48 protein-coding genes and 1 riboswitch (1 of these 49 only partly in view) are annotated in these 56,181 nt (G+C 74.1%); of the genes, 26 read left to right on the top strand and 22 right to left on the bottom strand.

Features of this window, described 5'->3' with window-relative positions; genetic code table 11:
* From A949_RS0129185 to madM, 3 genes are all read left to right on the top strand, one after another.
* Positions 1 to 1,581: AMP-binding protein (locus A949_RS0129185; protein WP_051019685.1), on the top strand; the 1,581-nt coding region annotated here is incomplete at its 5' end.
* Between the two features lie 159 nt (positions 1,582 to 1,740).
* Complete coding sequence (gene madL, locus A949_RS0129190) at positions 1,741 to 2,142, top strand: malonate transporter subunit MadL (protein WP_026005143.1); 402 nt, start codon at positions 1,741 to 1,743, stop codon at positions 2,140 to 2,142.
* Position 2,143: 1 nt separating this feature from the next.
* Positions 2,144 to 2,908 (top strand): malonate transporter subunit MadM, encoded by a 765-nt coding sequence (madM, locus tag A949_RS0129195; protein ID WP_019359598.1) that lies wholly within the window; start codon positions 2,144 to 2,146, stop codon positions 2,906 to 2,908.
* A gap of 168 nt (positions 2,909 to 3,076) precedes the next feature.
* On the opposite strand, the gene A949_RS0129200 is transcribed toward madM, so the two are convergent.
* Positions 3,077 to 3,769, bottom strand: coding sequence for a haloacid dehalogenase type II (locus tag A949_RS0129200; protein ID WP_019359599.1), 693 nt, complete (start codon positions 3,767 to 3,769; stop codon positions 3,077 to 3,079).
* Between the two features lie 225 nt (positions 3,770 to 3,994).
* Here A949_RS0129200 and A949_RS35015 point away from each other — a divergent pair, with 225 nt between their 5' ends.
* From A949_RS35015 to A949_RS35025, 4 genes are all read left to right on the top strand, one after another.
* Entirely contained in the window at positions 3,995 to 4,591 is a 597-nt protein-coding gene (locus A949_RS35015; RefSeq protein WP_019359600.1) for a CGNR zinc finger domain-containing protein, read from the top strand.
* 317 nt (positions 4,592 to 4,908) lie between these two features.
* Positions 4,909 to 7,386 carry a plasma-membrane proton-efflux P-type ATPase gene (locus A949_RS0129210; protein ID WP_106428946.1) on the top strand — a complete coding sequence of 826 codons (2,478 nt, stop codon included), beginning with the start codon at positions 4,909 to 4,911 and terminating at the stop codon, positions 7,384 to 7,386.
* A gap of 121 nt (positions 7,387 to 7,507) precedes the next feature.
* Positions 7,508 to 8,827, top strand: a complete 1,320-nt coding sequence (locus A949_RS36955; RefSeq protein ID WP_019359602.1) for a sugar phosphate nucleotidyltransferase — start codon at positions 7,508 to 7,510, stop codon at positions 8,825 to 8,827.
* Between the two features lie 10 nt (positions 8,828 to 8,837).
* The gene (locus A949_RS35025) at positions 8,838 to 9,995 is read left to right on the top strand and encodes a hypothetical protein (RefSeq protein ID WP_019359603.1); all 1,158 of its coding nucleotides are present in this window, start codon (positions 8,838 to 8,840) and stop codon (positions 9,993 to 9,995) included.
* Positions 9,996 to 10,126: 131 nt separating this feature from the next.
* Here A949_RS35025 and A949_RS0129225 read toward each other — a convergent pair whose 3' ends face one another.
* Entirely contained in the window at positions 10,127 to 11,026 is a 900-nt protein-coding gene (locus tag A949_RS0129225) for a rubrerythrin family protein (protein ID WP_019359604.1), read from the bottom strand.
* 451 nt (positions 11,027 to 11,477) lie between these two features.
* Between A949_RS0129225 and A949_RS0129230 the strand changes: the two genes are divergently transcribed.
* The 4 genes from A949_RS0129230 (at position 11,478) to A949_RS35030 (ending at position 17,656) form a co-directional block, all read left to right on the top strand.
* Positions 11,478 to 13,655, top strand: a complete 2,178-nt coding sequence (locus A949_RS0129230) for an APC family permease (protein WP_019359605.1) — start codon at positions 11,478 to 11,480, stop codon at positions 13,653 to 13,655.
* A gap of 206 nt (positions 13,656 to 13,861) precedes the next feature.
* Positions 13,862 to 14,323 (top strand): MarR family winged helix-turn-helix transcriptional regulator, encoded by a 462-nt coding sequence (locus A949_RS0129235; protein ID WP_051019680.1) that lies wholly within the window; start codon positions 13,862 to 13,864, stop codon positions 14,321 to 14,323.
* 124 nt (positions 14,324 to 14,447) lie between these two features.
* Positions 14,448 to 16,187: an MFS transporter gene (locus tag A949_RS0129240; protein WP_019359607.1), complete on the top strand. Its 1,740-nt coding sequence runs from the start codon at positions 14,448 to 14,450 to the stop codon at positions 16,185 to 16,187.
* A 137-nt stretch (positions 16,188 to 16,324) separates the two neighbouring features.
* Complete coding sequence (locus A949_RS35030; RefSeq protein ID WP_019359608.1) at positions 16,325 to 17,656, top strand: NAD(P)/FAD-dependent oxidoreductase; 1,332 nt, start codon at positions 16,325 to 16,327, stop codon at positions 17,654 to 17,656.
* A gap of 114 nt (positions 17,657 to 17,770) precedes the next feature.
* On the opposite strand, the gene A949_RS0129250 is transcribed toward A949_RS35030, so the two are convergent.
* Complete coding sequence (locus A949_RS0129250) at positions 17,771 to 18,562, bottom strand: lysophospholipid acyltransferase family protein (protein WP_019359609.1); 792 nt, start codon at positions 18,560 to 18,562, stop codon at positions 17,771 to 17,773.
* Positions 18,559 to 19,317, bottom strand: coding sequence for a GNAT family N-acetyltransferase (locus A949_RS0129255; protein WP_019359610.1), 759 nt, complete (start codon positions 19,315 to 19,317; stop codon positions 18,559 to 18,561). The genes A949_RS0129250 and A949_RS0129255 overlap by 4 nt, the downstream gene beginning before the upstream one ends.
* 514 nt (positions 19,318 to 19,831) lie before the next feature.
* Positions 19,832 to 20,013: riboswitch (cobalamin riboswitch) on the top strand.
* Between the two features lie 30 nt (positions 20,014 to 20,043).
* Here A949_RS0129255 and A949_RS0129260 point away from each other — a divergent pair.
* The 6 genes from A949_RS0129260 (at position 20,044) to A949_RS0129285 (ending at position 25,313) form a co-directional block, all read left to right on the top strand.
* A complete protein-coding gene (locus A949_RS0129260) occupies positions 20,044 to 20,745 on the top strand; it encodes an energy-coupling factor ABC transporter permease (RefSeq protein ID WP_019359611.1) in 702 nt (233 codons plus the stop codon).
* Entirely contained in the window at positions 20,742 to 21,113 is a 372-nt protein-coding gene (locus A949_RS0129265) for an energy-coupling factor ABC transporter substrate-binding protein (protein ID WP_019359612.1), read from the top strand. The genes A949_RS0129260 and A949_RS0129265 overlap by 4 nt, the downstream gene beginning before the upstream one ends.
* 6 nt (positions 21,114 to 21,119) lie before the next feature.
* Positions 21,120 to 21,869, top strand: a complete 750-nt coding sequence (cbiQ, locus tag A949_RS0129270) for a cobalt ECF transporter T component CbiQ (protein WP_019359613.1) — start codon at positions 21,120 to 21,122, stop codon at positions 21,867 to 21,869.
* Positions 21,866 to 22,729, top strand: coding sequence for an energy-coupling factor ABC transporter ATP-binding protein (locus A949_RS0129275; RefSeq protein ID WP_019359614.1), 864 nt, complete (start codon positions 21,866 to 21,868; stop codon positions 22,727 to 22,729). Before cbiQ ends, A949_RS0129275 begins: the two co-directional genes overlap by 4 nt.
* Positions 22,730 to 23,384: 655 nt before the next feature.
* Entirely contained in the window at positions 23,385 to 24,641 is a 1,257-nt protein-coding gene (locus A949_RS0129280; RefSeq protein ID WP_019359615.1) for a hypothetical protein, read from the top strand.
* A 219-nt stretch (positions 24,642 to 24,860) separates the two neighbouring features.
* A complete protein-coding gene (locus tag A949_RS0129285; protein WP_019359616.1) occupies positions 24,861 to 25,313 on the top strand; it encodes an iron chaperone in 453 nt (150 codons plus the stop codon).
* Positions 25,314 to 25,421: 108 nt separating this feature from the next.
* Here A949_RS0129285 and A949_RS39560 read toward each other — a convergent pair whose 3' ends face one another.
* A complete protein-coding gene (locus A949_RS39560) occupies positions 25,422 to 28,220 on the bottom strand; it encodes an ATP-binding protein (RefSeq protein WP_037708121.1) in 2,799 nt (932 codons plus the stop codon).
* Positions 28,221 to 28,349: 129 nt separating this feature from the next.
* On the opposite strand from A949_RS39560, the gene A949_RS0129295 reads away from it, so the two are divergent.
* From A949_RS0129295 to A949_RS0129305, 3 genes are all read left to right on the top strand, one after another.
* Positions 28,350 to 28,706: a VOC family protein gene (locus A949_RS0129295; protein WP_019359618.1), complete on the top strand. Its 357-nt coding sequence runs from the start codon at positions 28,350 to 28,352 to the stop codon at positions 28,704 to 28,706.
* A complete protein-coding gene (locus A949_RS0129300; RefSeq protein ID WP_019359619.1) occupies positions 28,703 to 29,155 on the top strand; it encodes a pyridoxamine 5'-phosphate oxidase family protein in 453 nt (150 codons plus the stop codon). Before A949_RS0129295 ends, A949_RS0129300 begins: the two co-directional genes overlap by 4 nt.
* Before the next feature lie 263 nt (positions 29,156 to 29,418).
* Entirely contained in the window at positions 29,419 to 29,880 is a 462-nt protein-coding gene (locus A949_RS0129305; RefSeq protein WP_019359620.1) for a VanZ family protein, read from the top strand.
* Between the two features lie 82 nt (positions 29,881 to 29,962).
* Here A949_RS0129305 and A949_RS0129310 read toward each other — a convergent pair whose 3' ends face one another.
* From A949_RS0129310 to A949_RS0129335, 6 genes are all read right to left on the bottom strand, one after another.
* Positions 29,963 to 31,048: a branched-chain amino acid aminotransferase gene (locus A949_RS0129310; protein WP_019359621.1), complete on the bottom strand. Its 1,086-nt coding sequence runs from the start codon at positions 31,046 to 31,048 to the stop codon at positions 29,963 to 29,965.
* A 118-nt stretch (positions 31,049 to 31,166) separates the two neighbouring features.
* Positions 31,167 to 31,970: an enoyl-ACP reductase FabI gene (gene fabI / locus A949_RS0129315; protein WP_019359622.1), complete on the bottom strand. Its 804-nt coding sequence runs from the start codon at positions 31,968 to 31,970 to the stop codon at positions 31,167 to 31,169.
* A complete protein-coding gene (locus A949_RS0129320; protein WP_019359623.1) occupies positions 31,967 to 33,139 on the bottom strand; it encodes a beta-ketoacyl-[acyl-carrier-protein] synthase family protein in 1,173 nt (390 codons plus the stop codon). Before A949_RS0129320 ends, fabI begins: the two co-directional genes overlap by 4 nt.
* Positions 33,136 to 33,384, bottom strand: coding sequence for an acyl carrier protein (locus A949_RS0129325; protein ID WP_019359624.1), 249 nt, complete (start codon positions 33,382 to 33,384; stop codon positions 33,136 to 33,138). The genes A949_RS0129320 and A949_RS0129325 overlap by 4 nt, the downstream gene beginning before the upstream one ends.
* 97 nt (positions 33,385 to 33,481) lie before the next feature.
* Complete coding sequence (locus A949_RS0129330; RefSeq protein ID WP_019359625.1) at positions 33,482 to 34,594, bottom strand: radical SAM protein; 1,113 nt, start codon at positions 34,592 to 34,594, stop codon at positions 33,482 to 33,484.
* Between the two features lie 14 nt (positions 34,595 to 34,608).
* Positions 34,609 to 35,328: a Phenylacetic acid catabolic protein gene (locus A949_RS0129335; RefSeq protein ID WP_019359626.1), complete on the bottom strand. Its 720-nt coding sequence runs from the start codon at positions 35,326 to 35,328 to the stop codon at positions 34,609 to 34,611.
* A gap of 259 nt (positions 35,329 to 35,587) precedes the next feature.
* Between A949_RS0129335 and A949_RS0129340 the strand changes: the two genes are divergently transcribed.
* Positions 35,588 to 37,357: a beta-ketoacyl [acyl carrier protein] synthase domain-containing protein gene (locus tag A949_RS0129340; RefSeq protein ID WP_237735939.1), complete on the top strand. Its 1,770-nt coding sequence runs from the start codon at positions 35,588 to 35,590 to the stop codon at positions 37,355 to 37,357.
* Between the two features lie 53 nt (positions 37,358 to 37,410).
* On the opposite strand, the gene A949_RS35035 is transcribed toward A949_RS0129340, so the two are convergent.
* The 3 genes from A949_RS35035 to A949_RS0129355 all read right to left on the bottom strand — a co-directional run bounded on the left by A949_RS35035 (position 37,411) and on the right by A949_RS0129355 (position 45,096).
* Entirely contained in the window at positions 37,411 to 37,854 is a 444-nt protein-coding gene (locus A949_RS35035) for a PaaI family thioesterase (protein WP_019359628.1), read from the bottom strand.
* Entirely contained in the window at positions 37,847 to 44,071 is a 6,225-nt protein-coding gene (locus A949_RS35040; RefSeq protein ID WP_019359629.1) for a type I polyketide synthase, read from the bottom strand. The genes A949_RS35035 and A949_RS35040 overlap by 8 nt, the downstream gene beginning before the upstream one ends.
* Positions 44,072 to 44,235: 164 nt before the next feature.
* On the bottom strand, positions 44,236 to 45,096 hold the full coding sequence (locus A949_RS0129355; RefSeq protein WP_019359630.1) for a helix-turn-helix transcriptional regulator: 861 nt from the start codon (positions 45,094 to 45,096) through the stop codon (positions 44,236 to 44,238).
* A gap of 168 nt (positions 45,097 to 45,264) precedes the next feature.
* Here A949_RS0129355 and A949_RS0129360 point away from each other — a divergent pair, with 168 nt between their 5' ends.
* Positions 45,265 to 46,260, top strand: coding sequence for an aldo/keto reductase (locus A949_RS0129360; RefSeq protein ID WP_019359631.1), 996 nt, complete (start codon positions 45,265 to 45,267; stop codon positions 46,258 to 46,260).
* A 29-nt stretch (positions 46,261 to 46,289) separates the two neighbouring features.
* Here the strand turns inward: A949_RS0129360 and A949_RS0129365 are convergent, their stop codons facing one another.
* Positions 46,290 to 48,233 (bottom strand): BTAD domain-containing putative transcriptional regulator, encoded by a 1,944-nt coding sequence (locus A949_RS0129365; RefSeq protein WP_019359632.1) that lies wholly within the window; start codon positions 48,231 to 48,233, stop codon positions 46,290 to 46,292.
* A 111-nt stretch (positions 48,234 to 48,344) separates the two neighbouring features.
* Here A949_RS0129365 and A949_RS0129370 point away from each other — a divergent pair, with 111 nt between their 5' ends.
* Entirely contained in the window at positions 48,345 to 49,232 is an 888-nt protein-coding gene (locus A949_RS0129370) for an alpha/beta fold hydrolase (protein ID WP_019359633.1), read from the top strand.
* 74 nt (positions 49,233 to 49,306) lie between these two features.
* On the opposite strand, the gene A949_RS0129375 is transcribed toward A949_RS0129370, so the two are convergent.
* Positions 49,307 to 49,669, bottom strand: coding sequence for a DoxX family protein (locus A949_RS0129375; protein WP_019359634.1), 363 nt, complete (start codon positions 49,667 to 49,669; stop codon positions 49,307 to 49,309).
* A gap of 39 nt (positions 49,670 to 49,708) precedes the next feature.
* Entirely contained in the window at positions 49,709 to 50,242 is a 534-nt protein-coding gene (locus A949_RS0129380) for a cupin domain-containing protein (RefSeq protein WP_019359635.1), read from the bottom strand.
* A gap of 80 nt (positions 50,243 to 50,322) precedes the next feature.
* Here A949_RS0129380 and A949_RS0129385 point away from each other — a divergent pair, with 80 nt between their 5' ends.
* Positions 50,323 to 51,174: a LysR family transcriptional regulator gene (locus A949_RS0129385; protein WP_019359636.1), complete on the top strand. Its 852-nt coding sequence runs from the start codon at positions 50,323 to 50,325 to the stop codon at positions 51,172 to 51,174.
* A 40-nt stretch (positions 51,175 to 51,214) separates the two neighbouring features.
* Here A949_RS0129385 and A949_RS0129390 read toward each other — a convergent pair whose 3' ends face one another.
* Positions 51,215 to 51,784, bottom strand: a complete 570-nt coding sequence (locus A949_RS0129390) for a TetR/AcrR family transcriptional regulator (RefSeq protein ID WP_019359637.1) — start codon at positions 51,782 to 51,784, stop codon at positions 51,215 to 51,217.
* Between the two features lie 70 nt (positions 51,785 to 51,854).
* On the opposite strand from A949_RS0129390, the gene A949_RS0129395 reads away from it, so the two are divergent.
* Complete coding sequence (locus tag A949_RS0129395; RefSeq protein WP_026005147.1) at positions 51,855 to 52,748, top strand: NADP-dependent oxidoreductase; 894 nt, start codon at positions 51,855 to 51,857, stop codon at positions 52,746 to 52,748.
* Positions 52,749 to 52,958: 210 nt separating this feature from the next.
* On the opposite strand, the gene A949_RS0129405 is transcribed toward A949_RS0129395, so the two are convergent.
* Both A949_RS0129405 and A949_RS0129410 read right to left on the bottom strand, forming a co-directional pair.
* Positions 52,959 to 53,726: a DUF4232 domain-containing protein gene (locus A949_RS0129405; protein WP_078565572.1), complete on the bottom strand. Its 768-nt coding sequence runs from the start codon at positions 53,724 to 53,726 to the stop codon at positions 52,959 to 52,961.
* Between the two features lie 289 nt (positions 53,727 to 54,015).
* Positions 54,016 to 55,005: a helix-turn-helix transcriptional regulator gene (locus A949_RS0129410; RefSeq protein ID WP_019359641.1), complete on the bottom strand. Its 990-nt coding sequence runs from the start codon at positions 55,003 to 55,005 to the stop codon at positions 54,016 to 54,018.
* Positions 55,006 to 55,108: 103 nt separating this feature from the next.
* On the opposite strand from A949_RS0129410, the gene A949_RS0129415 reads away from it, so the two are divergent.
* Positions 55,109 to 55,507, top strand: a complete 399-nt coding sequence (locus A949_RS0129415) for a VOC family protein (RefSeq protein ID WP_019359642.1) — start codon at positions 55,109 to 55,111, stop codon at positions 55,505 to 55,507.
* A gap of 195 nt (positions 55,508 to 55,702) precedes the next feature.
* On the opposite strand, the gene rpsN is transcribed toward A949_RS0129415, so the two are convergent.
* Together rpsN and rpmB are read right to left on the bottom strand one after the other, a co-directional pair.
* Positions 55,703 to 56,008 carry a 30S ribosomal protein S14 gene (gene rpsN / locus A949_RS0129420; protein ID WP_019359643.1) on the bottom strand — a complete coding sequence of 102 codons (306 nt, stop codon included), beginning with the start codon at positions 56,006 to 56,008 and terminating at the stop codon, positions 55,703 to 55,705.
* On the bottom strand, positions 56,008 to 56,181 hold the 3' portion of the coding sequence (rpmB, locus tag A949_RS0129425; RefSeq protein ID WP_019359644.1) for a 50S ribosomal protein L28. Its footprint extends 63 nt past the window's final position; the window shows 174 of its 237 coding nt (coding positions 64-237); its start codon lies off the right edge, out of view — the gene reads right to left on this strand; it ends in the stop codon at positions 56,008 to 56,010. Before rpmB ends, rpsN begins: the two co-directional genes overlap by 1 nt.

The following is a 56,181-nucleotide window of genomic DNA, read 5'->3' on the forward strand; positions in this document are numbered from 1 at the left end:
ATCGTCCAGCGCGGCTGCGACCACGCACACCGACTGAAAGGAGCACCCCGGATGGCACCCTTCCCGACCATCCACCGAGCCTTCGCCGAGCAGGCGGAGCGGCGGCCGGACAAGGCCCTCTTCGAACTGCCCGGCGGGCGGGTCCTCACCTACGGCGACACCGCGACGGCCGTGCGCCGGATCGCCGCCCGGCTCGTCGCCGACGGCGTCGTCCCGGGCGACCGGGTCGCCGTGCAGGTGGAGAAGTCGCCGGAGGCCGTCGCGCTGTATCTGGCGACGCTGCGGATCGGCGGGATCTTCCTGCCGCTCAACCCCGCCTACACCGGTGCGGAGACGGACTACTTCCTCCAGGACGCCGAGCCCCGGGTGCTCGTGTGCGCTCCGCGGCGCCGAGCCGCACACGCGCACCACGAAGCGACCGGACTCGTGATCGAGACGCTGGGCACCGACGGCGACGGCAGCCTCCTCGACGCCGCGGACGACGGCGGTGCCCGGCAGGCACACGAGGCCGCTGCCGGCGACCCGGCGGCGATCCTGTACACCTCCGGCACGACCGGCCGCTCCAAGGGCGCTGTGCTCACCCACGGCAATCTGACCGCCAACTGCGAAGCGCTGCTGGAGAGCTGGCGCTTCACCGCGGAGGACCGGCTGATCCACGCCTTGCCGGTCTTCCACATCCACGGGCTGTTCGTCGCGGCGAACATGGCGCTGACTTCCGGTGCCTCCATGCACTACCTGCCGAAGTTCGACCCGGACGAAGTCCTTGACCTGCTGCCGACGGCCACGGTGCTGATGGGTGTGCCCACCTTCTACACCAGACTGCTGAGGAACGAGCGTCTCACCCGGGAGTCCTGCGCCGCCATGCGGCTCTTCGTCTCCGGCTCGGCCCCGCTCCTCGCGAGCGACCACGCGGCGTTCGAGGCCCGTACCGGCCACGCCATCCTGGAGCGCTACGGGATGACGGAGACCGGCATGAACGCCACCAACCCCTGCACCGGCGGCCCCCGCAAGCCCGGTACGGTCGGCAGGCCGCTCCCGGGCACCGAGATCCGGGTGGTGGACGCCGGAACCGGCCGGGTACTGCCCCACGGCGAGGTCGGCAGCATCGAGGTCCGCGGCCCCAACGTCTTCACCGGCTACTGGCGGATGCCCGAGAAGACCGCCTCGGAGTTCCGTGCCGACGGGTTCTTCGTCACCGGCGATCTGGGCCGCTTCGACGAGGACGGCTATCTGAGCATCGTCGGCCGGAGCAAGGACCTGGTGATCTCCGGTGGTTACAACATCTACCCCAAGGAGGTCGAGGAACTGCTCGACGCCCACCCGCAGGTGCTGGAGTCCGCCGTGATCGGGGTTCCCCACCCCGACTACGGCGAGACCGTGGTCGCCGTCGTCGTCCCGGTCCCGGGGCAGCGGCCACGGGAGGGCGAACTGCTGGACTTCGTCGCGGGCGATCTGGCCCGGTTCAAACACCCGCGCGCCGTACGCGTCGTCGAGTCGCTGCCGCGCAATGTCATGGGCAAGGTGCAGAAGGCCGAACTGCGCGAACGCTACGGCGACCTGTTCGCCGGGGTGGACGCCTGACCCCCTGGCCGGCCACCCCCCCCATGTCCCCACACCCCGCGGCGCGTCCCGCCTCGGCGGGTTCCACGCCCCATCAGGGGCCGCCGAGCGGACCGATGAGCCGGTCGGCCCGGCCGCTTGATTTTCCGGTTTCAACAGTCTCTCAGTGCGGAGAAGACGATGGTTATCCATGGAGTGGCAGCACTGGCGTTGTGCATGCTCGCGGGCACGCTCGTCGGTGAGGTGCTCGGCGCCGCTGTCGGTGTCGACGCCAACGTCGGCGGAGTCGGGTTCGCCATGATCATGCTGGTGCTGGCCACCAGTTGGCTCCGGAGGAAGGGCTGGTTCCCCGAACCCAGTGAGCAGGGAGTGCTCTTCTGGAGCGCGCTGTACATACCGATCGTCATCGCCATGGCCGCCACCCAGAACGTGGTCAAGGCGGTCACCGGCGGTCCGATGGCCATCCTGGCGGGCCTCGCCGCGCTCGTCGCGGGAGGCGCTCTGGTACCGGTGCTGGGGCGGATGGGCGGGACGGCGGAGCCGCTGCCGCCGCAGGCCGCCGAGGAAAAGCAGGAGGTCTGAGATGGACACGCTCGTCTCCGTCTTCGAGGACAACGGTCTCCTGGCGGCCTTCGCGCTGATCGGCGGACTGATGATGCTCTCCGGCTGGCTCTCGAAGGCCCTGACCCGGGGCCGGTTGCAGGGGTCCGCCATCGCCATCCTGCTCGGGCTGGTGCTCGCCTACTGGGGAGGTGCGGCGACCGGCGGCGAGGACGGGCTGGCCGACTTCGCCGCGTTCTCCGGGCTGAGCCTGATGGGCGGCGCGATGCTGCGGGACTTCGCCATCGTCGCCACCGCGTACGGCGTCGACCTTCAGCAGATCAAGCGGGCCGGACCGGCGGGCGCGCTCTCGGTCCTGCTGGGAGTGCTCGTCTCGTTCGTGGCGGGGTCCGTCGTCGCGGCGGCCTTCGGCTACACGGACGCCGCGTCGATGGCGACCATCGGTGCCGGTGCGGCCACCTACATCGTCGGTCCGGTGACCGGCACGGCGGTGGGCGCCAGTTCGGAGGTCATCGCCCTTTCGGTGGCGGCCGGACTGGTGAAGTCCGTCGTGGTGATGGTGGGGACGCCGCTGATCGCCCCCATGATCGGTCTGAACAACCCGAAGACCGCGATGGCCTTCGGCGGCCTGATGGGCACCACCTCCGGCGTGGCGGGCGGCCTGGCGGCCACCGACAAGCGGCTGGTGCCCTACGGCGCCATGACGGCCACCTTCTACACCGGCGTGGGCTGCCTGCTCGGCCCCTCGCTGCTGTACGTGACGCTGCGGGCGATCGTCGGCGGATGAGGCGGCCGGCCGTCGCGGTCCCGTGCGCCCACCGCCGGTCCCCTCCGGCGGTGGTGCGCGGGGAAGAGGCGCGCCGCCGGGCCGTGAGCGCAGGTCCCCGTCCGTCCTGTGAGGTGGACGCCGGTGCTGCCCCGCCGGACCGGCGGGGCAGCACCGGCACGGGGTCCGCTACCCGGTGGTGAGGGCGGTGGCCAGCTCCTCCAGGTCCTGCGTCCGCAGGTCGAAGGTGTCGCCCGGCGCCGGCGGATCCCCGGCCGGCCGCCGGACATAGGCGGTGCGCATCCCGGCCGCCTGGGCGCCCCGGAGGTCCCAGGCGTGGGCGGCGACCATCAGCACCCGCTCCGCCGGGCAGCCCGCCGCGTCGAGCGCGAGCTGGTAGACCTCGGGTGCGGGCTTGTAGGCGCGGGCGTCCTCGGCGGACAGCGCCTGGTGCCAGCGCAGGCCGGCGAACTGGTTGAGGCGGGGGAGCACGGCGCGGCCGGCGTTGGAGAGACCCAGCACGGGGAAGCGCCGCGCGATGCGGGCGAGCCCGGTCTGCGAGTCCTCCCACGGGGGCAGTCGCCGCCCCGCGGTGGCCAGCCGCTCGACGGCCGCCGGATCGGCGACTCCGGCGCGGTCGGCCACCCGGTGTGCCGCCTCGCGGTCGATGACGTCGGTGCCCGCATAGGAGCGGCGCCCCTCCCGGATGCGGTCCTGCTCGTGCGCGACGTGCTCGTGCCACACCGTGAGCAGCCGGTCCGCGGCCGCGTCGTCGGTGCCGGGCACCGCCTCGCGGACGGCGGCCCGGAGGCCACCGGGCTCGTCGACCATCGTTCCGAGCACGTCGAATACGACGACCTCGATGTCGGGTGTCTCGGCCATCCGGTCTCCTGCTCCCTGGTGCCGGGCCGACGGTGGGCCCGGCGCTTTCACGGACACCGGTGCGCCTGCGGCCCGTCCGGGTGTCCGCGCACGTTCCGCGTGGCTGCGGACGGCGTGCGCGGCGGACGGTCCGGCGCACCGGACGCCTCCGTCACCGGTTCAACTGGTGACGGAGACTGTCCGGCGATTGTTGCGCCGCAACGCGTCACCGGTCAAGATGGTGATGTGAGATTCGCATTCGTCAGCGGCAATCCGGCCCTGGACCTGGTGGGCACCGTGGGGTACCGGCGGGACGAGCCCGTGGACCTGCTGGACGCCCCCGCCGCCCTTGAGCAGTGGGTCCTGGAGTGCGAGGAGCTGCCCGATCATGTGACCGCCGACGCCGCGGACCTCGCCTCCGCGCTGCGGCTGCGGGAGGCGGTCCACCGGCTGGCGCTCGACCGCCTGGCGGGCCGCCCCTTCGCGCCGGCCGAGCTGGACGTCGTCAACACCGCCGCCGCCGGGCCCCTACCCGCGGTCGAACTAGGCGACGGAGGTCTGCGCCGGTCGGGGGACCTGCGCTCCGCGCTGGTCCAGGTCGCCCGCAGTGCGGTCACGGTGCTCGCCGACCGCAGTGTGCCGCTGAAGGAGTGCGGCCGCGCGGGCTGCACCCGCCTCTACCTCGACCGCTCCCGCGGTGCGCGGCGCACCTGGTGCGGTATGGACGCCTGCGGCAACCGCGTCAAGGCCGCCGCCTACCGCGCCCGCCGGCAGGCGGCCCGGCACGGCCCCGAGGCGGCGAGCCGGTCAGGGGCGGCCCCGGGGCCGGAGGGCGCGGGGTAGAACGCGCGGAGCAGGCGGCACAGGCGCCGGTCGCTTCGCGCGCGGTCGAGCGCCCGTAGCGGCCCCCCACGACCGCCGGCGCCGCCGTCCCCGTGCCGTTGCCGCGCTTGCTCCCGGCTGCGGCGCACCCGGCGACCGCGTCGCGGAGCCGTTCGGACGCACGCGTCGGCGCGTCGCTGCGGTGTCCGCCGCCCCGCTTGCGAGTCTGGGAGGGGCGACGCGTCCGACGGAGCGGCCGGCGGCTCGGCGGGCCCTCGGCCCCGTGTGATCCGGCCCGCCGCCGGAGTGCGGACATGCGGGAACGGGAGGATACGCGGATGCCCGGTTCTGCCGCCGGTGACGAGGTCGGTGCTGCGGCGTCTCAGCGGGTCGGCGGACAGCCGGTCCGCGATCAGCGCACCGAGGAGGATGCGCGAGCCGATGCCGGCAAGGGCTCCGACGAGGGGCTCGGTTCCGCGCAGGCGGCCGCCCGGCGGGAGCGCTACGGGCCCAACGCCGTCGAGGAGGAGGAACGCAGCGTCCTCCTGGAGTTCCTGGCACATTTCTGGGGACCGATCCCGTGGATGATCGAGGCGGCCCTGGTGCTGACGGCGGTGACCGGTCGCTGGGTGGACTTCGCGATCATTCTGGCCCTGCTGCTCCTCAACGGGGTCGTCGGGTTCTGGGAGGAGCATCAGGCGCAGAACGCGATCGCCGCCCTCGCCGAGCGGCTGGCGAAGGTGGCGCGGGTCAGGCGCGACGGGGAGTGGACGACGGTTCCGGCCGCCGAGCTGGTCCCGGGGGATCTGGTGCGGATCGACCGCGGAGGCGTGGTGCCCGCGGACGGGGTCGTGGTCGAGGGCGGCAGCGAGGCGGACGAGTCGGCGCTCACCGGGGAGTCACTGCCGGCGGTCAAGGACGTCGGTGACGACATGTACTCCGGATCGGCGGTGTCGCGGGGCGGATCCGCGATGCGGGTCCTGGCCACCGGTGCGGACACCGTGTTCGGCCGCACGGCCCAGCTCGCGGGCCGGGCGGCTCCGGTGAGCCACTTCCAGCGCGCGGTCGTCGACATCGGCAAGTATCTGAGTCTGCTCGCGCTCGGATTGGTCGTCGTGATCATCGTGCTCTCGCTGCTGCGCGGCACCGGCGTGAGCCGCACGCTGGAGTTCGCGCTGGTCGTGGTCATCGCCTCGATTCCGGTGGCCCTCCCCGCGGTGCTGTCGGTGACCATGGCCGTCGGAGCCCGGTATCTGGCCAAGCGGGAGGCGGTGGTCAGCCATCTGCCTGCGGTGGAGGAAATGGCCGGAGTGGACGTGCTGTGCGCGGACAAGACCGGCACGATCACCCGCAACGAACTGGCCGTGGCCGAAGTCCTCGTCCTGGCGGAGGGGGTCGACGAGGGAGAGGTGCTGCTGCAGGCAGCCCTCACCGCCGAGCCTGGGGGCGGCGATCCCGTCGACGAGGCGATCCTCCAGGCGTGCGGGGCGGAACGGCCCGCGGACTGGGAGGTCCTCGACTTCACGCCGTTCGACTCCGCCCGCAAATTCGCCCGCGCGCGGGTACGGGGCCCCGGGCCGGAAAGGGCCGTGGCCAAGGGAGCTGTGCAGGCCGTGCTCGGCCTCGCGCAGGGGGACGATGCGCTCGCGGGGCGTGCCGAGGAGGTGGCACGTGGCTTCGCGCGCCGGGGATACCGCGCGATGGCCGTCGCCTGTACGGACGGCGGCGCGTGGCGGGTGACGGGCATGATCGGATTGCAGGACCCGCCGCGCGCGGATTCCCGGACGACCCTGGAAGCGGCGGGGCGGCTGGGCGTGCAGGTCAGGATGGTGACCGGGGACCGGGTGGAGATCGCGCGCGAGGTCTGCGCACGCGTGGGCCTGGGCACCGGAATCCTGGAGTCGAGCCGGATCGAACAGCTCCGGGGCGAGGAACTCGCCCGCGTGGTCGAGGGGGCGGACGGGTTCGCGCAGGTGGTGCCCGAGGACAAGTACCGCATCGTGCAGGCCCTGCAGGAGCACGGCCACATCGTCGGCATGACCGGCGACGGAGTGAACGACGCTCCGGCCCTGCACCGCGCGGACGCCGGTATCGCGGTCTGCGGCGCCACCGACGCGGCACGGGCGGCCTCCGACATCGTCTTTCTCGCGGCGGGGCTCTCGACGATCGTCGAGGCCGTTCACCGCTCCCGCGAGGTGTTCCGGCGGATGAAGAACTATGCGATCTACCGGATCACCGAGACGCTCCGTGTCGTGCTCTTCGTCACCGCCACGATCGTGGCGTTCGCCTTCTTCCCGGTCACGCCGGTCCAGGTGGTCCTCCTGGCCATTCTCAACGACGCGGCCGTGCTGTCCATCGCCTACGACCGGGTACGGCCTTCCCCGAGGCCGGAACGCTGGGATCTGACCGAGGTCATGGCGATTGCGGCCGTCCTGGGCCTGTTCGGCCTTGCCTCGACGTTCGTGCTGGTCTGGGCCACCCACCTGCCGTTCGGACTGCCGGATGCGCAGGTGCGCACCCTGGTCTACCTCAAGTTGTCGGTCAGCGGACATCTCACCGTCTTCCTCGCCCGCACGCGCGGTCCGTTCTGGTCCTACCGACCCTCCTGGATCCTGCTCACCGCCGTGATCGGCACCCAGATCGTCGCCACGGTGATCGCCTTGACCGGGTTCCTGATGCATCCCGTCGGCTGGGGCCCGGCCGTGCTCGTGTGGGGTTGGGCCTTCGCGGAGTTCCTGCTGCTCGACCCGGTCAAACTGCTGGCCTACCGGGTTCTCGGGCGGCGGGGGAGAGCCGCGGAGGGCGCCGCGACCTGATCCGCCGAGGGGTCGCGGTCCGGTGCCGATGCCCCCGGGCACCGGTGCTGCTGCGCCGAGATGCGGGTGCGGCCCCGCTCGCGCAGACTGTGGGGGACCGATCGTGATCAGTGGAGCAGCCATGCACGAATCCGGTACGGGGGGTGCAGGCGCCGAAGGGCCCCGCTGGCGTCCCCTGGTATCGGAGGCCTTCAAGTTCGGGCTCGTCGGTGGGGTCGGGATCGCCGTGAATTTCGCGGTTTTCGACCTGAGCCGTCTCCTCACCCCGCTGAGTGTGTTCTGGTGTGGGTTCGTGGGGACGGGCGTGGCCATCGTCGGCAATTATCTCGGATTCCGGTATTTCACCTACCGCGACCGGGACAAGCGGCGCCGCGTCCGGGAGTTCGCCCTGTTCGTCCTCTTCAGCCTGGCCGGGCTCGTCATCGAGAACGGGACGCTGTACGCCGCCACGGTCCGGCTCGGCTGGGAGAGCCCGTTGCAGAGCAATCTGGCCAAAGCCGTGGGGATCGTGGCTGCGACCTGTTTCCGGTTCCTCACCTACCGGACGTGGGTCTTCCGTCCCAGTCGCCGGCCCGCCGCGCCGGGTGCGGCCGGCCACCGGCCGGCCCAGGTGACGACGGTGTCCGGGACCGGTCCGGCCGCTGGAGATGTGCTGTCGGGGGGGCATCAGGAACGGAGGATGCCGATGTCCGAGGCCCCGATCGATCAGGCCCTGATTCTGGCGGGCGGCAGGGCGACGCGGATGCGCCCCTATACCGACGATGTGCCCAAAGCGATGGTCCCGGTGGGCGGCGTCCCGATCGTGGCCTACCAACTGGCCTGGCTCGCCCGCCACGGGGTGACCCGGGTGACGATCAGCGGCGGCTACAAGCACGAAGCGATCAGGCGGTACGCCGGGGACGGTTCGCGCTTCGGCATGGAGATCCGGTACGCGGTCGAGAGCGAACCGCTGGGGCGAGGCGGTGGTCTGAAGTTCGCGGCGGGACACCTGCCGGCCGCGGACGCAGCGTTCTTCGTGCTCAACGGCGATGTGATCACGGTGTTCGCACTGCCGGAGCTGTCCCGGTTCCACCACCGCAGCGGCGCGGCGGTCACCGTCGCGCTGTCGCCCTATCGCTCGGACTGGGGCGTCGCCGAACTGGACGAGGACGGCCACCGCATCCGGGGATTCGTCCAGTCGCCCGAACTGCCGTACTGGATCAACGCGGGTGTGTACGTCTTCGGGCCCGAGGCAGTCGGAATGCTCCCCGACAGAGGCGACCACGAGGACCACACCTTCCCTCAGCTGGCCCGGGACGGGAAGCTGTTCGGTTACCGGCTCGGCGGCTACTGGCGCGGCCTGGACACGGTCAAGGACGTGCTGCAAGCGGCCGAGGAGGTCCCGGAAGCGGTCGGTGGGCTACCGCCCGCCTTCCGCACGGTTCCGGACGCCCCCGGCTGACGGAGGCGCCATGGCCACCGACTCCACGGCGGTTCTGCGACGCGCCGCCAGGCGATGGGCACCGACCGGCCGCATCCTCTCCGCCGCCGTTCCGGCGCTCGGTGTCTACGGCGCGGTACGGCTGACCGGAATCCTCGCGTTGGCGGTCTACGCCTGGACGACCGGCAAGGACCCCGTCGCCCTGCTCGGTCACACCTGGGACGCACGCTGGTATGCGTCGATCGCCGAACACGGCTACGGGACAGTCGTCCGCTCCCGGTTCAGCGATCTGGCCTACTTTCCGCTGCTGCCGGGTCTGGAGCGGACACTGACCGCCGTGCTGCCGCTGAGCGTGCCCCGGGCGGGCATCCTCCTCGGCTGGTTCTCGGCGCTGGCCGCAGCCTGGGGCATCCATGCCGTGGGCAGCACCCTCCACGACCGCCGCACGGCGACCTGGCTGGTCATCCTGTGGGGTCTGTGGCCCAACGCGCTGATCCAGACCATGGCCTATGTCGAGTCCCTGATGACCGCCCTGTCGGCCTGGGCCCTCTACGCGATCCTCACCGGACGGTGGCTGTGGGCCGGTTCCCTCGCACTGCTGGCGGGGCTCGCCCGGCCCAACGGCTTCGCCGCGGCGGCAGCCGTCATCACCGCCGCCGTGCTGATGATGTGGCGTGACCCGGCCCGGCGCCGGAGCCCCGGGCCCTGGGCGGCTCTGGCACTGGCGCCGCTGGGCTGGCTCGGCTACGTCGCCTGGGTCGCGGTACGCACCGGCTCACCGACGGGCTACTTCGCCGTACAGCGGGCGTGGGGATCCGAGTTCGACTTCGGCCGCTACAACCTCGGCTTCCTCCTCCGCCTCGTGACCACAGGAGGGGTGGTCCCCCAGTACCTGGCCGCGGTGGTCGTGCTGGCCGCTCCGGTGGCGCTCTTCCTCCTGGTCCGGGAGCGGCCCCCCGTACCATTGGTGGTCTATACCACTGTGCTGGTCGTGATCGCACTCGGTGGCGCCCACTACTTCGCCTCCCGGCCCCGCTTCCTCATCCCCGCATTCCCCCTGCTGTTCGTCGCCGCCCGCTGGGCCTCCGGTACCCGAAAACAGGTCCTGATACCGGTCGTGACCGGCGCCACGGCGCTCTCCTGCTGGTACGGCGTCTACCTGCTCACCGCGTCCACCGTCGCTCCCTGACCGGAGGCCGCGCCTTCCGGTCCCCGGTCGGGCGACGAGCTCCGGGACCGGTCTTCAGCGGTGCGGCCCGTCCGCACGGTGCGGGGCTGCACCCGGCGGCTCCGCCGCACAGCCCCGCACCCGCGTGCGGTTCAGCCCAGGTGGTGCAGAGCGTGCCGGAACGCGGCGGCATGGCCGGCCTCGTCCCCGGCGATCTCCCTGAACAGCGCCGCGGACTGCCCGTCACCCGCTTTCTCGGCCCGACGCGCGAAGGTGGGGTACATCACCTCGGCCTCGTAGGTCTCGCCGGCGATGGAGGTGCGCAGGTTGGACGGGGTGTCGGAGACCAGTCCGTCCAGACGGGCCTCGGCGGCGAAGTGCTCGTGCAGTTCCACCTCGGCCAACCCGCCGAAGAGGCGGGCCAGTTGCTTCTGACCCGTCTCGCGTGCGTGACGGGCGTAGAGCGTGTAGGAAGCGTTGGCCAGCCCCTCGCCGTGCATGGCGTCCTCGAGGTTGGCCCGGGTCCGGGCGGAGGACACCTGCGGCAGCCCGGCCGGCACTTCGACCGGGTCCGTCTTCGGCGGCGCCGGCACCCGGCCACTTCCGGTGGTGACCGCGTCGAGCGCCGAGGCGAGCAGCCGGCGGTGCTCGGCCTCGTCCGCCGCGATCTCCGTGAAGAGCTCGGCCGCGGCCTCGTCCCCGTCCTGCCGGGCCTCTTCGGCGTACGTGGGATACATCGACGTGGCCTCGAAACGCTCGCCCTCGAGGGCCTGCCGGATGTTGGCCTCGTCGCTTCCCACGTACGCGATCGTCTCGGCCTCCTTGGTGAAGTGGTCGTCGAGCTCCACCTCGGCCGCATCGCGGAACAGTTCGGCCACTCGGCGGTGTCCCTCGCGGTCGGCCTGGTCGGCGTAGAACAGGTACGAGGCGTGGGCGAATCCTTCGCCCCGCATCGCGGCGCGGGTGTCCTGCACGGTGCTCAGGGCCGGTGTCCGGGGGTCGGCCAGGGCGGCCTGCGCTCCGGTCACGGACACGGCGGTCGTGAGCGCCAACGCGGTACCTGTCACTCTCGCGAGGCGAGCCAGGGAAAGCGTCATGATCAGAGTTCTCTCTCTGCGGGGCCTGGGCCCGGATGGTTGCTGATGCCGGGTCATGTTGGGCCCGCCGGCGCCTCGTCGGGCGACCCGAACGGACGGGGAGGGACCGAACCCACCGGTTCGGGGGAACACGTCCGCCGCCGAACGGAGCAGCGGGCCCGGTGCGTGCGGGCGAACCCGTCACCACGGATGTGCCACCCATGCGCCAGGAGCGGAGCGCAGGGCGGCGGGGCCGGCGCAGCCGGTCACACGGCGCCCACGGCGCGGAGCATCGTGCACGGGTCGGCGCTCTCTTCTGTGCCGGCCCCTGCCCGGTGCATCCGGCGGTCCGCGCCGTCCGACTCGTATGGCGGACGGCGCGGTGTTGCTGACCGCTCCTGCTCCGCACCGGCCGGACCCTGGGCACGTGGCCGAAGCGAGCGAGGAAGGGACCGGGCCGCCGGGGCCCGGCGCCGTCCTGCCCGCACTCAATTCCGAGCAGCAGGCGGCTCTGGTGGCCATCGGTCGGTCCTGGGAGCCCCTGGTCGCCGGGCCCCGGGTGTGGAGGCGTGCGCTGCCGGTCGATCCGGACCTCGCGGCCTTCCCCTCGCGGCGGGAGATGACGCCCTCCCGCTTCGCGCGGGTGGTGTCCATGCCGCCGCTGCCGCCCCGCGGCGGTCCGGCCCGGGAAGGTGACGCCGTACGGGTGCGGACGCGGCGGTGGCTGCTGGGTGCCCCGTTGCGCAGTTCGGCGTTCGTCACCGAGCGGATGCGCAAGGCGCTCGCGCTGCCGGTGCTCGCGGCGGACGCCCTCTCCTCCGTCGCGTACGGACCCGAAGCGCTCCTGGCCGTGCTGGTGCTGGCCGGGGCGGCCGGAGGCGGCTATCTGCTTCCCATGGCCTCCGTGATCGTGGTTCTCATGATCGTCGTGGGTCTGTCGTACCGGCAGACCATCCGCGCGTATCCGCACGGAGGCGGTTCCTACATCGTCGCCGGCGACAATCTGGGGCCGAACGCCGGGCTGGTGGCGGCCGCGGGGCTGCTGACGGACTACGTGCTGACGGTCGCGGTCTCGGTGGCCTCGGGCGTGGCCGCGATCACGGCCGCCCTGCCCCCGCTGCATCCGTGGAGTGCCGTCCTGGGCGTGCTGGTCGTCATGGTCCTGCTGGCGGGCAACATGCGCGGAGTCCGGCAGGCCGGTGCGCTCTTCGCGGCTCCCACCTACGCGTTCATCGCGGCGATGGCGGTGCTGATCGCGGCCGGTGTCGGTGCCGCGGTGAGCGGTTCAGCGCCTGCCGGAGCCGCGCAGCCGGCCCAGGCCGCTGCCGGAGCCTCCTCGGTGGGCGTCCTGCTGATCGTCAGGGCTTTCTCCTCCGGAGCCACCGCGATGACGGGCATCGAGGCGATCTCCAACGCCGTCCCCGTCTTCCGTCCCGTCTCCTGGCGGAACGCCCGCACGACCCTGAGTTCGATGATCGCTCTGCTGGCCGTCATGTTCACCGGAATCGTCGTCCTCATCCATCTCACCGGAGTCGTCCCCCGTCCCCACACCACCGTCCTGTCCCAACTGGCTCACCTCTACTTCGGCTCCGGCGGCCTGTACGTCTTCGTGCAGGCGGCGACCGCGGGAGTGCTCCTGCTGGCGGCCAACACCGCCTACAACGATTTTCCGCGGGTGCTCTCCCTGCTCGCCCGTGACGACTACGCGCCCAAGATCTTCCTGCGCCTCGGCGACAGACTGGCCTACACCAACAGCATCCTGCTGCTGTCCGCGTCGGCGGCCCTGCTGCTGGTCGTCTTCGGAGGGAACACCGCCGCACTCATCCCGCTGTATGCCGTCGGAGTCTTCCTCTCCTTCACGCTCTCCCAGGTCGGCATGGCCGTCCGTTGGCGTCGGTCCGCCGCCCGGCACCGTCGGCGCCGCATGGCGCTCAACGTCCTCGGCGGGAGTCTCACCGGCCTGGTCCTGCTGTCCGCGGCCATCGGCAAGTTCGCCGCCGGAGCCTGGGTCTCGCTCCTGGCCATCGCGGGGCTCCTGGTGATCACCCGCCGCATCCACGCCCATTACGCCTTCGCCTGGTCCGCGCTGCGTCTGCGCCCGTACGCCACGGTCCTGCCGACCGCTCCTGCCGCGCTGCCCTTCCGGCCGACGGCCCCGGTCCGGGCAGCGGCCGTCGCCGAGGAGAGCGAGGAAATCCCGGAGGAGATCCGCCATCTGTATCTGATCCCGGTCGCCACCCTGGACCTGGCGGCCATGCGTACGCTCGCCTACGCCGCGTCTCTGGGCCAGCCGGTCCTCGCCCTGCACATCAGCACCACCGATGAGGAGACCCGGCGGTTTCGCGCCTACTGGGAGCTGTGGGGCGACCACCTGCCACTGCACATTCTCCCCTCGCCCTACCGCGCGGTCATCGCCCCACTCATCCACTACATCGCCGCGCTCCACCGGACGAGGCCGGACCTGACCCTCACCGTGCTGCTTCCCGAGATCGTCACCCGCCACCGCCGCCACCAGTTCCTGCATCATCGGACCGCCCCGCGGCTGCGGCGCGCGCTGCGCCACCTGCCCCGCGTCGTCGTCACCAGCGTGCCTTTCCACCTCTAGGCGGGCGCAGCTCCCGCCTCGTGCCCCTGGCGGCTCTCGGATCCCACGCCCTGCCGATCGTCCCTCCGGCTGCTGTGGCCCATGACCACCTGCGGTCGGGGCGGACGGCTCGCGCCGGCGGGCTTGCTCCTCGCGAGGACGGCGACGAGAGCGTGCCAGCAGGCCGAGGGATTGATTCCGTCTACATCTAAATGCATAATAGGGTTATGCATAAGCGGGTTATGGGTGCCGGTGCTGCTCGGAACGTGTCGCCGGAGGATCTGATGATCGCCGTGGAGCAGATCGTGCGCCACGTGCGGCACAGTGCGACCGCGGGCGGACTGAGCACCGCGGCCTCCTCGGCGCTGGGCCGGCTGGGCCGCGAGGGTGCGCAGCGCCTCTCCGAACTGGCCCGGTCCGAGGGCGTCTCGCAGCCGAACATGACGCAGCTCGTCACCCGCATGGAGCGGGCGGGCCTGGTGCGGCGCACCGCCGACCGGAGCGACGGGAGAGGCGTCCTGGTGGCGGTCACCGACACCGGCCTGGAGGTCTTCCGCCGGCGGCGGGCCGAGCGCACCCGCGCCCTGACCGAGCTGATCGACGAGCTGGCGGAGCCGGAGCAGCAGGCGGTGGACATCGCACTTCCGGCCCTGGCACGCGCGATCCAGGACCACTGGTCGCGGACCTGACCCCCGCCGGTGCCGACCCCACGGGTCCCGAACCCGGCCGGCTCCGGCCCGGGCCGCTCCGGACACCACCGGCCCCTGACCCCTGTGCGATCCCTGCCCCCGACTGCGCGGAAGAGAAACGGACATGAGTGCCTCGCACGACGATCCCGTGAAACCCGGAACGGCCGCGAGCCCGTTCCGGCAGCCGAAAGCCGTCTGGGCCGTCGCCTTCGCCTGCGTCATCTCCTTCATGGGGATCGGCCTGGTGGACCCGATCCTGCCCGCCCTGGCCGAGAACCTGAACGCCTCGCCCAGCCAGGTCTCCCTGCTGTTCAGCAGCTACCTCATCGTCACCGCCGTGGCCATGCTCGTCGTCGGCGCGGTCTCCAGCCGGGTCGGCGCCAAGCGCACCCTGGTGATCGGGCTGGCCGTCATCGTCACCTTCTCGGCACTGGCCGGGGCCACCGACTCCATCAACGGGATCGTCGGCTTCCGAGCGGGCTGGGGCCTGGGCAACGCGCTGTTCATCGCCACCTCCCTCGCGGTGATCGTCGCCTCGGCCAGCGGCGGGTTCGGCGGCGCCATCATCCTCTACGAGACCGCGCTCGGCCTCGGCATCGCCGTGGGCCCGCTGCTGGGCGGCGAGTTGGGCGCCATCAGCTGGCGCGGCCCCTTCTTCGGCGTCTCCGCGCTCATGGCCGTGGCGCTGGTCGCGACCCTGGCGTTCGTCTCCGACCCGCCAAGGCCCCGGCGCCCCACCTCGCCCGCAGCGCCGCTCAAGGCACTGCGGCACCGCGGGCTGCTGACGATGGGCATCATGGCCCTGCTCTACAACTGGGGCTTCTTCACCATGCTCGGCTACGCGCCCTACCCGATGGAGCTGAACGCCCACCGACTCGGACTGGTCTTCACCGGCTGGGGACTGCTGGTCGCCCTCTTCAGCGTGCTGGTGGCGCCCCGGCTGCAGGCCCGGTTCGGCACCGCTCCCGTCCTCTACGCCAATCTGCTGGGCCTCGGCATCGTGATGGCGCTGATCGCCGCCGGCGTCGAGACCCCCACCGTGGTCGTGGTGGCCGTCATCGCCAGCGGCGCCTTCATCGGCATCAACAACACCCTCACCACCCAGGCGGTGATGCTCGTCTCGCCCGTCGAGCGGTCGGTGGCCTCCTCCGCGTACGGCTTCCTGCGCTTCATCGGCGGCGGCCTGGCACCCTACGCGGCGGGAAAGATCGCCGAGGCCACCGACCTCGGTGTGCCCTTCTACGTCGGCGCGGCCGCCTTCCTGCTCGCCATCCCGGTGCTGGCCAGCGGCCACCGGCTGGTCCGGCAGGCCGAACAGCGCACCGGTGAGGGCGAGTCCGTCGAACCCGCGCTCACCCCCGTCGGCCCGCAGACCGCGGGCGCCGAAGCCCCGGTCATCGTCGCCGTCGGGGCCCACGACCACGCTGCGGCCGTCGTCGAGGCCGCGGCGCGGCTCGCCCGGGACTCCGGCAGTCCGCTGCAGATCGTCCATGTGCAGCAGACCGCCGTCGTCGAGGAGCAGGCAGTCGAGACCGAGACCCACGACCAGGCCCGCGCCGCCGTCACGGCACACCTCGACCGGCTCGCCGCGCAGGGAGTCGCCGCCACCGGCCAGATCCTCACCAGCGTCGGCGACCGCGCCGCCGCCGGACGCGCCCTCGCACGGCACGCCGCCGACGCGGGCGCCCCCACCGTCGCCGTGGGACGCTCCCCGCTGGGCGCCGGCACCCAGTTCGGCGAGGGCAGCCTCACCACGGCCCTCACCCGCGCGGCCACGAGCACCGTGGTACTCATCGACCCCGACAGCACGCACCGGCCCCTGACCGCGAGTGCGCTGGCGGAACTGCGCAGCGGCGGCGCCTGAGACGGGACGTCCCGCGACCCGGGCGGTGCGAGGCCCGGTACGGCCCGGGGCCGCGGGGGAGACCCGGCGGTTTCGGGCGCCCGGCGGGCGGGAACCGGTCCTGGGCCACCGCGCCGCCGCCCGAAGGAGCCCGCACGATGACCCGACCCCGCAGCCGACCGGGCTCGTCGAGCGGACAGCCCGGCGGACCACTGCCCCGGCACTGCGACGTCGTCGTGGTAGGCGCCGGCCTCGCGGGGCTGGCGGCGGCGCGCCGGCTGCGGGAGGCCGGAGTGGAGGCCGTCGTCCTGGAGGCGGCCGACGGAGTGGGCGGGCGCATCCGCACCGACGCGGTGGACGGCTTCCTGCTGGACCGGGGCTTCCAACTGCTCAACACCGGGTATCCGCAGCTCGCCCGGCAGGTCGACCTTGTCGACCTCGAACGGCTGCGGCTGCACGCCCTGCCCCGGGCGCTCCGGATCCGTACCGGTGGGCACTGGGCGAGGCTGAGCGATCCGCGCCGGCGGATGAGCGCGGTCCCCGGACTGCTGCGTGCGCCGATCGGCCCGTTCTCCGCGAAAGCCGCGCTGGCCGCCCACGCCGCCGCGGCCGCCTACCTGCCCGCGCGCGTACTCCTGCGCCGCGCGGACCTGCCGTCGGCCGCTGCCTGGCAGCGCCGCGGACTGGGCGGAGCGGCGACCGAGCGGGTGCTGGGCCCCTTCTTCGAGGGCGTGACCTGCGACCCCGAGCAGGAGACCTCCAGTCGCTTCACCGATCTGATGCTGCGCATGTTCGTACGGGGCCGGGCCGCCGTGCCCCGCGCCGGAATGCAGGCACTGCCCCGGCAGCTCGCCGACGGGCTCGACGACGGTGCGCTGCACCTGCACACCCCGGTCCGCGAGGTACACGCCGACCGGGTCGTGACCGAGCACGGAACTCTCACCGCGCGCGCCGTCGTCCTCGCCACCGACGCGGACGCGGCGCACGCACTCCTCCCGGACCTCGCCCCGGTGCGGTGGCGCGGGCTGACCACCTACTACCACCGCGTGCGGGGCCCGCTGGACGCCGACGCGACGTTCGTCGTGGACGCCGAGCCGTCCCCGGTGACCAACACCGTGCCGATCAGCGAGGCCGCCCCCACCTACGCGCCGCCGGACCAGACACTCGTGGCGACCACGGTCGTGCCCGGCGAGGGCGGCCGGGACGAGGAACGCCGCGTACGGGAGCGCCTCGCGCGGCTGTACGGCACCGGCTTCGGCGAGTTGGAGCCGCTGGCCACCTACGAGGTGCCCCGCGCACTGCCCTCCATGTCCGCGCCGCATCCCTTCCGGCGGCCGGTCGAGGTCGCCGGTGTCTTCGTGTGCGGGGACCACCGCGCCACCAGTTCGATCCAGGGCGCCCTGGAGTCGGCGCGCCGCGCCGCGGCCGCGGTCCGCGCCCGACTGGGCGCCCCGCGGCGGACCGCCCCCGCGGCACCCGCGGACGGCTGAGCCGGGCGCGCCGGTCCCGCCGCGCGGGCGCCGCCTGCCGCGGTCCGTCGCCCGACCCCGCGGAGCCGCACGGCCGCTCCGCGGAGCCGAACCGGTCCCGCGCAGCCGCACGGTTCACGGATGGGCGGGCACGCAGGTGCCGCGGATCGCCGCGTACGCGGCCGCCGCCAGGGCACGGCGGTCCCGCGCCGGGTGCAGCGCGGGATGCGGCGTGACGCGTACGGCCAGGTCCCGGGCGCTGATCACCCGGTGCAGCGAAGCGGCGAACGTGTCGTCGCCGAGGAAGGCCGCCACCGTGCTGGGCTCGCCGCACTGCCGGTAGCTGACCGTCACCGGCCGCACCGGTGCTCCGGCGTCGACGGCGGCCTGGAACAGAGCGCGGCGGAATCCGCTGCCCGACTCGGTGCACCACGTGGTGCCCTGCGGAAACACCAGGACCGAACGGCCCCCGCGCAGCACGGCCGTCACCTGCGCCACCGTGCCGGGCAGCGTGCGGATCCGGTCCCGGTCGATGAACTGCACTCCCGCGCGTTCCGCCAGGGGACCGAGCAACGGCCACTGCGCCACCTCCCGTTTGGCGAGCGCGGTCGCCGGTTCGACCGCCAGCAGCGCGAGCGCGTCCAGCCAGGAGATGTGGTCGGAGACGATCAGCGAACCCGTCTCGCCCGGGCGCGGTCCGGAGAAGGGTGCCGGGGCCTCCAGCGTGGTACCGAGCGCCCGGATCACCCCCCGGGCCCGGGTGCGCAGCACCTCCCCGCGGGCGAGGCGCGGACCGCTGGCCAGTCCCCAAAGCAGCGCCCCGGCCAGTGCCGTGTACCGGCTCGCCCGCACGGGGGCGGCCACCGGCGGCACCCGGTGCGCCGTGCACCGCACGGTGCAGGGGGAGGTCACCGTCCAGCAGTTCATCCCGGCTCCCCGAGGAAGTAGCGCTGGTAGCGTTCGTTCAACTGCTCCATGTCGAGCACCACGAAGAAGTCCGCGACGCCGAACTCCGGGTCGTGGGCGGGCGCTCCGCACACCCACGCGCCCAGCCGCAGATATCCGCGCAGCAGCGGCGGGAGCGGCGCGGAGCCGGGCCCGGGCGGTTCCGCCGTCCGCACCGGCCCCGACGGCCGCCACGGTCGGTGCGGGAAGACCTCCATGCCGGAGGGCGGCGCATGGCGTGCGGCGCACAGCGCCCACGTGTGCGCCGCGCTCCGTCCGCCGTCCGCCAGCGGTACCGAGGCGCAGCCCGCCAGGTAGCGGTGTCCGGACGCAAGCACGTAGCGGGCCAGCGCCGACCACATCAGGTTGATCACCGCTCCGGAGCGGTGGTCCGGATGCACGCACGACCGCCCGGCCTCGATCATCGACGTGCGGATCCCCGCCAGTGCCGCCAGGTCGAACTCGCCGTCCGCGTAGGAGTGCCGGACCCTTCCCGGGGGCAGGAGGCGGTAGGTGCCGACGACATCGCCCGTGGCGGTGTCCGTGACGATCAGATGGTCAGCGGCGGAGTCGAAGGCGTCCATGTCGAGGCCGGACGGGCAGGACCCGGCGGCGGCCCCCATCTCCTCGCCGAACACCTGGTGGCGGAGCCGCTGCGCGGCTCGCACCTCGGCCGCGGAATCGGCGACGGCCGCGGTGTAGGCGGCGCTTCCCCTTGCCGTGGATGAGGTCGTCATCGGTGGTGTCTCCTCAGCGGGCTCGTGCCCGGCCCGACGGACCGGGCCGTGCGGTGGGCGGGGCCGGATCCGTGCGGGCCCGGCCTTCTCGCAGCGGCACGGGACCCCGGTTCCCGGGCGGTGGGGCTCGCCCGGCGTCCTTCGGGAGCACGTCCCGCCGGGTCATGAGTAGCGCCGCGGGCGGGCCGGCCGATGGCCCGCAGGCGTCAGCCGCCTGAACCGGGGGTTCCGGCTCGGCGGGTGCCGCGCGGGGACGAGCCGCGCAGCCGGACCTCTCCGGGCGAACCGCCGCGTTTCGCGCGCCTCCCGGCTTCCCGGACGCTGCCGCCCGCCGCCCCCGATCCGGTGCGCCGCGCACGTGCGCGGCCGGCGCCGCGCGCCCACTCGGCACGCGCGTGAACGCCCGTGCCGTTGCGCGCCGGTGCCCGGCCGCCGGGGTGCGCGACCCGGGACGCCGAGGTGACCTCCGCTTTCGCACTCCCTGCCCCCGGCTTGTCACCTGGCGTGTGTGCGACTAGTGTCGCCACGCCTTGGTGAACGGGAAATCCGGTGCGATACCGGTGCGGCCCTCGCCACTGTGATCGGGAATGCCGGCTCCGGCCCTTGCGGGCAGCCACTGGGTCCTCGGACCCGGGAAGGCGGAGTGCGGGCGGTGTACCCGTGAGCCAGGAGACCGGCCAAGGCACGTCGTCCATCCACGAGGTGCTGGAGAGGGTCTGCTGAGCCATGCACATAGCCGAGGGTTTTCTGCCTCCGGCGCACGCGGTCGCCTGGGGCGTCGCGGCGGCGCCGTTCGTCGTCCACGGAGCCCGGTCCCTGACCCGTGAGGTCAGGGAGCATCCCGAGAGCACGCTGCTGCTGGGAGCCGCGGGCGCCTTCACGTTCGTCCTGTCGGCACTGAAGCTGCCATCGGTCACCGGCAGTTGTTCCCACCCCACCGGTACCGGTCTGGGCGCCATCCTGTTCCGGCCGCCGATCATGGCCGTGCTGGGCACCATCGTGCTGCTGTTCCAGGCGCTGCTGCTCGCGCACGGCGGACTGACCACGCTCGGCGCCAACGTCTTCTCGATGGCGATCGTCGGGCCGTGGGCCGGCTACGCGGCCTACCGGCTGCTGCGGCGCTTCGGCGCGCCGCTGATGGTCGGAGTGTTCGCGGGCGCTTTCGTCGCCGACCTGTCCACCTACTGCGTCACCAGCGTGCAGCTCGCGCTCGCCTTCCCCGACCCGAGCAGCGGCTTCCTCGGCGCACTGGGCAAGTTCGGTTCCATCTTCGCGGTCACCCAGGTCCCGCTCGCGATCAGCGAGGGACTTCTCACGGTGCTCGTCATGCGGCTGCTGGTGCAGTCCAGCAAGGGCGAACTGACCCGGCTGGGCGTGCTCCTGTCGGGCGGGCGGAAGCGGACCGAGACGGAGGCGACGGCACGATGAAGCGCAACACCAGGATCAACGCGCTGCTGCTCGTCCTCGTGGCGGCACTCGCCGTCCTGCCGCTCGCCCTGGGGCTCGGCGACGACAAGGAAGAGCCGTTCACCGGATCCGACGCGCAGGCCGAGACGGCCATCACCGAGCTGGAGCCGGACTACGAGCCGTGGTTCTCGCCGCTGTACGAACCACCCTCCGGCGAGATCGAGTCGGCGCTCTTCGCGCTGCAGGCCGCCCTCGGCGCGGGCGTCCTGGCCTACTACTTCGGACTGCGCCGGGGCCGCCGCCAGGGGGAGCAGCGGGCCGCCCGGGCGCGGCAGGCCGGCGAGCGCAGCGACAGCGGCGCCGACGAGTCCGCCACCGGGCGGGTCTGATCCGCTGTGCTGCCCATCGACGCGGCGGCGCACAGCAGCCGCTGGCGCCGCCGCCACCCCGTGGACAAAGCCGTGCTCGGGCTGGGGCTGACCGTCCTGGCCATCTCGCTGCCGCCCTGGCCCGGCGCCGCACTCGTGCTCGGGACGGCGCTCGCCGTGCTGCTGGGCCCGGCCGGGGTGCCGGCGCGCAGGCTCTGGCGGGCCTACCGGGTGCCGCTGGGCTTCTGCGTGACCGGAGCGGTCACTCTGCTGTTCCAGGTCGGCGGGCCGGACGCGTTCGTCTCGCTTGCCGACGGCGGCCCCGCCCGCGCGGGCGGGCTGCTGCTGCGCACCTCCGCGGCCTCGCTCGGCGTGCTCCTGTTCGCCTTCACCACACCGATGTCCGACCTGCTGCCGCGTCTGGTCCGGGCCGGGGTGCCCGCGCCCGTGGTGGACGTCGCGCTGATGACGTACCGCACCGGCTTCCTGCTCCTCGACTCCGTGCGCCGCGTGCGGGAGGCGCAGGCCGCCCGGCTCGGACACACCACCCGGTCCGCGCAGTGGCGCTCTGCGGCCGGGCTCGGCGCGATCGCTTTCGTACGCGCCTTCGACCGGGCGGCCCGGCTCCAGGCCGGCCTCGCCGGACGGGGCTACGAGGGCACCCTGCACGTCCTGGTGCCCGAAGCGCGCATCTCCCCCCGCTTCACCGCCGCGAGCCTGCTGCTGCTCGCCGCCGTCACCGCAGCCACCCTCGGATTGGAGAGCCCGCTGTCATGAACGAGTCGGCGCTGGTCGCCCTGCGGGGCGTGTCCTTCGCGTACGAGGACGGCCCGGTCGTGCTCGGCGCCCTCGACTTCGAGGTGCACGAGGGCCGCGCCCTCGCCCTCCTGGGCCGCAACGGCAGCGGCAAGACCACCCTGATGCGGCTGCTCAGCGGCGGGTTGCGGCCTCGGAGCGGGCAACTGGCGGTGGCGGGCGACCCGGTCCGGCACGACCGCAAGGGCCTCACCCGGCTCCGCACGGCCGTGCAGCTCGTCGTGCAGGACCCCGACGACCAGCTGTTCGCCGCGTCCGTCGCCCAGGACGTCTCCTTCGGGCCGCTCAACCTCGGGCTGCCCGCCGCGCAGGTGCACGAGCGCGTCCAGGAGGCGCTCACCGCGCTGGACATCGCGGCACTCGCCGACCGGCCCACCCATCTGCTCTCCTACGGCCAGCGCAAACGGGCCGCGATCGCGGGCGCGGTCGCGATGCGGCCGCGGGTGCTGATCCTGGACGAGCCGACGGCGGGGCTCGACCCCGACGGCCAGGAGCGGCTGCTGGCGACCCTCGGCGAGCTCCGGGACGGCGGCACCACGGTGGTGATGGCCACGCACGACGTCGATCTCGCGCTGCGCTGGGCCGACGACGCCGCGCTGCTCACCCCGGGCGGGGTGCGCTCCGGCCCGGTGGACGCCGTCCTCGCACGCCCGGAACTGCTGCGCGAGGCCGGTCTGGGACTGCCCTGGGGCATCGCCGCGCGGGAGCTGCTGCTGGCGTACGAGATGCTGGAGGACGCCGCGTCCGCCCCGCGCACCCCGGCCGAACTGGCCGCTCTGGCCGCCCTGCGAGCCGTCCCCCGGACCGCGGCCGAGGGGTGAGCCCGGCTCCCTCGACGGGTGCCGTCGGTGCCGCCCCGTAACTGTGGTGGTGGGGCGGGGAACGTCGTCCGGGGGCGTTCACCTGGGTCCATCGGCGGTTCGCCGCGGTACGGTGGCGACTCCGGGCCTCGCCTGAACGGCCGTGAACGGGGCTGGGCGAGACGGAATCTGAGACGGTCCTCGCTTCGTTGACCCGGAGCGAGACCGACGGGGCGACAGACCGCGAAGCGCCTCGTGCAAGTTGTCGTCGACGCCCCAACAGTCGACACGTCCATCGTTGTTCAGACTTCCTGGGTACCAGCCCTCGTCGTTGGCCGGCTTCACCAGACACAGCTCATGGAACGACAGGACGAATTCGGGTCGTCGCTCAGCGGTCGGGCTGGGTCGGCGCTGAGCCTTCTGTCCTTGCGTGCTCGCCGGCTGATCTCCAGTGCTTCCCGTCTCGCGCTTTCACGAGGTTGGTGTCGCGACGCTGTCGCGGTGCATGGCGTCGGCCTCGTACGGGGTACGGGGTGATCGGGGCGAGGGCGCGCCGGGTATCTGCATCCGGATGGTGTGTGCCACTGGTCAGAGGTACCGAACCGTGCGTCATTGGAAGCTCAGGCGGGCATAGTGCTGGGGTTCTCCTGCTTCATCTGCCCTGGGAGGAGCAGCCGTGAGTCAGTCGTCCATCGACCTTGTCCGCGCGGAGGCTGCGCGGTACCGCAACCGAGTAACAGCCTCCTACGGCGCTGCACTGAACGCGGAGGAGACCGCACTCGTCGGTAGGGCGGTGGCCAGGGCCGCTGCCCGCCGAGCCATCCATGAGGAGGTCACAAAAGAATGGTGGCCGCTTGCCATCCCGGGAGGGCTCCTCCTCGCCGCCGCGTTTCCCTGGATCATCCGGCTGGTGGCAGTCCACGGGCACGACGAGGTGTCCCTTGGGCTCCCCTGGCTCAACCATGTCATCAACACGCATGACGCCCCCGGGCCCCACTCCGCGTTCCGGTGGCTCGGCTTCGGCTTCCTTGTCGTGGCGGGCGTCATGATGCTGCGGACCCAGCATATGTACCTACGTCCGCCCCGCGGGCGGAGCCTGCACGGCGGACGGATGGCCTTACTCCAAACCCTCGGCCTCGGCCTCGTCTCCGTCTCTCTCTTCTTCTTCGCCTACTCGGGAGACGTCCACGGCGGACATTGGCCCACCGCCCGTGATGCCCTGGTGCGCTTGGCCGCCAAGGGCGCTCAGGCCGTGCTCTTGACCCTGGCAATCGTCCTGCTCGTCTCGGGCTGGATGTCGATGTGCTTCGCCCTGATCAAGTGGGTCGTCCGCCCCGTCCTGCGACCTTATGACCTGCTGCTCCTCGGCTTGGTCGACGTCTGCGAAGTCACGCACGCCCACCGCGGCACCTGGTTCCAGGAAGGCTCACGAAAGGCGGTGGAACGTGCCTTGGAGAAGGCGGCCCGCAAGGCGGAGACCGCACTGCCCGCGCGCCCCTTCCCAGACGGGCGCGGGCCAGCCCGGGCCGACACGTTGCGGCTGGCCGCCGTTATCCGGCAGCACCGGACGCCCATAGCCCGGGCCGGCGGTCCAGCCTCCTTCGACATCGTCACCGAGTCCCTCTGGGCTGGAGTGCTCGCGCTGATCGATGACGACTGGGAGACCCTGACCGCCGCGGCTCCGCCGGTGACCGCCCTCTCCCGGCTGCGCAGGATCGCGGCTGCGGTGTGGCCCCCGGTCGTCCTCCTCACCGCCGCCGTCGCGCTGCCCTGGATTCCAGCGGTGGCGCAAGCGCCCGACGTGGCGGACGGGGTGCGGGTCACCCTCATCATCACGGCCGTGCTCAGCCTCGTCCTTCCCCGTGATTCCTCCGCGAAGGCCTCGATCCTCGACGCCCTCAGCAAGGCCCTGTCCAGCCGCACTGAAAAGTAGACCCGGCCGCGCCGCTCCTTACCGTCACGAAACACCGAGGCTCGTTGCACCACCTCGGTTCGGGCACAACAGGCCCGCCCCATGACGCACGCCCGTGCGTGGCGGTCTCCGTGCTGAGCACGGATGCCGTGCGCGTGCTGCCGGGGAGAGGCTGTGACCACAGCGCGGCCGCGGAGTGACACCGGCCGACAGGACCCACGACGACGAGGACGGCCGGCCATGACCAGCACCAAGACCAGCGCCTACGAGGGATTCACGGCACAGGAGCGGGCCGCGATGAAGGAGCACGCGCAGGAGCGGAAGAAGGCGGCGCGCCGCGCCTCGCAGGCCGAGAAGGCCGCGGAGGCCGAACGGGACGTCCTGGTGAAGATCGCCGAGATGCAGGACTCGGACCGGGCCATGGCCGAGCGCGTCCACGCCGTCGTCACGGCCGCCGCACCGGTCCTCGCACCGAAGCTCTGGTACGGGATGCCCGCCTACGCGGTGGACGGAAAGATCGTCTGCTTCTTCCAGAGCGCGGCCAAGTTCAAGGCGCGGTACGCCACTCTCGGGTTCAGCGACCAGGCGCGGTTGGACGACGGGCCGATGTGGCCGGCGGGTTTCGCGCTGACGGAGGTGACGCCCGAGGTGGAGGCACGGATCGCCGCTCTCGTCGAGCGGGCGGTGAGCTGAGAGGCCCGCCCGGCGCACACCGGGCCGGACCCGGGCGGCCGGACGAACGGCGGGTCCGCCGACGCCGCGTCCGCGCCGCCCGCCCCCCCCGGGCGCGTGTCCCGGCGGCTACCGCGAGGCCGCGGGTGCCGCGAGGCCGAGGGCGGCGAGCGCGGCCGATCCGGCCGCCGCGTGCTCGCCTCCGGCGAGCAGCAGTGTGCGAGCCGACTGGTAGCGGCAGTCCGCCGCCTCGAACGCCGTGGCGATGGCCGGCAGCCGCTCCGGGGCCCCGTCCAGCAGCGCCTCGGCCCGGTCCACCTGGGCGGAGGCGACCGGGTTGCCGGCGACGGTGCGCCGGGCGGCCTCGACCCGCCGGCGGGCCTGCGGATCTCCGGCCAGCACCGCGGCCTCCGTGCGGAGCCCCACGTACCAGTGCAGCCAGATCCAGCAGACCCACTTCCACACCTGGTCCGGCTCCGGTGCCACCCGCTCCCAGGCCGCCTCCGCGGCTCCCTGGTGGAGCAGGACCACCGCGTCGCAGACCGCGCCGTAGCCGCGCCGGTACTCCTGCGGAGTGCCGGCCTCCTCGACGACGGCGAGCCACTCCGCCCGGGCCTCCGTGTCGCCCCGCAGTCCGTGGACCATCGCCACCGAGGCCGCAGCCGGCCCCAGCGAGGAGGACCGCTGCCGGCCGCTGCGCTCCCACGCGTCGCGGAACCGGACGCTGCCGCCGAGCACTTCGGAGCCGCGGCCCGCGAACGCGTCCGCGACCAGCAGCCAGGACGTGGCGTGATGGCCCACCTCGGCCAGCAGCGGCTGGTCCGCGAGCTGCCCGGCCCGGCGGCGGGCCTCCGGCAGCTCGCCCGCCCCCAGCGCCGTACCCGCGGCCATCGCCAGGGCGTCCACCAACTCGTGCGTGGCGGCCGGGGTGCGCGGCAGCGGGTCCAGCACCTCGATGCGGCGCCGCACCGCGGCGGCGGTGGCGAAGGTGTCCCCGGCCCAGCTCCGGGCGCCCGAGAGCGCGTCCAGAGCAGCGGACTCGGCCACCGGATCACCCGCCAGCCGGGCCAGCTCGACCGTCCGTTCGGCATATGCGGCCGTCTTCCGCACGAGGTTGTCCGCGTCTCCCTGGACCGCGCCGTACGCGTCCACCACCACCGCCGTCTCGGCCAGCGCGAGTGCCGCATCGTTCGCCGGGTCGCCCTGGGGGCACAGTTCCCGCGCCTCGGCGAGCAGCGCCTTCGTCTCGCTCACCGCCGGAATACGCGCGAACGTGCTGGAGAAGCGGTACGCGACGGTGGCCGCGGTGGCCAGGTCCCGGCCGGCGGCTGCGGCGTCCCCGGCCCGGCGGGCGGCCGCCGCGGCTGCCCGGTGCAGGCGGAACATCTGGTCCCCGCTTCCGCGGCAGCCGGCCACCCCGGCCGCGCTCCGCAGCGCCGCGGCCCCGGCAGCGTCCCCGGCGAGCCCGGCCGCCTGCTCGAACCGCTGCTGCGCCTCGTCGAGCAGATTGCGGGCGAAGGCCAACTCGGCCACGTACAGGGCGAGCCGGTGCGCGTCGGCGCGCCGCTCCGGCCGCTCCGCCGCCCAGGCCAGGGCCGCCCGCAACTCCTCGGCCAGGGCGTCGAACCGGGCGCTGCGGCCCTCGTCCGCCGAGCGGGCGAGTTCGCCCGCCGCGGCCAGGCACCAGTCCAGATGGCGGGAGCGGATCGCGGTCGACTCACCGGATTCCGCGAGCCGTTCCGCCCCGTACTGGCGGATCGTCGCCAGGGCACGGTACCGGGTGCCGGTCCCGGACCGCGCCACGGTCAGCAGGCTCTGCTCGGCGAGCCTGCCGAGCCCGTCGGCCACCCCGGCCGCATCCAGCGGTGCGGCCCCGGCCACCTCGGCCGCCGCCTGCGCGGTGAACGGCACGGCGAACACCGAGATCCGCCGCAGCAGCGCCCGGTCCTGCGGCTCCAGCAGCTCGTGGCTCCAGTCCAGCACGGCCCGCACCGACCGGTGCCTGCCGTCGGCGCGGGGGCCGCCGGACAGGATGCGCAGCTGGTCGGAGAGACCGGCCGTCAGACCGTCCAGCCCCAGCGTGGCCCACCGCGCCGCCGCCAGCTCGATCGCCAGCGCCATACCGTCGAGCCGTTCGCACAGGGCCGCCACCTGGTCGCCGGCCATCGGGTCGCACGCCCGGCCCACCGCCGCCGCCCGCTCCACGAACAGGGCCGCGGCGTCCGAATCGCCCCCGCCGACCCGCGAGAGCGGCGGCACCGGGAAGACCCACTCGAAGGGCACCAGCAGCCGGGCCCGGCTGGTCGCGAGCACCCGCACCCGCGGGCAGGCCACCAGCAGCCGCTCCACGAACGGCGCCACCCCGTCCGGGATCTGCTCGCAGTTGTCCAGCACCAGCAGCGCCTCCCGGTCGGCGAGCGCCGCCACCACCGTGTCCTCGACGCCGGAGCCGGGCTGCTCTCCCACCCCCAGGGCCGCGGCGACCGCCGCGGCCACCCGGCCCGGGTCGGTGACCGGTACCAGGTCGCAGAACCACACGCCGTCGGCGAAGTCGCCTGCGATCTCCGCGGCGACCGCCAGCGCCAGCCGGGTCTTGCCCACCCCGCCCGGCCCGACCGCGGTCACCTGCCGATGCGCCTCGACCGCGCCGGCCAGCTCCGCGCACTCCCGCGCGCGGCCGACGAACGCGGTCAGCGGCGCCGGCAGGGCGGGTGCCGGGCGGGACCGCCCGGCACCCGCCGACTCGCCCGCCCGCCGGGACAGGGCACGCCGGTCCGGCGCCTCCAGCTTCCGCAGCAGCGCCGAGACGTGCGATTCCACCGTGCGCACCGAGATGAACAGCCGCGCGGCGATCTCCGCGTTGCTGAGGTGCTGCCCGAGCAGACCGAGTACTTCGGCCTCGCGGGCCGAGATCACTGGAGTGGACACCGACTCATTATCCGTGGCGGCTTCCGTGGCCGGCACGGAGGTGGCCGCGACCACCTCCGGGAGAGGCTGCCGACACGGCGATCGGCCCGGGGCCACCGGAGCGATCCACCCGCGACCACAGGAGCGACCATGAGCGGCTCTGCCACCCTCGGCGTCAAGACCGTGCTGCACCCCGTGTCCGACCTGGCGGCGGCCAAGGCCGTGTACACCGCGCTGCTCGGTGTCCCGCCACAGAACGACAGCCCCCACTACGTCGGCTTCGATGCCGGGGGCCAGCACCTCGGCCTGATCCCGGACGGTGGCCCGCAGGGCCTGACCGCACCGCTGGCCTACTGGCACGTGACCGACATCGAGGCCGGGCTCGCCGAGGTGACCGCGGCGGGCGCCGTGGTGAAGGAGCCCGTGCACGATGTGGGCGCCGGCCGCCTGGTGGCCACTCTCGTCGACCCGGACGGCAACCTCCTCGGCCTGCTGCAGGACCGATGAGCGCCGCGCCCCGTACCCGCGCCCGGCGCCGCCGGGACACCGAGCACCGGCTGGGCGGCGATGTCGACGTCTGGGTCGCCAGCGCTTCGCCGGACGGTATCCCGTATCTGGTACCGCTGTCCTTCGACTGGGACGGCGAGGCCCTGTTGGTGTCGACTCCGGCCGGCAGCCCGACCGGGCGGAATCTGGCCGCCACCCGGACCGCGCGGCTCGGTCTGGGCCCCACCCGCGATGTGACCATGATCGAGGGGGTGGTGGAGGTGCTGGACCTCGACGCCCTGCCGCGGGAGCGGGCCGACCGGTTCGCGGCCCGCACCGGATTCGACCCGCGCGCCGCGGCCGCCTGCCACCGCTGGTTCCGCATCATCCCCCGCCGGGTGCAGGCGTGGCGCGAGGCGAACGAACTGCGCGGCCGTGAGCTGCTGCGCGACGGCGCCTGGCTGGAGTGACGGAGCGGCCTCGTGCGCCGGCCCGGCCGCCGACTCCGGTCGGCCGCCGGGGACACGGCCTCCGCCGATTCCCGCCGCCGGCCGACGTCCGGCCGGGTGCGGCACGTCCGGTCGTGCCGGACCGGATGTCGTGCGCCGCAACCGGGCCGCCTGCCGCCGCGGCCGCTGAGAGCGTGCGCGCGGCGGCCCGGGGTAAGTGGTGGCGCATGACTCAAAGCGTTCATGTCAAGGGTTCCGTGTCGTCCGGAAAGCCCCGCGGAGGGATGCTCCGCGCTCTCGGCAGGGCGTTTGCCGTACTGCTGGCCTTCGCCGCGATGGTGCTGTTCGCCGCGCTGCTCTCCCGCGCGACGCTGCAACCCTCGCAGGCGGCGGAGAGCCTGACGCACACCAACCTGCGGCCCGGTGCCTCGATCCGCGACTACCTGGAGCAGCCGGAGGTCTTCGCCGTCGTCCAGCAGCTGGGCGGGAACATCCTGCTGGGAGCACCCTTCGGTGTCCTGCTGCCGGTCATGGCACCGCAGTTGCGCGGCTTCCTGAAGGTGACACTCTGCACGGCCGTGGTGATGCTGCTGGTGGAGACCGTGCAGGGGGTGTGGGTGACCGGCCGGGCGTTCGACGTGGACGACGTGCTCCTCAACGCGACCGGTGCGCTGCTCGGATACCTCCTGGTGGGCCGCCGCCTCAGCCGTGCCGTCCACGTGCAGCGGCACTCCGCTGCGGCGTGAAGCCCGGCGGAGCATGCGCCTCCCGGGCGGGACAGGAGCGGCGGGGAGGCGGGGCTGCCCGCCTCCCGCCCCCGACCCGGGTTCAGAGCACCCGGCGCAGCCAGCCGTGGGTGTCCTCGGCGCGGCCGTACTGGATGTCCAGCACCCGCGCGCGCAGGGCCGCCGTCTGCTTGCCCGGCTCACCGTCGCCGATGGCGAAGGCGTAGCCGTCGCCCTTGAAGCCGACGATCGGGGTGACCACCGCCGCCGTCCCCGCCGCGAACACCTCCGTGACGGTGCCGTCGGCGGCTCCGGACCGCAGCTCATCCAGGGTGATCTGGCGCTCCTCGCAGGTCAGTCCGGACTCGGCGGCCAGGGTGAGGATGGTGTCCCGGGTGACCCCCTCCAGGATGGTGCCCAGCGCCGGGGTGATCAGCCTGCCGTCCGCGGTGACCAGGCACAGGTTCATCGTGCCCGACTCCTCCAGGTACCCCTCGCCCGCGCTGTCCAGATACAGCACCTGGTCGCAGCCGTGCTCCTCGGCCTCCAGCTGTGCGGCCAGGCTGCCCGCGTAGTTGCCGCCGCACTTGGCGGTGCCGGTACCGCCCTTGCCCGCCCGGGTGTAGGTGCCGCTGACCCACAGGGTCACCCCGGAGAGGCCGCCTTCGAAGTACGAGCCCGCCGGACTCGCGATCACCGAGAAGACGATCTCCTTGGCGGGCCGCACCCCCAGGAACGCCTCGGAGGCGAACATGAACGGCCGCAGGTAGAGGCTCTCCTCGTTGCTCGGCGTCGGCACCCAGGGCTCGTCGGCCCGGATCAGCTCCTCCACCCCCGCCAGGAAGTCCTCCTCGGGCAGCTCCGGCAGGGCCATCCGCCGCGCGGAGCGGGCGAAGCGCCGCGCGTTGGCCTCGGGGCGGAAGAGCCACACGCTGCCGTCCGCGTGCCGGTAGGCCTTGAGTCCCTCGAAGATCTCCTGCGCGTAGTGCAGCACGGCGGCGCTGGGGTGCAGCGAGAACGGCTCCAGCGGGCCGACCCGGTGGCCGTGCCAGCCGCGCCCGGCCGACCAGGTGGCCGTGGACATGTGGTCGGTGAAGAACCGGCCGAAGCCCGGCGCCGCGAGGATCTCCTGCCGCTCCGCCGGGGAAACGGGACTCGTCGTCCTGGTGAGGGGGAAGTCAGAGGCCACGGCCAACTCCTTACGCCGATGCGGCTGTCGCGGTGCGGGCACCGCCGCCGATGTTCGTGTCTGCCGACGCCGCACACCGACGTCACCCGGTCGATGTTAATGACCGTTAAGCGGTACGTCACCGAGGGGGTTCGCCGATTCCGCCCGCGACGGCGTGCAGCCCGCCGTCGGCGTGCACGATCTGGCCGGTGGTGTGTGCGGCGAGGTCGGAGAGCAGGAAGAGCACCGCGCCCACGACCTGCCCCGGATCGGTGCGGTCCCAGCCCAGTGGCGCCCAGCGCTCGTAGTGCTCGGCGAGCGCCTCGAACGAGCCGATGCCCTGCGCGGAGAGCGTCTCCAGCGGCCCCGCGGCCACGAGGTTGACCCGCACCCCGCGCGGACCCAGATGCGCGGCCAGATAGCGGGCCACCGCCTCCAGGGTCGACTTGAAGACGCCCATCCAGTCGTAGCCGGGCAGGGCCCGGGAACTGTCCACGGTCACCCCCACGACGCTGCCCCCGTGCTGCGAGGCGGTCAGCAGCGGGGCGAGGGCGGCCGCCAGACGCTGCAGCGAGTAGGCCGAGACCTGGAAGCCCCGCAGCGCGCCGGCCGCCGGGGTCTCCAGGAAGGCACCGCTCACCGCGTCGGCGGGCGCGTACGCCACGCTGTGCAGCACCCCGTCCAGGGCGCCCCAACGCGCCTGGAGCTCCTCGGCCAGGCGGGCGAAATCCCCCTCGTCGGTGACGTCGAGCTCCAGCACGTCCGGCTCGCGGGGCAGCCGGGCCGCGGCCTTGCGGGCGATCCGCGCCGTGCGGCCGAAGGAGCTGAGCACCACCTCGGCACCGGCGCGCTGCAGTGCGGCCGCCACATGCCAGGCGATGGACTCCTGGTTGGTCACCCCGGTCACCAGATACCGCCGGCCGGTGAGGTCGTACGTGCTCACGGCGCCCCCAGTACCAGCACACTGTTGTGGCCGCCGAAGCCCAGCGAGTTGGACAGCCCCAGTCGGCCGCGCGGCCCGGCGCTCAGCGTGCGGGCGGCCTGGATGTGCGACAGCCGCCCCAGCTCCGGGTCGGGCGCGGCCAGGCCGAGAGTGGGCGGGGCGAGCCGGTCGCGCAGCGCGGCCAGGGTGACGATGGCCTCCACCGCGCCGCCCGCACCGAAGAGGTGGCCGGTCGCGGCCTTGGTGGAGGAGAGCGGTACCGACGGCAGGGCCGCTCCCAGGGCCAGCTCCAGGGAGCGGATCTCGGACGCGTCGTTCAGCGGGGTGCCGGTGCCGTGCGCGTTGAGGTAGCACAGGTCCTCGGGGGCGGCACCGGCGTCGGCCAGCGCCTGCGAGACGGCGTGCGCGGCCGGCGCGCCGTCCGGTGGCGGGGCCGTGACGTGGTGGGCGTCGGAGCCGGCCCCGTAGCCCCGGACATGGCCCAGGACGCGGGCGCCCCGGGCACGGGCCCCGGCCGCGTCCTCCAGGACGAGGACTCCCGCGCCCTCGCCCATCACGAAGCCGTCCCGGTCCGCACTGAACGGGGCGCAGCGCCCGGTGGGGGAGAGGGCGCCGGCCTGGGCGAAGGACTCCCGCACCAGCGGCACGCAGGCGGCCTCGGCGCCGCCGGCGAGCACCGCCCGGGCCTCGCCCCGGCGGATCGCCCCGGCGGCGAGACCGATGGCCTGGGCGCCGGCTGCGCAGGCCCCGGAGGGAGCGGTGGACTCGCCGCGGATGCCGTAGCGGCGGCTGAGGCTCGCTGCGGCGCTGTTGGGCATCATCAGCGGCACCGTCAGCGGGCTCGCCGTCCGCGCCGCCAGGACCTCGGGGCCACCGCCCAGGCCGCTGCCGATCACGCAGCGGACGTCCTCGGCCGGGTAGGGGAGTCCGTCGTCCCAGCCCGCCTGCCGCACCGCCTCGTCGGCGGCGACGAGGGCGAACTGTGCGAACCGGGCGTTCCGCTTGCGGTCGCGTGCCGTCAGGTGGTCGCGCGCGTCGAAATCCGTGCACCGCGCCTCACCGCCGTCGATCCCGGTTCCGCCCGCGACCAGCCGCGAGACGAGCCGGGCGGCACCGACGCCGAGCGGGGTGACCGCACCGACGCCGGTGACGGCGACCGCGACCGTCAACGCGCGGCCGCTTCCACGACCCGCCGGGCGAGCTGGTCCACGGTGACCTCCGCCAGTTCGGGCCGCGGGATGGTGACGCCGTACTCCCGCTTGAGGGTCGACATCAGCTCCGCTGCGTCGAGCGAGTCGATGTCGAGATCGTCGAACCTGGCGTCGGGCGTGAGGGTCTCCTCCTCGACTCCGGAGTCGACCAACTCCGTGCGGATCAGGTCCCGTACGGTCTCGACGGTGACGGGTTCGGCCATGGCTGCTCCTTGGTGTGGTGCGGTGCTGTGTCGGGCGAGCGGAAGGAGGGGGCGGGAGAGGGCAGGGCGGCGGTGCCGCGGGTCGGTCGGGCGGGCCTCAGCGGGCGAAAGCGGGGGCGTGCGACTGCGCCCAGTACCACTGGCGCCAGTAGCTCTCGGCGAGGTCCAGCCAGGTCTCCAACCGCTGCACGCTGTCGAGGAACCGGTGGAAGCTGACCATCAGCCAGCTGTAGACGGCCTGGCTGTCGCGGCAGCCGTCGCAGTCGCCCGAGGTGCAGCAGAACTGCAGGGTCTCGTAGTCGGCGCCGTACACGGCGAAACCGTCCAGCACCGGATTGCCGTTGGCCACGCGCTGCTCGTGCTCCGGCAGGTCGACGCTGATGCTGGGGCACACGTCGTAGCCGAACCGGCCGCCCCAGTGGGTGCGCCCGGTGATCAGCGTCTCGATGAAGTACGGGTGCGCGACCACGGCCTCCGGATATGCCTCCGCGACCCGCAGCGCTTCGGCGAGCGTGCGCTGCTCGTCGTCGATCCGCAGCGGACTGTCCGAGCCGTGCTCGCTGTAGAAGTTGAACGTCACCTGGTTGCCGTTGTCCCGGATCGCCCGCACCGTCGGCTCGATGTACGGCAGCCCCGCCTCCGAGAGGGCGAAGACGAACGTGACCCTGGGATCGTCCCGGTAGTGGCCCAGCGCCTTCTCGAACAGCCCGGTGAAGGAGGAGCCGTTGGGCCGGTGCGCGCGCAGCTCGTCGTCCAGTGGCCCGCCGCCGAACAGGCTGATGCCGACGGCCACGTTCTCGAAGCCGTCCATCGGCAGCGGACGCAGCCCGTTGGTGGAGATCGTCAGATACGGCAGCTGCTCGACGAAGGGGCGCACCCGGTCCAGCACCAGGGTCGGCTCGCCGCCGATGAGTGTCGCCTGGGTGACCCCGTCCGCGGCGAGCTTCTCCGCGAAGGCCCGGATCAGGCCGGGGTCGGAGGTCTCCCGGACCGCCGTGTCGAAGCCGCCCTCGAAGTACCAGCAGCCCTTGCAGCGGATGTTGCAGGTGGTCGTCAGATGCACCTCGCATCCGCGCACCCGCGTCCCCATTCTGCGCACGTCCTTCAGCCGGGCCGCGAGATCCGGGCGGTCGGCCAGATGCCCCCGCAGCCGTGCCTTGGCCTCCGCGCGGGAGGGCGGGCGCGGGGTGATGTGTACTGCTGTGGTCATGGCTGCCTCCCGGCTCATTCCGGCACGCGCAGGCCCAGGTTGGCGACTCGCGGACCGACCTTCTGCCGCCACAGCTCGATCGCCTCGCCGTTGGTCGTCCTGCGCAGCCCGTAGCGCACCGCCAGCTTCGAGCGCTTGGTGTTCGCACTGCCGAAGATGCCCACGAACATCGGCCACAGCCGCTCCAGCGCGGCCTGTAGTTCGGCGCGGCCCTCCTCGGTGGCGGCGAGGTTGCGGCAGACCCGCGCGCCGTGCGCGATGTGGATCTTCTCGTCCAGGATGATCGTGCGGACGGCCTCCGCCCATGGCTTGTAGCTGCTCTCCGCGAACTCGCGCAGCATCACCATCGCGGTCTCCTCGCCGATGTAGGAGTACACCCCCCGCTCGGCCCACGTGGTGCAGGAGTGCATCCGCTCGTCCGCGAACAGCATCCGCTCGGAGACCGCCTGGGTCTCCATGTAGGTGGTGTCGATGCCGAGATCGGCCAGCACCCGCTTGCCGATCTTGTAGTGGTCGTACTCCTCGGCGGCCCGCTCCGCGCACACCTGGCGTTCCTCGGCGTCCGGCGCCAGCGGCAGGAACATCTGTACATAGTCGTCGCCGCCCGAGAGCTCACCCTCGGTGTTGATGGTGACCTGACTGATCAGCATCTTCTGGTAGTCGCGGGGCATCCGGTGGAACTCGTCCGGGGTGCGCACCACGACTTCCTCGTCGTCCAGGACCGCGATCGTCATAAGCGACCTCTCAGCTCTGCCTCGTGCCGACGTGCGGGAAGCAGCACGATCGCGACAGCCGCACGACGCGGCGCACGGCCCGAACCGACCCCCCGTTGTCCCTCGAGCACACAGTGCCACAACGCGCGCTGCCAGGAACAGCCTTGACATCCAGGACCGGGATATGGATGTCTTGAACCAACTGGACGCTGTGCACGGGAAGTTCGACCGACCGGCGCGGGGCTGGAACCGCGGCCGCCACCTGCTAGCGTCGCGGCCGATGTCAACTTCCCAGCAGTCGGACGCTCACCCGCCCGGCGCGGCAGCGGAGGCGCCCGCCGGGCCGCTGCGCCGCGCCATGGAGACGATCCGCGCCCTGCGCGGCGAGCTGGCCGCCTTGCGGGGAGCGCAGCGGACGGCCGTCGTCGGCACCGGTCTGCGCGCCCCCGGCGGCATCGCCGGCCGCGACGCCTACTGGCAGGCGCTGGCGGCGGGGCAGGACCTGGTGGGCGAACTGCCCGAGCAGCGCCGCCGCGCCTTCCCCGGCGGCTGGGAAGGGCTGCTGACCCGCGGTGGCTATCTGCCCGACGTCCTCGGCTTCGACGCCCGCTTCTTCGGCATCTCGCCGCGGGAGGCGCGCAGCCTCGACCCGCAGCACCGGCTGCTGCTGGAAGTGGTGTGGGAGGCGTTCGAGGACGCCGCCCTGCCCCCGGAGGACGTCGCCGAGCGCACCGGGGTCTACGTCGGCATCACCGGCCAGGACCACCGGCTGTGGGACGAGGGCGAACCCAACGCCTCCTGGCTGATCGGCAACGGCCACTGCTTCGCCGCCGGCCGGCTCGCCTACACGCTCGGCCTCCGGGGCCCCGCACTGGCGCTGGACACCGCGTGCTCGTCGTCGCTGGTGGCGGTGCACACGGCCTGCCGGGCGCTGGCGGCCGGAGACTGCGACGTGGCCGTGGCCGGCGGCGTCAACCTGGTGCTCGCGCCCCGGTCGACGGCGGAGATCCAGCGCACCGAGGCGCTCTCGCCCGACGGCCGGTGCCGCCCCTTCGACGCGCGCGCCAACGGGTTCGTCCGGGGCGAGGGCGCCGGTGCCGTCGTGCTCAAGCGGCTGGCCGACGCCGAGCGCGACGGCGACCGGATCCTCGGGGTGATCGAGGGCAGCGGAGTCAACCAGGACGGCCGCTCCTCCGGGTTCACCGCACCCAACGTACTGGCCCAGCAGACCCTGATCGAGGGCGTTCTCACCGCGGCCGGCCTCACCGGCGCCGACATCGGCTACCTGGAGGCGCACGGCACCGGCACCCCGCTGGGCGACCCGATCGAGATCGAGGCCGCCCGGGCCGCCCTGGACTCGCCGGGGCGCAGCTGGCATGTCGGATCGGTCAAGGCGAACCTCGGCCATGCCGAGGCCGCCGCCGGCATCCTCGGCCTGATCAAGGCGCTGCTCTGTCTGGAGCGGCGGCAGATCCCGCGCCAAGCCCACTTCGAGACGCTCAACCCCCGGATCCGCCTGGACGGCAGCGGTCTGACGGTACCGGCCGAGACCCGGCCCTGGGAGCCGTCGGCGGGCCGGTGCGCGGCCGTCAGTTCCTTCGGGATGAGCGGCACCAACGCGCACGTCGTCCTCTCCCGTCCCACCGCCGGGCCCGTACCGGCTCCCGCACCGGCCGCCGGATTCCCGGTGTACGCGCACACCGAAGCGGCCCTGCGCACCCTGGCGGGCCGGTACGCGCGACGACTGGCCGAGTCCGGGGACGGCGCGTCCGCCGGGGACGGATACGCGGCCTTCGCCACGACCGCGCAGCACGGGCGCACCCGGCTGCGGCGGGCCGCCTGGATCACCGCGGCGGGCTCCGAGGAGGCCGCGGAAGCGCTGCGCGCCCTCGCGGCGGGCCGGGACCATCCGCGGGTGCGGATGCTGGAGACCGCCGAGCACCCCCCGCCCGGCAGCGCGGACGGCACCGCCCAGGAGCGTCCGGTCCGCGCGGGCATGACCGCGCTGCCGGGCTACCCGTGGGAGCGGACGACCTACTCCAGCCGCTGAACGCGCACGCACCGCCGCCCGGCGCACCGCCCTACGGGCGTCCGCTCCCGCCCTCAGCGCGCGCCCGCACCGGGCCGGCTCCGCCTCCCCGGAAACGAGAAGTGCAGCGTGGCCAGGGCGACGGGGCACCCGTCCGGGCTCTCGACCCGTGCCGAGACGACCGCCGTACGCCGGCCGATCCGCTCGGGCACGACGCGCGCGTGCAGCCGCTCCGGCGCGGTTGCCTCCAGGAAGCTGATGCTGCTGGAGGTCAGCATCGCCGACGGCGTCCCGCCCAGATAGGCGTTCACCGCCAGATAGCCCGCCACGTCCGCGAACGCGAACAGGGCGGGCCCGGAGACGGTGCCGCCGGGCCGCACCGTGAGCCCCGCCGGGTCCGCGACGAACACCAGCCCGCCGGGCCCGACGTCGAGGAGGTCGACGCCCGGCGGATCGGGCAGATATGCGGCGATCAGGTCCCGGATCTGCGCGGGCCCGAGGACCGGCCCGTCACCCATGGGCCCCCGCCTCGTCCGCAGCCGGGGCGGCCGGGGGGCGGGGCCCCGCCCCCGCCTCCCCTTCCGGTCCGGCCTCCACCAGCGCGGTCAGCGCCGGGGCGAGCCGGGCCAGGGTGCCGTACTTCCACAGCAGCGTCGGGCTCAGCCGCACCCCCAGGAACGCCTCGAGCTTGTTGCGCAGCTCCAGCGACATCAGCGAGTCCAGCCCGAGTGCGCGCAGCGGCACATCGTGCGGCAGCTTCTCCGGCGCCAGGCGCAGTACCGCCGCCGCCGTACGGCGCACCTCCGCCTCCACCACCTCGCGCCGCCGCGCCGCCGGGATGCTCCGCAGCTCCGTCGGCGCGACCGTTCCGCCGGTCCCGGCGAGCGGCTGCCAGCTCGCCAGCGCGGCCGCCGCCGGGTAGGACTCCAGCCAGTGCCGCGGATCGAGGTCGAGGCAGGCCACCTGCGCCTCGTCCGACTCCAGATACCGCCGCAGCGCCCGCCAGCACACCTCGGCCGGGACACTGCCCAGCCCGCGCGCCGCGAGCCGGTCCCCGCGCCCGGTGCCGGTGGCCATCCCGGCTCCGGAGACCGGCCCCCACTGCACGCTCAGCGCCGGCAGCCCCGCCGCCCGCCGCTGCGCCGCCAACGCGTCCAGGGCGCTGTTCGCCGCCGCGTAGGCCGCCTGCCCGGCTGTGCCCACGAACGCGGCGGCGGAGGAGAACAGCACGAACAGGTCCAGCGCGTCCCCCTCGGTCAGCTCGTGCAGGACGCGTGCTCCGTCGGCCTTCGGCCGCAGCACCCGCGTCAGCAGCGCGCCGTCCAGGTTCGCCACGGTCGCATCCGCCAGCACCCCCGCTGCATGGAAGACCCCGCGCAGCGGCGGCAGTTGCGCGCGCACCTCCGCCAGCACCGTGCGCATCCGCGCCTCGTCGGCCACGTCCGCCGACCACACCCCCACCCGCACGCCGCGCTCGCGCAGCGCCTCGACCCGCTCCGGGTCCCGGGGCGCCGAGCGCCCGACCAGGGCCAGGGCGCCGGCTCCGGAGGCGGCCAGGTACTCGGCGAGCGACATGCCGAGCGCCCCGAGCCCGCCGGTGATCAGATAGCTGCCCGCGGCCCGGAACCGTCCCCCGGGCAGCGGCTGCGGGGCGACGGGAACCGTGCCGCCTCCGCTCGGGATCGGCTCGGTGAGTACGAGCTTGCCGGTGTGCCGCCCGTGGGAGAGCGTGCGGAAGGCCTCCTGGGCCTGCGTGAAGGGCATCTCGCGCACCGGCAGCGGCCGCAGTTCCCCGCCCGTCACCCGCGCCCACACGGTGGCCAGGAGCGCCGCGAACCGTTCGGGGCGGCGGCGGAGCAGCCCGGCGACGTCCACGGCGGTGAAGGACACCGCCTTGCGGAAGGCACCCAGTTCGACGGATGTCTCCCGATGGATGTCGCGCTTCCCGGCCTCCACGAACCGCCCGTCCTCGGCCAGCGCCTCCAGACCGAGCGGAATCGCCGCCCCGGGCAGGGAGTTGAGCACCACGTCGACGCCGCGCCCCCCGGTCGCGGCCCGCACCCCCTCGGCCCACTCCAGGGTGCGGGAGTCGAAGACGTGCTCCACGCCCCCGGCGCGCAGCTGCTCCCGCTTCTCCTCGGTACCGGCCGTGGCGATCACCTCGGCTCCCGCGAGCCGGGCCACGCGCAGCGCGGCGAGTCCGAGCCCGCCGGCGGCCGAGTGCACGAGCACGGTCTCGCCCGGCTCCAGCCGGGCCACCTCCATCAGCGCGTACCAGGCGGTGACCAGCACCATCGGCAGCGCCGCCGCCTGCGCCGCGGTCAACTCCCGCGGAATGCGGGCGGTGTGCCGGGCCTCGACCAGCGCGTGCGAGGCCAGGACGCCGAAGCCGCAGGCCGCCACCCGGTCACCGACCGCCACGCCGCCGGCCCCCGGACCGACCGCGGTCACCGTGCCCGCGCAGTCCAGGCCGAGCAGTTCCCGGCCGGGGGAGTGGTCGTCCGGGTAGACGCCCATCGCCTTCATCACGTCGATGAAGTTCAGCGACGCGGCCTCGACCGCCACCTCGACCTGTCCGGGGCCCGGCCGGGGCCGCTCCAGCGGACGGGCGCACAGCGCCGACAGGTCGCCCGGCCGCGGAGTGCCCAGCCGGAACGGCTGGGCGCCCGAGCCCGTCCGCCACGGCGGGTCGGCGGCGGGCGGACCTCCGCTCACCCGCTCGCCCACCAGCCGCTCGCCGCCGGACAGCACGACCCGGTCCTCCGTGGCGGCGAGCTCCGCCACCAGGTCGGCGTCGAACGTGTCGGTCTCGATCAGCCGCGTCCCGAACTGTGGGTACTCCGCCTGCACGACCGCCACGAACCCCGGGTACAGCCCGGCGTCCGGGTCGCCCCGGCGGACCACCACCGCCAGCCGCGCGGACGGGTTCTCGTCCGCGCAGCGGCCGACCAGCCGTGCCAGCTCCAGCAGCCCGTCCCGGCCCTCCTGCGGCGCGACGAACACCACGGTGTCCGCCCCGGCCGGATCCTCCCCGGCCATGTCCGGCAGCACCCCGGGCCGCCCGCGGACCACCACCTTGCCCGGCAGCCCGCCGTCCCCGGCCGCGCCGTCCGGCCCCGCAGCCGGGGCGGCGGGCCGCTCCCGGGGCACGAAGCGCATCCGGTAGGTGAGCCGCCCGGTCTCCGCGGCGTCGCCGGCGCCGCCGGGAAGCGCCGTCAGCAGCACTCCCTCCAGCCGTCCCAGCGGGCGCTGCCCGGTGTCGAAGAGCGCCAGGTCGACCTCGCCCCCCGCGCCCGGCCGGGCGTGCACCCACAGGGCGTCGGCGTCCGTCACCGCGACCGCGGCCCGCCGGACCCGGCGCGGCAGGACCGGACCGTCGCACACGACCAGCGCGGCCTGCAGCATGCCGTCCCACAGCACCGGGTGCGGTGTCCCCGACAGCGCCCCCGAGCGGCTGCCGGGAGGCAGTTCGAGCCGGACCAGTGCCTCCCGTCCGGTTCCCGAAGCGGCTTCGGCGACGTGGCCGCCGGCGATCGGCCGGAAGGCGGGTCCGTAGTCGAGGTCTCTCGCCGCGCAGTCCCGGTAGAAGCCGTCCGCGTCCAGTGGCGCGGCGCCCAGCAGGTGTGCGGGGAACCCGCCGGCCGGCGGGGCGCTGTCGCGGGCGGCTGTCGCACGGCAGTGCCGCGTCCACCCGGCATCCGCCTCCGCGCCGGGTGCGGGCCCGGTCGAGCCGGCCTCGCGGGACCGCACCTCCAGCGCGCCCGAGTCCCCGGGGCCGGGGCGCTGGACGAGGGCGGTGCGGACCGGTTCCTCGCCCACCGCCAGCGCGCCGGTCAGCTGCACGTCCCGCAGCACGGGCGTCCCCCGCCCGGCGGATCCGGACTCGTGCGCCCCGCCGTGCAGCGACTGGTGGAGCAGCGCCAGGAAGCCGCCCGCCGGGAACAGCACCGTGCCGTGCACCCGGTGGTCGGCCAGCCACGGGTGGGTGCCCGTGTCCAGTTCGACGGCGCTCTCCCGCACGCCGCCCGCGGTCGAGGGCACCTCGGCCGGGACCAGCCGCCCGCTGCGGACTCCGCTGTGCCGTCCCGGCGCGACCCAGTACCGCTCCCGCTGGAAGGGGTAGGGCGGCGGAACGGCGTCCGGGCGCCGCGCCGGGCGCGGTCCGAGCGCGGGCAGGCCCGAGACGTAGGCTTCCGCGAACGCGCGCATCAGGTCCGGGTGTTCGCCCTCGTCGCGGCGCAGTGTGCCCAGCACCACCGGTGGTTCCGGCCGCTCCTCCGCGAGCTGGCGCAGTGCCGCGCCGAGTCCCGGATGCGGGCTGACCTCCACCAGGTGGGTGACGTCCTCGTCGATCAGGGTGTCCACCGCCTCGGCGAACCGCACCGGGCGGCGCAGGTTCTCGGCCCAGTAGCGGGCATCCGCCTCCGGCCCGCGCAGCCGGGTGAGGCCGACCGTGGAGAGCAGCGGTGTGTCCGCGGGGCCCGGCGCGACGGCTGCGAGCGCCTCGCGGATCCTCGGCAGGAGGGGATCGACTTGCGGGCTGTGCGAGCCGTAGTCGACGTCGACCAGCCGGCAGAACACTCCGTCGGCCTCCAGGATCTCCCGCAGCAGCAGCACCGAGTCGGCGTCGCCGGACAGCACGCAGGAGCGCGGCCCGTTGTACACCGCCGGTTCGACCAGTCCCTCGAAGCCCGCGACGGCCTGCCGTGCCGCGTCCGGAGCCAGGTCCACGGCCAGCATCCGCCCGCCGCCGGCGATCTCGCGCAGCAGGCCGCTGCGGCGGCAGACCACCAGCGCCCCGTCCTCCGGCGTGAGCACACCGGCGACCGTGGCGGCGGCGATCTCGCCCTGGCTGTGCCCGACGACGACATCCGGCTCCACCCCGGCCGCCCGCCACGCCGCGGCCAGCGACACCGACATCGCCCACAGCGCGGGCTGCACCTCGGCCACGTCCCGCGGTGCCGGGCCGCCCGTGACCATCTCGCGTACGTCGCGCGGCGCATGCGGGGCCAGCGCCCGTGCACAGCGGTCCATGGCCCGAGTGAACGCGGCGTCGCGCCCGTAGAGGCCCGCGCCCATGCCCGCCCACTGGGCGCCCTGGCCGGGGAAGACGAAGGCGACCTTGCCCCGCCGCCGGGCGCGGCCCCGCGCCACCTCCGCCAGGTCCGGGCCCAGCAGAGCGCACCGCTCCGCGAAGTGGTCCCGGTGCCAGGCCATGGCCCGCGCCAGCTCCGGTGCCGACGTACCCGCGGCCAGCTGCTCCCGGATGCCGCGGGTCCGTTCCTCCAGCGCCCGGGGGGTGTGCCCGCTGACCGGCAGCAGGAACGGCTCACCGGCCTCCTGCCGCGCCGCCGCGCCGGGCTCCTCCCGCACGGCCCGGGAGTCCTGCTCCGGGGTCCGGTCCTGCTCGGGCGTCCGGGCTGGAGCCGGTCTCGCGGCCCGGGCGGACGGCTGCGCGGTCGCGGCCTGCGGCGTGGTGACGACGGCGTGGGCGTTGGTGCCGCCCCAGCCGAAGGAGTTGACGCCGAGGAAGCTGCCGGGCTCCAGCGGCAGCGGGTCCCGGGTGACGGCGAGGTTCAGCCCGGTGAAGTCGATGGCCGGGTTGGGCACCTGCGCGTGCAGGCTCGGCGGGACGGTGCCGTGCTCCAGCGCCAGGACGGCCTTGACGAGTCCGGCGAGTCCGGCGGCCGGCTCCAGATGGCCGATGTTGGTCTTCACCGAGCCGATGTGCAGCGCACGGCCGGGCCGGGCCGCGCCCAGCACCTCGCCGAGCGCCTGCGCCTCGGCCGCGTCCCCGCGTGCGGTGCCGGTGCCGTGCGCCTCGACGTAGGCGAGCCGGTCCAGTGGGATGCGGCCGGAGGCGTAGACGCCGCGCAGCAGGTCGCGCTGCGCGGCCGGATGCGGAGTGACCAGGCTCTCGCCGCCGCCGTCGTTGTTGACCGCGCTGGCCGCCACCACCGCGCGGATCCGGTCGCCCGCGCGGCGGGCGTCGGCCAGCCGCTTGAGGTAGACCACGGCGACGCCCTCGCCGCGGACGAACCCGTCCGCGGCGGCGCCGAAGGCGTGGCAGCGGCCGGTGGGGGACAGGCCGCCGAAGTGGGTGAGGCCGACCGTCACCTCGGGCGTGAGCATCAGATTGGAGCCGCCGACCAGGGCTCCCTCGATCTCGCCGGAGCGCAGCGCCTGGCAGGCCTGGTGCACGGCGACCAGGGAGGAGGAGCAGCTGCTCATGAGCGTCAGGCTGGGCCCGGTCAGTCCGAGGTGGTAGGAGACCCGGGAGGAGACGATGTCCAGTGAGTTCCCGACGATGCTGTGCTGGGTCACCGCGGCGCCCCGGTCCTTGCGGAGCAGTTCGTAGTCGTGCCAGAGCCCGCCGACGTAGACGCCGGTGCGGGAGCCGCGCAGCGCGGACGCGGGTGCACCGGCGTCCTCCAGGGCCCGCCAGGTCGTCTCCAGCATCAACCGCTGCTGCGGGTCGAGCACTTCGGCCTCGCGCGGTGAGATCGTGAAGAAGACCGGGTCGAACGCGTCGATGTCCTCCAGGAACGCGCCGACCCGCTGGATCTCCCGGGTCGCGTCGAACACCGCTGCCGGATCCCAGCGTTCGGGCGGCACCGGCCCCACCGCGTCGCCCCCGCCGATCAGCAGTTCCCAGAACGCCTCCGTGTCCGGCGCCTGCGGGAAGCGCCCCGCCATGCCGACGACCGCCACCGCACCGCTGTCCGCGTCACTCATCGGTCCTCCCCCGTGATCACGCCGCCGGTCCATCCTGGAGCCCTTTCCCCCCGGTGTCGACCCCCGCCCGCACCTCCCGCCCGCAGCGGTACGTGCGGACAACACGCCTCTGCGTCAGGGGTGTTGGGGAGCCCCGGGGCCACGCCCGGTGCGCGGGCGCCGCCTCACCGGAGCGAGGAGTCCTCGGCCCGGACGGGGAACGTCTGCGTACCGAGCACCGACAGCAGTTCCATCCGCTCGCGGGCCTCCGCGTCCGCCGGGGTGAGCACCAGCAACTGCTGCAGCCGGTCAGGGGCGACCAGGGTCTCGCAGTCCATCAGCAGCCGGCCCACGCGCGGATGGAGCAGGGTCTTGCGGTCGGCGCGCCGGACGGCCACCTCGTGCTCGTCCCACAGCCGCTCGAAGTGCTCGCTCGCGTCCCGCAGCCGGTCGACGAGGCCGGTGACCGCGGGGTCCCCGTACCGGCGGCCGACGGCCGCGCGCAGGTCCGCCACGAGCTGACGGGAGTGGTGCGCGTGCTCCTCGGGCGGATGGACGGCACGCACGGCGGGATCGGTGAACCAGCGGTACACGAGGTAGCGGCTGTCGCCGGAGCGGCGGGTGTGATCGCCCGTCAACAGGACGGCTGCCCGGTTCTGGGCGAGGACCTCGCCCAGGTCGGACAGCACCAGCGCCGGGGTGCCGCCGAGCAGGCCGAGCATCCGCACCAGGCCGGCCCGGGCCTGTCCGGCCGCCCCGTCGCCGGGCGCGGGCTGGTGCCCGGCCAGATGGAAGAGGTACTCGCGCTCGTCGTCGGACAGGCGCAGCGCCCGGGCCAGCGCCTCCAGCAACCCGGCCGAGGGGCGGCTGCTGCGTCCCTGCTCGAGGCGGACCACGTAGTCCACCGACATCCCGGCGAGCCCGGCCACCTCTTCCCGGCGCAGACCGGCGGTGCGGCGCCGGGGCCCGGCGGCGATGCCCGCCTCGGCCGGGTCGATCGCCTCGCGGCGGTGGCGCAGGAAGGCGGCGAGCTGTTCGCGTTGCATGGCTCCATGGTCCTCTCGGCGGATGCGCCGATCCAGGGAGCGCCGCTCCCAGGATGCACGCTCCGCTCCCGCGAGCCGCGCTGCCGGAGCACAGTGGGAAGCCGGTCGACGACGAACACGACGGACCGGACACCACGAACACGTCGAACGCGACGAAGGGGAAGCTCGATGCAGGCACGAACCCTGGGCAGCACCGGCCCGACCGTTTCCACCCTGGGCCTGGGTGCCATGGGTATGTCGGGCGCCTACGGTGCGACCGACAGGGCGGAGAGCATCGCCACCGTGCACGCCGCCTTGGACGCAGGCGTCACGCTGATCGACACCGGCGACTTCTACGCCATGGGACACAATGAACTGCTGCTCGCGGAGGCGCTGCGCGGCCGGGACCGGGACACCTACACACTGAGCGTCAAATTCGGCATGCTGCGCGGGCCCGGCGCGGGCTTCGGCGGATGCGACGCCCGGCCGGAGGCGGTGAAGAACTTCCTCGCCTACTCGCTGACCCGGCTGGGCACCGACCACATCGACCTCTACCGCCCGGCCCGGCTGGACCCCTCCGTACCGATCGAGGAGACGGTGGGCGCGATCAAGGAGATGGTCGACGCCGGACACGTACGGCACATCGGCCTCTCGGAGGTCGACGCGGCGACGGTCCGCCGGGCGCAGGCCGTGCACCCGATCGCCGACCTGCAGATCGAGTACTCGCTGATCTCCCGCGCGGTGGAGGCCGACATCCTGCCCACCCTGCGCGAGCTCGGCGTGGGCCTGACCGCCTACGGAGTCCTCGGCCGCGGGCTCATCTCCGGACACTGGACCCCCGGCCGCACCGCCGGCCCCGGCGACATGCGCGGCTCCAGCCCCCGGTTCTCCGAAGGCAACGTGGAACACAACCTCACCCTGGTGGAGGCGCTGCGCCGGGTCGCGGAGGCCAAGGGCTGCAGCGTCGCGCAGCTGGCCATCGCCTGGGTGGCCGCCCAGGGCGACGACATCGTCCCCCTGGTCGGCGCCCGCACCCGCGAGCGACTCGCCGAGGCGCTCCCCGCGACGGAACTGACCCTGACCACGGAGGACCTGGCCGCCATCGAGCGCGCCGTGCCGCCGGGCGCCGCACGCGGAGACCGGTACCCGTCCGCACTCATGGCGGGCCTCGGCGCGGGCAACTGATCCGGGCCGCGTTCCGGAGGCCTCCCCGGTCACCCTCCGGCGCGGCCCGCGCACGCTTCGGCCGCCGCGCGGTAGCGCTCGACCGGCCCGAGGGTGAGCACGCCGCTGGCGGCACCTGCCTGTTCGGTGCGGGCACCCCGCAGCGCCGCTGCGGCCCGCGCGGCGGTGCCGGGCTCCTCCAGGCGGGCGGCGGCGTGCGCGGTCAGGCACCAGAGCGCTTCCTGGAGGTGGTCGTACGGCGGCTCCGGGACGGTGGCGAGGGCCGCGCGGGCCTCGGCCGGACGCTCCCGGGCGAGGAGCACGAGCGGCGCCGCCCAGGGCAGATACGGTCCCCAGTCCAGCTGCGGGTCGGCGGGGGCCGGGCGGCCGTGCAGCAGACGCAGACCGAGCAGCGCGAGCGGCAGCAGGCCGCGGTGCAGCCCCGGCATCCCGGCTGTGCGCAGGGCACCGTCGGCGGCGCGGTAGGCGCCCGCGGCGGCTGCCGGGGACGGCCCGTCGGGTCCGGTGCTCCGCGCTGCGGCGGCCCGGGCCCGGAACCAGGCGGTGAGGACCGGGACGAGCGGGGCCTCGTGGACGGCGGCGACCGCTTCGGCGGCGGCCGCGTGCCCGGCGGCGCCCGCCAGGTCACCGACGGCCGAGGCGGACTGCAGGCGGATGAGCCGGCCCAGGATGGCGAAGGTCGGCAGCTCGTGCCGGGTGGCCAGGGCGACGAGTTCGGCACCGATGGCGTCCCGCCGCAACGCGAGCCCCGGGCGCCCGAAGGACTGCAGGAAGACGCCGTTGAGCGCGAAGGCCAGCAGCGCGGGATCGCCCAGGCCCCGCGCGAGCGCCTCGGCCCGGTGCGCGGCCTCGTACCCGGCCCGCAGCGCTGCCCCGCGCAGGTCGCCGCTGCGGCTCTCGACGGCGACGGTGGCCAGCAGCCGCGCCCGCAGCGCGGGAGGACCGTCGGGTCCCAGGGCCCGTAGCGTGCGCTCGGCGAGTGCCACGACGGCGCGGCACTGCTCCGGATCGTCGGCACGGCTCCAGATCGAGGGCACGTCGTAGGCGCCGACGACCCGGGCGGTCAGTTCGGTGTCCCCCGTGCGCTCGGCGGCCCGGGCGGCGGCGAGCCGGTCGCGCCGCGAGAGGACGAGCGCGTCGCTGCCCGCCAGGGCCAGGGTGCGGGCCAGTTCCACGGTGGTACGGGGGCCGAGCCGGGCAGCGGCCCCGGAGCGGAGGTCGAGGGCCGGTTCGAGGGACGCGGATCCGTCGAGGATCTCCGCCTCCAGCCGCCGCAGTTCGGTTCCGGGGTCGAGCCCCAGTTGTTCGACGAGCATCGTGCGGGCCCGGCGGAGCGTGGCCAGCGCGTCGGCCTGGCGTCCGTCCCGGTGCAGGGCGCGTGCCAGCAGCGCCCAGGCCGCCTCGCGCCAGGGGTGCTCGTCGGAGTGTGCGCCGAGTTCGGCGACGAGTCCGCCGCTCGCCCCCGCGTCGAGGAGAAGGCCGGCCCGGAGCTCGATCCCCTGCAGCCGCAACTCCTCCAGCCGGGCGCGCTCCCGCTGCGCCCAGGCGGCGTCGGGCAGGTCGGCGTAGGCCGGTCCGCGCCAGGAGGAGAGGACCTCGCCGAGCGCGGCGACCTCGCCGGGGGAGCGGCGGGCGCGTTCCAGGACGTCCTGGAACCGGTGCGCGTCCACGGCCTCGCGCGGCAGCCGCAATGCGTAGCCGGAACCCTCCGTGACCAGGATCCGCGGCGGGGTGCGCGGCGGCCGGTCGGGCTCGACGGCGCGGCGCAGGGCGGCGACGAAGGTGCGCAGCGCACCCGGGCCGCGGGCCGGGGGCTCGGGCCACAGGTCCGCCACCAGGGTGTCGGTGGCCACCATCCGCCCCTCGGCGGCGACGAGCCGGGCGAGCACCTCCCGGTGCCGGGGTCCGCCCAGCGCGATCGGGGTGCCGTCGCCGCGCAGCGCCCGCACCGGGCCCAGTACATCGATCCGCATGCCCCCATCCTGCGCCCGACGGCTCCGCTCCGCCGCGCCGTACTGATCGGCTGCTCATCGGGCTGGTGCACCGTGGTCCGGTCAGTCGCCCGACCTGGGGAAAGGACCCTTATGACACCCGCCCCGCCGGCCCTGCCCGGCTTCGACCACCTCCGCGTGCCCGGTGCGGAGGGCGTGGAGCTCTCCGTCGCCACCGGCGGCAGCGGCACCCCCGTGGTGCTGCTGCACGGCTTCCCGCAGACCCGCCTGATGTGGCGGCACGTCGCGCCGCTGCTGGCCGCCGAGCACACGGTGATCTGCCCCGACCTGCGTGGCTACGGCGCCAGCGACAAGCCGGCGCCCGCGGCCGCGGACGTGTACGCCAAGCGCACCATGGCCGCCGACATCGTCGCCGCCGCGGCGGCGCTGGGGCACGACCGGTTCGCGCTCGTCGGTCATGACCGCGGCGCGCTCGTCGCCTTCCGGGCCGGGCTGGACCATCCCGAGACCGTCACCCACCTCGGCATCCTCGACGTCGTGCCCACGCTGGACATGTGGAACGTGCTGCAGGGGGTCCCGGCCGCGGTCGGCTACCACCTGTTCCTGATGGCCCAGCCGCCGGGACTGCCCGAGACGATGATCGCCAACAGCGCCGACGCGTTCTTCGGGTCCTTCCTCGACGCCTGGGCGGGGGACCGGGCGGCGATCCCGGATCCGGTGCGGAGCGCGTACCTGCGGGCGAGTGCCGCTGCGGTGCCCTCGATCGTGGCCGACTACCGGGCCTCCGCCGGTGTCGACGTCGACCACGACCAGGCGGACCTGGACGCCGGTTCCCAGCTCGCGATGCCCGTCACCGTCGTCCAGCAGGACTGGGGAGCGCGGCTCGGGTACGACGCAGCGCAGGTGTGGCAGGCGTGGGCGCCCGACCTCGACCACCGTCTCACCGGCGCGGGGCACTTCATGGCCGAGGAGGCGCCCGAGGAGATCGCGGGGGCGGTCCGGGAGCTGCTGGCGCGCTGACGGTGCGCCGTCGCGGACCGTGCACGGGCCGGACCGTGCACGGTCCCGCCCGCCGCCGGACCGCGGAGCGGTGCTCACAGCCGTGCAGTCCCCAGCCAGGCGGTGGTGGCAGCGGCGCACAGGAGCGTGAGGTCGAGCGCGATCCTGCGGTCCCCGAGCCGCAGATGGACACCGATCGCACCGATCTGCAGGACCGTGAATCCCAGGGCGGCGGCCGGGGCCGGCGAGGGTGCGATGCCGGTCGCGGGCGGCAGCACCAGCCCGAGCGCACCGAGCACTTCGAGCAGCCCGATCCCCCGGACGGCCGGCATCGGCACACTGTCCACCCAGGCCATCCTCGGCCGGAGCCGCGCGCGGCTGCGGACCGCTTTCGCTCCGCCCCCGTAGAGGGAGAAGAGCGCGAGGGGACCGGCGACGAGCCGGTATGCGACGTTCACAGTTCCGCTCCGGGACGGTCGGTGGAAAGTGACATGCCGTCATCGAGGGGAGGGGCGTGCGGACTTCGGACCGCCTGTGCCGGGGGCGAAGTCGGTGGCCGGTTCGGTGGCGTACCGGCTCATCGTGCGGATGTGTGCCCCGGGTGACGACGTCTCCTCGGCGCTCAGGTCCCGGAGGTCCCGGAAGTACTGCACATAGAGGTCGGGGGTGAAGGTGCTGAGCAGCACGGCCGGCCGGTCGGAGACGTTGGCGAAGGTGTGCGGGGCTCCCGGCGGGACCATCACCAGCGTTCCCGCCGGTGCGTCGTGCTCCTGCTCCCCGACCGTGAACCGCACGGTGCCGGAGACGACGTAGAAGCCCTCGTCGTGCTCCGCGTGGCGGTGCTGCGGCGGGCCGGCGGTGCGGGGTGCGAGGACGGACTCGGCGATCCCCAGCCGGTGCCCGGTGGTGCTGCCGTCCTCGAGTATGCGCAGGCGGGTGGTGCCCAGCGCGATCGTCTCGCCCTCGTCCGGACCGACCACCGATACCGCGGGGTCGGCTGCCGGGGCGCTGTTCGTCGGTTCGTCAGCCATGGCCCGATTCCACCCGCGGGGCGCCGCCCGCGTCCAAGACCCGTTCAGCGCATGCGATACCGCGGGGGTATCGTCGCAGGATGGAGCTACGCACGCTGCGCTACTTCGTGGCGGTCGCCGAGGAACTCCACTTCGGCCGGGCGGCCGCCCGGCTGCACATGAGCCAGCCGCCGCTGAGCCGGGCGATCAAACAGCTGGAGACCGAACTCGGTGCTGTGCTGTTCCACCGGTCGTCCTCGGGTGTCGCCCTCACCCCGGCGGGAGAGGTGCTGCTCGACGAGGCGCGGACGCTGCTCGCCGGGGCCGACCGGGTCCGGGCCCGGGTGGCGGCGGCGTCCGGTGCCGACGTCCTCACCGTCGGGCTCCTCGGGGACAGCACCGACCCCGGTGTGCGGCAGCTGGCCGCCACCTGCCGCCTGCGCCGTCCGCAGCTGGAGGTCCGGCTCCGGGAGACCGATCTGAGCGATCCCACCTGCGGGCTGCACCGGGGCCTGGTGGACCTGGCCCTCACCCGCGCCCCGTTCGACGAGACCGGCCTGGCCGTGCGCGAGTTGCGCGCCGATCCGGTGGGGGCGCTGCTGCGCAGCGACGATCCGCCGGCGCGCCGCGGGCGGTTGCGGTCGTCCGAGCTCGCGGACCGCCGCTGGTTCGTCTTCCCGGCAGGCACCGACTCCCGCTGGCAGGCGTACTGGAGCGGGGGCGAGCGCCGTGAGGGGCCGGTGGTGCGCACCGTCCAGGAGTGCCGGCAGGCCGTCCTGTGGAACGGCACGGTGGGCATGACCCTCCTGGACCACCGGCCTCCTGAGGGGCTGACCGTGGTGCCGCTGACGGACCTGCCGCCGAGCCGTGTGGTGGTGGCGTGGAAGGAGGGCGACCGGAATCCGCTGATCCGCTCGTTCGTCCGGATCGCGCTGGAGGTCTACCGCGGCTGAGCTGCCGCACCGGTGGCCGGTACGCGGCGGGCGCGGAAGGTCAGGTGGCCGCCCAGGCCGCCTCGATCATCCGGAAGACCTCGTCCACCGCCGCCTGCGGATCGGCCGACTCGCGGGCCAGTGAGTAGGCGTCGACCGTGAACCTGGCGAGTGTCCGGCAGGCTGTGCTGGTCCGGGCCAGGTCCGGGTCCGCCGCCATGGCCGCCGCCAGCGACTCCGCGTGGCGCAACCGCATCGACTCCTCGTAGGTGCGCAGCGCGGGCGAGGAGTCGATCATGTGCCAGACCGGGGAGGCGCTGTCGGCCGTGCAGTGCCGCACCAGGGCGTGGATCTCCCGGCGCAGCGCGGGGACGAGGGGCTCCCCGGGCGCCCGGTCGGTGACCGCCCGGACGAGGCGCTGCTCGAAGTCCGCGTCCTGCTCGAACACCAGCGCCTCTTTCGAGGCGAAGTGGGAGAAGAGCGTGGTGACGGCCACGTCGGCCTCGGCGGCGACTTCGCGGATGCCCACCGCGTCGTACCCGCGCTCCAGGAAGAGCCGGAGGGCGGTCTCCGCGATCTTCTGGCGGGTCGCCGCCTTCTTGCGTTCGCGGCGTCCGGGCGGCGTGGTCATGCGCTGAAGCTACCAGATGCGAAACCCTAACCGTTTCGAAAAACTAACGGTTAGTGTTACGTTCGTCGTCATGAGAAAAGTGAGCTTCGCCGAGTTCGGCGGTCCGGAAGTGCTGCGCCTCGTGGACGCCGAGGAGCCCCATGCGGGCCCCGGCCAGGTGCGCGTCGCCGTGCGCGCCGCCGGCGTGAACCCCGTCGACTGGAGGATCCGGGAGGGACAGACCCTGCGCGCCCATCCGATCGAACTGCCCGCCGGAGTCGGGCTGGACGCCGCCGGAGTGGTGGACGAGGTCGGCGAGGGGGTCGAAGGCGTCGAGGCCGGCGACCCGGTGTTCGGCGAGGGGGCCGACACCTACGCCGAGTTCGCCGTGCTGACGGCCTGGGCCCGGATACCCGAGGGCCTGACCTTCGAGGAGGCGGCCGGATACCCCTCCGTGGTGGAGACCGCGCTGCGCATCATCCGCGAGGTCGGGGTGCGGCCCGGGCAGACCCTGCTGGTCAGCGGCGCGTCCGGGGGAGTCGGCTCGGCCGTGCTGCAGATCGCCCGCGACCGCGGCATCGCGGTGATCGGCACGGCCGGGGCGGCGAACCAGGACTATCTGCGCGGCCTGGGCGCAACCGCCACCTCCTACGGCGCGGGCTGGGCGGAGCGGGTCCGGCGGCTCGGCCGCATCGACGCCGCGCTGGATCTCGCCGGTGCGGGCGTCCTGGCCGAACTCGTCGAACTGACCGGGGACGCGCGGAAGGTCGTCTCCATCGCCGATCTCACCGCACCGGAACTCGGCGTCCGGTTCTCCGGGACGGCCGGGAGCGTCCCGGCGGCCCTGGCCGAAGCCGGCCGCCTCATCGCGCAGAGGAAGCTCCACATCCCGGTCGAGAAGTCCTACCCGCTCGCCGAGGCCGCGGCGGCGCACATCGACAGCCGGGCCGGCCACACCCGCGGGCGCCGGGTCCTGGTCGTCTGAGCCGTCTCCGGCCCGGTCACGCCGCCCGGCCCGCCGGTTCCGCCGCCGGCTCCGGCGACGATGCGCCCGGGCCGTCGCCGTTGCCGTCGCCGGAGGTCCGTTCCGTCGCGGAGCCCGGGCCGCCGGCGGAGGGCGCGGGCACCGGGCCCCGCTGCCGGACGGGCTCGCGCGCGGCTGCGCGGTGCTCCCGTCCGGCGGCGCCCGGTGCCGTCACTTCCCGGCGCCGACGGGGCCGACCGTTACCCCGGACTCGGTGGTTTCGGAGACCGGCAGGTTGAAGCTGATCGGCAGGGTCTGCGAGGTGGTCTCGTTCGGCGGAGTGACCACGAGGCCGGTGACGTCCACGCCGCTGCCGCCGGTGTCGTTCGGCGGGTAGTGCAGGGTGAAACGTGTCGACTCGCCGGGGCTGACGCGGACCGTCGGGGCGGCGACGCCGTTCCGGGCGGCGTTCATGGTGCCCGCCGGGCTCTGCAGGTCGACCCCGGGGTATCCGTGCATCGTGCACGCCGTGGCGGTGGTGTTCTCGAGGTTCACCAGGAGGCTGCCCCGGGCCATGCCGGGGGAGGTGCTGAAGTCGAGTCCGGAGGTCTTGCAGGGGCCGATCTCGGGCGTCCCGCCATCGGCACCGCCCTGCCCTCCGGAGGAGCCCGCGCCCTCGCTCTTCCCCGAGGAACCGGACGTCTCCTTGCCGGAGTTCTCGCTGCCCTCGTCCCGGGCGCGGGACGAGGGTGAGGGGGAGGTGCCGCTCTCCTTCCGCGAGCTGTCCTCGGAGGAGTCGCCGGGCACGGGGGCCGCTTCGCCGGCCACCTTCTCGGGTGCGTCAGCCGCCTGTTCGCCGCATCCGGTCAGCAGGGCCGCCGCGAGCAGGGCCGTGAGCCCGGCCGCGAGCCGCGCGCCCCCGGTGCCGCGCGACCTTCCGGCCCTGCCCCCCGCGGCCCTCCGGGCCGCCCGCACCGCATGCTGCTCTCGTTCGCTCATCGCCGCCACGCCCTGATCATCCCATCGTGTGTCCATGCCGGATGCGGGGGAGTCACTGTCCGGACCGCCCCGTGCCCTACGACTTCGATGCCGGAGGCCGGGAAAAAGTTCACAACGGGGTGCGTGCGGCGGTCCGTTGCGGCGCGATTCCGGTGCCGGTCCGCGCAACTCGCCGCTTCCGGAGGCGCGTTCTCCGTTCCCGGAGGGAGTGTTCCGGGCGGTGCGGGCACCTTCCACCGCGCCCGCGGGACGGGGCGCGCCGGCCGGTCGCGGCCGGGCGTCCCGGGGATCAGGCGTTCCGGGCGCAGGAGGTGAGGCGGTCGGCGAGCGCCGTGACGAGGTCGCGCAGCTCCGCGGGGCGCTCGATGACGAACGGCCGGTCCAGCGAGGCGAGGACGGCGGGCAGCCAGTCGAGCTCCGCCACCCGCAGTTCGGCCCGCAGCCACCGCTCGGCCGGAGCGTCCGTGCCCTTCGCGGGCGCGGGCTCCGTCAGGCGCGCGACCGACGCGGGCAGACCGGCGCGGATCTGCTCCACGGTCCCGTGGATCCGCAGGACCACCTCGTACCGGTACTCGGCCGTCGCGAAGCCGTCCAGTACGCGCTGCGCCGGGTCGGTCCCGGCCGGGATCCCGAAGGTGCCGGGCAGGGGCCGGGCGCCCTCGATGCGGTCGAGGCGGAGGGTCCGGTCCTGCCCGATCCCGGGATCCCTGCCCGTGACGTACCACCGGCCCGCGTGGGCGACGATGCCGTAGGCGTGCAGGGTGCGTTCGCTGCGCCGGCCGTGGCGGTCGCGGTATCCGAGCGAGAGCGGCCGGCGGTGGTGTACCGCGTCGGCGACGGTCAGCAGGACCTCGGCGTCCGGGGTGGTGAACTCACCGGGTGCGGAGGTGAAGGCGAGGGACTCCAGGACCGTGTCGAGTCTGCGGGCCACATGCCTGGGCAGCACCCTGCGCACCTTGGCCGCCGCGGTCTCGCCGGCCGTGCCCGCCGCCGTCGTCAGTCCCGCCCGGCGCCCGGCGACCAGGCCGAGCAGCACGGCGAGGGCCTCGTCGTCGCCGAGCATCAGCGGAGGCAACCGGTGCCCCGGGGTGAGCCGGTATCCGCCGTAGCGGCCCCGCACCGTCTCCACGGGCACGTCCAGGTCGATCAGCTGGCCCACGTACCGCCGCACGGTGCGGTCGTCGACGCCGAGCCGGTCGGCGAGTTCGGCCACCGACCGGATGCCGCCCGACTGCAGAAGTTCCAGGAGGGTCAGCACGCGCCCGGTGGGTCGAGACATGGCGGCAGCCTAGCGCGCATACCGGACCGATTCCGTCCGCTATCTGTCCTAGCGTGCGCAGCGCAGCCGCTTCACCGGCACTTCACCGACCAGGGAGAACACCGTGGACTTCGTTTCGATCCGCATCATCACCGGCGACGTCGCACGCCTCGTCGCCTTCTACGAGAGGGCCACCGGGGTGTCGGCGGCCTGGGCGACCGAGGACTTCGCCGAACTCGTCACCCCCAGGGCCACCCTCGCGATCGGCAGTACCCGCACCGTCCCGATGTTCGCACCGGACTCCGCTCGTCCCGCCGCCAACCACAGTGTGATCATCGAGTTCCTCGTCGAGGACGTGGACCGGGTGCACGGCAACCTGGGCGGCCTGGTGGAGGAGTTCGTCGCCGGGCCCACCACCATGCCCTGGGGCAACCGGGCGCTGCTCTTCCGCGACCCCGACGGCAACCTCGTCAACTTCTTCACGCCGGTCACCCCGGCCGCCGTGGCGAAGTTCGCCCGCTGACCCGGCGCCCGGCCCCGCGCCGCCGGCCCGTGCACGCCGCGGGCCGGCGGCGGATCCGTCGGGCACTGCCCGGGCGCCGGTCCCGTACGACCCCGAGCAGGGGCCGCGCGGGACCGCTCCGCTGCCGCCGGCCCGGGGTGAGGGGCGCCCCCCCCGGATGCGGGGAGGCCCGGCGGGACGCCCCTCAGGCGGGGGTCACCGGGAGGACTTGGTGACTCCCGGAAGTTCGCCCGCGTGTGCCATCGCGCGCATGCGGACGCGGGAGAGTCCGAAGGCCCGCAGGTGGCCGCGGGGGCGGCCGTCGACGCCGTCCCGGTTGCGCACTCGCGTCGCGCCGGCGTCCCGCGGCTGCCGCCGCAGTTCCCGGAGCGCGGCCCCGTACTCGGCCGGTGTGGCGGCCGGGTCGCGCAGGATCTCCTTCAGCTCGGCCCGGCGCCGTGCGTACCGCGCGACGAGCGCCCTGCGTTTCTCGTTCTTGGCGATCTTGCTCTGCTTGGCCATCAGACCTTTCCTCCCCGTGCGCGGATCCGCGCGACGGCGGCCGCGACGCCGATCACGTCGACCGTCCGGATCCCCTTCGTGCTCAGCGTGAGGCGCACGTGGCGGTTCTCGCTCGCGAGCCAGTAGCGCTTGCGCTGGATGTTGGGGTCGAAGCGCCGGCTGGTGCGCCGGTG

The sequence above is a fragment of the Streptomyces sp. AA1529 genome (assembly GCF_000280905.1).
Lineage (GTDB): Bacteria > Actinomycetota > Actinomycetes > Streptomycetales > Streptomycetaceae > Streptomyces.

What these genes read in the sequence shown, in the direction of transcription:
- A949_RS0129390 (WP_019359637.1), bottom strand. Translation starts at nt 51,784, where the DNA reads ATGACCACGCCGCCCGGACGCCGCGAACGCAAGAAGGCGGCGACCCGC.
- A949_RS0129410 (WP_019359641.1), bottom strand. Translation starts at nt 55,005, where the DNA reads ATGTCTCGACCCACCGGGCGCGTGCTGACCCTCCTGGAACTTCTGCAG.
- A949_RS0129405 (WP_078565572.1), bottom strand. Translation starts at nt 53,726, where the DNA reads ATGAGCGAACGAGAGCAGCATGCGGTGCGGGCGGCCCGGAGGGCCGCG.
- A949_RS0129295 (WP_019359618.1), top strand. Translation starts at nt 28,350, where the DNA reads ATGAGCGGCTCTGCCACCCTCGGCGTCAAGACCGTGCTGCACCCCGTG.
- A949_RS0129335 (WP_019359626.1), bottom strand. Translation starts at nt 35,328, where the DNA reads ATGACGATCGCGGTCCTGGACGACGAGGAAGTCGTGGTGCGCACCCCG.
- A949_RS0129235 (WP_051019680.1), top strand. Translation starts at nt 13,862, where the DNA reads ATGCATAAGCGGGTTATGGGTGCCGGTGCTGCTCGGAACGTGTCGCCG.
- A949_RS0129305 (WP_019359620.1), top strand. Translation starts at nt 29,419, where the DNA reads ATGCTCCGCGCTCTCGGCAGGGCGTTTGCCGTACTGCTGGCCTTCGCC.
- A949_RS0129300 (WP_019359619.1), top strand. Translation starts at nt 28,703, where the DNA reads ATGAGCGCCGCGCCCCGTACCCGCGCCCGGCGCCGCCGGGACACCGAG.
- A949_RS0129210 (WP_106428946.1), top strand. Translation starts at nt 4,909, where the DNA reads ATGCCCGGTTCTGCCGCCGGTGACGAGGTCGGTGCTGCGGCGTCTCAG.
- A949_RS0129260 (WP_019359611.1), top strand. Translation starts at nt 20,044, where the DNA reads ATGCACATAGCCGAGGGTTTTCTGCCTCCGGCGCACGCGGTCGCCTGG.
- A949_RS0129240 (WP_019359607.1), top strand. Translation starts at nt 14,448, where the DNA reads ATGAGTGCCTCGCACGACGATCCCGTGAAACCCGGAACGGCCGCGAGC.
- A949_RS0129255 (WP_019359610.1), bottom strand. Translation starts at nt 19,317, where the DNA reads ATGACGACCTCATCCACGGCAAGGGGAAGCGCCGCCTACACCGCGGCC.
- madM (WP_019359598.1), top strand. Translation starts at nt 2,144, where the DNA reads ATGGACACGCTCGTCTCCGTCTTCGAGGACAACGGTCTCCTGGCGGCC.
- A949_RS0129395 (WP_026005147.1), top strand. Translation starts at nt 51,855, where the DNA reads ATGAGAAAAGTGAGCTTCGCCGAGTTCGGCGGTCCGGAAGTGCTGCGC.
- A949_RS0129360 (WP_019359631.1), top strand. Translation starts at nt 45,265, where the DNA reads ATGCAGGCACGAACCCTGGGCAGCACCGGCCCGACCGTTTCCACCCTG.
- A949_RS0129385 (WP_019359636.1), top strand. Translation starts at nt 50,323, where the DNA reads ATGGAGCTACGCACGCTGCGCTACTTCGTGGCGGTCGCCGAGGAACTC.
- rpsN (WP_019359643.1), bottom strand. Translation starts at nt 56,008, where the DNA reads ATGGCCAAGCAGAGCAAGATCGCCAAGAACGAGAAACGCAGGGCGCTC.
- A949_RS0129355 (WP_019359630.1), bottom strand. Translation starts at nt 45,096, where the DNA reads ATGCAACGCGAACAGCTCGCCGCCTTCCTGCGCCACCGCCGCGAGGCG.
- A949_RS0129330 (WP_019359625.1), bottom strand. Translation starts at nt 34,594, where the DNA reads ATGACCACAGCAGTACACATCACCCCGCGCCCGCCCTCCCGCGCGGAG.
- A949_RS0129200 (WP_019359599.1), bottom strand. Translation starts at nt 3,769, where the DNA reads ATGGCCGAGACACCCGACATCGAGGTCGTCGTATTCGACGTGCTCGGA.
- A949_RS0129265 (WP_019359612.1), top strand. Translation starts at nt 20,742, where the DNA reads ATGAAGCGCAACACCAGGATCAACGCGCTGCTGCTCGTCCTCGTGGCG.
- A949_RS0129370 (WP_019359633.1), top strand. Translation starts at nt 48,345, where the DNA reads ATGACACCCGCCCCGCCGGCCCTGCCCGGCTTCGACCACCTCCGCGTG.
- A949_RS0129325 (WP_019359624.1), bottom strand. Translation starts at nt 33,384, where the DNA reads ATGGCCGAACCCGTCACCGTCGAGACCGTACGGGACCTGATCCGCACG.
- A949_RS35030 (WP_019359608.1), top strand. Translation starts at nt 16,325, where the DNA reads ATGACCCGACCCCGCAGCCGACCGGGCTCGTCGAGCGGACAGCCCGGC.
- A949_RS36955 (WP_019359602.1), top strand. Translation starts at nt 7,508, where the DNA reads ATGCACGAATCCGGTACGGGGGGTGCAGGCGCCGAAGGGCCCCGCTGG.
- A949_RS35040 (WP_019359629.1), bottom strand. Translation starts at nt 44,071, where the DNA reads ATGAGTGACGCGGACAGCGGTGCGGTGGCGGTCGTCGGCATGGCGGGG.
- A949_RS35025 (WP_019359603.1), top strand. Translation starts at nt 8,838, where the DNA reads ATGGCCACCGACTCCACGGCGGTTCTGCGACGCGCCGCCAGGCGATGG.
- A949_RS35035 (WP_019359628.1), bottom strand. Translation starts at nt 37,854, where the DNA reads ATGGGTGACGGGCCGGTCCTCGGGCCCGCGCAGATCCGGGACCTGATC.
- A949_RS0129380 (WP_019359635.1), bottom strand. Translation starts at nt 50,242, where the DNA reads ATGGCTGACGAACCGACGAACAGCGCCCCGGCAGCCGACCCCGCGGTA.
- A949_RS0129365 (WP_019359632.1), bottom strand. Translation starts at nt 48,233, where the DNA reads ATGCGGATCGATGTACTGGGCCCGGTGCGGGCGCTGCGCGGCGACGGC.
- A949_RS0129340 (WP_237735939.1), top strand. Translation starts at nt 35,588, where the DNA reads ATGTCAACTTCCCAGCAGTCGGACGCTCACCCGCCCGGCGCGGCAGCG.
- madL (WP_026005143.1), top strand. Translation starts at nt 1,741, where the DNA reads ATGGTTATCCATGGAGTGGCAGCACTGGCGTTGTGCATGCTCGCGGGC.
- A949_RS0129275 (WP_019359614.1), top strand. Translation starts at nt 21,866, where the DNA reads ATGAACGAGTCGGCGCTGGTCGCCCTGCGGGGCGTGTCCTTCGCGTAC.
- A949_RS0129285 (WP_019359616.1), top strand. Translation starts at nt 24,861, where the DNA reads ATGACCAGCACCAAGACCAGCGCCTACGAGGGATTCACGGCACAGGAG.
- A949_RS0129250 (WP_019359609.1), bottom strand. Translation starts at nt 18,562, where the DNA reads ATGAACTGCTGGACGGTGACCTCCCCCTGCACCGTGCGGTGCACGGCG.